44 protein-coding genes and 2 pseudogenes (2 of these 46 cut by a window edge) are annotated in these 57,671 nt (G+C 64.0%); 34 read left to right on the top strand and 12 right to left on the bottom strand.

Translation table 11 applies throughout. The features are described from left to right. Nucleotides 1-738, top strand: partial view of a GGDEF domain-containing protein gene (locus AB4Y40_RS08805; protein WP_368687352.1) — the 3' portion only. The gene continues 672 nt to the left of window position 1, outside the view; only the last 738 of its 1,410 coding nucleotides appear in the window; the start codon falls outside the window, past its left edge; its stop codon occupies nt 736-738. 305 nt (nt 739-1,043) lie between these two features. Further along, nucleotides 1,044-2,369, top strand: coding sequence for an MFS transporter (locus tag AB4Y40_RS08800; protein WP_368687482.1), 1,326 nt, complete (start codon nt 1,044-1,046; stop codon nt 2,367-2,369). A gap of 12 nt (nt 2,370-2,381) precedes the next feature. Here AB4Y40_RS08800 and AB4Y40_RS08795 read toward each other — a convergent pair whose 3' ends face one another. From AB4Y40_RS08795 to AB4Y40_RS08770, 6 genes are all read right to left on the bottom strand, one after another. Further along, nucleotides 2,382-3,179, bottom strand: coding sequence for a sulfite exporter TauE/SafE family protein (locus AB4Y40_RS08795; protein ID WP_368687351.1), 798 nt, complete (start codon nt 3,177-3,179; stop codon nt 2,382-2,384). A 132-nt stretch (nt 3,180-3,311) separates the two neighbouring features. Next, a complete protein-coding gene (locus AB4Y40_RS08790) occupies nt 3,312-3,824 on the bottom strand; it encodes an H-NS histone family protein (protein WP_368687350.1) in 513 nt (170 codons plus the stop codon). A 233-nt stretch (nt 3,825-4,057) separates the two neighbouring features. Continuing rightward, nucleotides 4,058-7,528, bottom strand: coding sequence for an AAA family ATPase (locus AB4Y40_RS08785; protein WP_368687349.1), 3,471 nt, complete (start codon nt 7,526-7,528; stop codon nt 4,058-4,060). 3 nt (nt 7,529-7,531) lie between these two features. After that, complete coding sequence (locus tag AB4Y40_RS08780; protein ID WP_368687348.1) at nt 7,532-8,782, bottom strand: exonuclease SbcCD subunit D; 1,251 nt, start codon at nt 8,780-8,782, stop codon at nt 7,532-7,534. Between the two features lie 2,890 nt (nt 8,783-11,672). Further along, nucleotides 11,673-12,668, bottom strand: a complete 996-nt coding sequence (locus AB4Y40_RS08775; RefSeq protein ID WP_368687347.1) for a ParB/RepB/Spo0J family partition protein — start codon at nt 12,666-12,668, stop codon at nt 11,673-11,675. Beyond that, nucleotides 12,665-13,873: an AAA family ATPase gene (locus AB4Y40_RS08770; RefSeq protein ID WP_028208684.1), complete on the bottom strand. Its 1,209-nt coding sequence runs from the start codon at nt 13,871-13,873 to the stop codon at nt 12,665-12,667. Before AB4Y40_RS08770 ends, AB4Y40_RS08775 begins: the two co-directional genes overlap by 4 nt. Nucleotides 13,874-15,230: 1,357 nt before the next feature. On the opposite strand from AB4Y40_RS08770, the gene AB4Y40_RS08765 reads away from it, so the two are divergent. The 3 genes from AB4Y40_RS08765 (at nt 15,231) to AB4Y40_RS08755 (ending at nt 22,166) form a co-directional block, all read left to right on the top strand. Further along, complete coding sequence (locus tag AB4Y40_RS08765) at nt 15,231-16,610, top strand: replication initiation protein (protein ID WP_368687346.1); 1,380 nt, start codon at nt 15,231-15,233, stop codon at nt 16,608-16,610. Nucleotides 16,611-17,056: 446 nt separating this feature from the next. Continuing rightward, entirely contained in the window at nt 17,057-20,737 is a 3,681-nt protein-coding gene (locus AB4Y40_RS08760) for a type VI secretion system Vgr family protein (protein WP_368687345.1), read from the top strand. Between the two features lie 79 nt (nt 20,738-20,816). Next, nucleotides 20,817-22,166, top strand: a complete 1,350-nt coding sequence (locus tag AB4Y40_RS08755; protein WP_368687344.1) for a hypothetical protein — start codon at nt 20,817-20,819, stop codon at nt 22,164-22,166. Between the two features lie 234 nt (nt 22,167-22,400). Here AB4Y40_RS08755 and argG read toward each other — a convergent pair whose 3' ends face one another. Together argG and AB4Y40_RS08745 are read right to left on the bottom strand one after the other, a co-directional pair. Then, a complete protein-coding gene (gene argG, locus AB4Y40_RS08750) occupies nt 22,401-23,735 on the bottom strand; it encodes an argininosuccinate synthase (protein WP_368687343.1) in 1,335 nt (444 codons plus the stop codon). Nucleotides 23,736-23,896: 161 nt separating this feature from the next. Beyond that, a complete protein-coding gene (locus AB4Y40_RS08745; RefSeq protein ID WP_368687342.1) occupies nt 23,897-24,580 on the bottom strand; it encodes a GntR family transcriptional regulator in 684 nt (227 codons plus the stop codon). Nucleotides 24,581-24,794: 214 nt separating this feature from the next. Between AB4Y40_RS08745 and AB4Y40_RS08740 the strand changes: the two genes are divergently transcribed. The 5 genes from AB4Y40_RS08740 (at nt 24,795) to AB4Y40_RS08720 (ending at nt 28,672) form a co-directional block, all read left to right on the top strand. Then, entirely contained in the window at nt 24,795-26,207 is a 1,413-nt protein-coding gene (locus AB4Y40_RS08740) for an MFS transporter (RefSeq protein ID WP_368687341.1), read from the top strand. Next, entirely contained in the window at nt 26,204-27,562 is a 1,359-nt protein-coding gene (locus AB4Y40_RS08735; RefSeq protein ID WP_368687340.1) for an MmgE/PrpD family protein, read from the top strand. The genes AB4Y40_RS08740 and AB4Y40_RS08735 overlap by 4 nt, the downstream gene beginning before the upstream one ends. Then, nucleotides 27,555-28,238 carry an MmgE/PrpD family protein gene (locus AB4Y40_RS08730; protein ID WP_368687339.1) on the top strand — a complete coding sequence of 228 codons (684 nt, stop codon included), beginning with the start codon at nt 27,555-27,557 and terminating at the stop codon, nt 28,236-28,238. The genes AB4Y40_RS08735 and AB4Y40_RS08730 overlap by 8 nt, the downstream gene beginning before the upstream one ends. 106 nt (nt 28,239-28,344) lie before the next feature. Beyond that, on the top strand, nt 28,345-28,530 hold the full coding sequence (locus AB4Y40_RS08725; protein ID WP_368687338.1) for a hypothetical protein: 186 nt from the start codon (nt 28,345-28,347) through the stop codon (nt 28,528-28,530). Continuing rightward, the gene (locus tag AB4Y40_RS08720) at nt 28,517-28,672 is read left to right on the top strand and encodes a hypothetical protein (protein WP_368687337.1); all 156 of its coding nucleotides are present in this window, start codon (nt 28,517-28,519) and stop codon (nt 28,670-28,672) included. Before AB4Y40_RS08725 ends, AB4Y40_RS08720 begins: the two co-directional genes overlap by 14 nt. 8 nt (nt 28,673-28,680) lie before the next feature. Here AB4Y40_RS08720 and AB4Y40_RS08715 read toward each other — a convergent pair whose 3' ends face one another. Beyond that, complete coding sequence (locus AB4Y40_RS08715; protein ID WP_368687336.1) at nt 28,681-29,691, bottom strand: glycosyltransferase family 2 protein; 1,011 nt, start codon at nt 29,689-29,691, stop codon at nt 28,681-28,683. Nucleotides 29,692-30,016: 325 nt separating this feature from the next. Between AB4Y40_RS08715 and AB4Y40_RS08710 the strand changes: the two genes are divergently transcribed. The 10 genes from AB4Y40_RS08710 (at nt 30,017) to AB4Y40_RS08665 (ending at nt 39,708) form a co-directional block, all read left to right on the top strand. Next, on the top strand, nt 30,017-31,102 hold the full coding sequence (locus AB4Y40_RS08710; RefSeq protein ID WP_368687335.1) for an FUSC family protein: 1,086 nt from the start codon (nt 30,017-30,019) through the stop codon (nt 31,100-31,102). 404 nt (nt 31,103-31,506) lie between these two features. After that, on the top strand, nt 31,507-32,790 hold the full coding sequence (locus tag AB4Y40_RS08705) for an MFS transporter (RefSeq protein WP_368687334.1): 1,284 nt from the start codon (nt 31,507-31,509) through the stop codon (nt 32,788-32,790). Nucleotides 32,791-32,907: 117 nt separating this feature from the next. Further along, nucleotides 32,908-33,837: a LysR substrate-binding domain-containing protein gene (locus AB4Y40_RS08700; protein WP_368687333.1), complete on the top strand. Its 930-nt coding sequence runs from the start codon at nt 32,908-32,910 to the stop codon at nt 33,835-33,837. Between the two features lie 130 nt (nt 33,838-33,967). Then, the gene (locus AB4Y40_RS08695; protein WP_368687332.1) at nt 33,968-34,462 is read left to right on the top strand and encodes a hydroxyquinol 1,2-dioxygenase; all 495 of its coding nucleotides are present in this window, start codon (nt 33,968-33,970) and stop codon (nt 34,460-34,462) included. Between the two features lie 41 nt (nt 34,463-34,503). Beyond that, nucleotides 34,504-35,523, top strand: a complete 1,020-nt coding sequence (locus AB4Y40_RS08690) for a hydroxyquinol 1,2-dioxygenase (RefSeq protein ID WP_368687331.1) — start codon at nt 34,504-34,506, stop codon at nt 35,521-35,523. Nucleotides 35,524-35,576: 53 nt separating this feature from the next. Then, nucleotides 35,577-37,043: an aldehyde dehydrogenase family protein gene (locus AB4Y40_RS08685; RefSeq protein ID WP_368687330.1), complete on the top strand. Its 1,467-nt coding sequence runs from the start codon at nt 35,577-35,579 to the stop codon at nt 37,041-37,043. Nucleotides 37,044-37,050: 7 nt separating this feature from the next. Then, nucleotides 37,051-38,118 carry a maleylacetate reductase gene (locus AB4Y40_RS08680; RefSeq protein ID WP_368687329.1) on the top strand — a complete coding sequence of 356 codons (1,068 nt, stop codon included), beginning with the start codon at nt 37,051-37,053 and terminating at the stop codon, nt 38,116-38,118. Between the two features lie 55 nt (nt 38,119-38,173). Next, nucleotides 38,174-39,046 carry an intradiol ring-cleavage dioxygenase gene (locus tag AB4Y40_RS08675; protein ID WP_368687328.1) on the top strand — a complete coding sequence of 291 codons (873 nt, stop codon included), beginning with the start codon at nt 38,174-38,176 and terminating at the stop codon, nt 39,044-39,046. Further along, nucleotides 39,043-39,363: a YciI family protein gene (locus AB4Y40_RS08670; protein ID WP_368687327.1), complete on the top strand. Its 321-nt coding sequence runs from the start codon at nt 39,043-39,045 to the stop codon at nt 39,361-39,363. The genes AB4Y40_RS08675 and AB4Y40_RS08670 overlap by 4 nt, the downstream gene beginning before the upstream one ends. 3 nt (nt 39,364-39,366) lie before the next feature. Continuing rightward, the gene (locus AB4Y40_RS08665) at nt 39,367-39,708 is read left to right on the top strand and encodes a Rieske 2Fe-2S domain-containing protein (protein WP_321921483.1); all 342 of its coding nucleotides are present in this window, start codon (nt 39,367-39,369) and stop codon (nt 39,706-39,708) included. A gap of 192 nt (nt 39,709-39,900) precedes the next feature. Here AB4Y40_RS08665 and AB4Y40_RS08660 read toward each other — a convergent pair whose 3' ends face one another. Then, on the bottom strand, nt 39,901-40,350 hold the full coding sequence (locus AB4Y40_RS08660; RefSeq protein WP_368687326.1) for an ester cyclase: 450 nt from the start codon (nt 40,348-40,350) through the stop codon (nt 39,901-39,903). 243 nt (nt 40,351-40,593) lie between these two features. On the opposite strand from AB4Y40_RS08660, the gene AB4Y40_RS08655 reads away from it, so the two are divergent. The 14 genes and pseudogenes from AB4Y40_RS08655 to AB4Y40_RS08590 all read left to right on the top strand — a co-directional run bounded on the left by AB4Y40_RS08655 (nt 40,594) and on the right by AB4Y40_RS08590 (nt 53,186). Continuing rightward, nucleotides 40,594-41,319 (top strand): 2OG-Fe(II) oxygenase, encoded by a 726-nt coding sequence (locus AB4Y40_RS08655; RefSeq protein WP_368687325.1) that lies wholly within the window; start codon nt 40,594-40,596, stop codon nt 41,317-41,319. Nucleotides 41,320-41,346: 27 nt separating this feature from the next. Continuing rightward, entirely contained in the window at nt 41,347-41,898 is a 552-nt protein-coding gene (locus AB4Y40_RS08650; RefSeq protein ID WP_368687324.1) for a methylated-DNA--[protein]-cysteine S-methyltransferase, read from the top strand. A gap of 19 nt (nt 41,899-41,917) precedes the next feature. Further along, nucleotides 41,918-42,664 (top strand): 2OG-Fe(II) oxygenase, encoded by a 747-nt coding sequence (locus AB4Y40_RS08645; RefSeq protein ID WP_368687323.1) that lies wholly within the window; start codon nt 41,918-41,920, stop codon nt 42,662-42,664. 272 nt (nt 42,665-42,936) lie between these two features. Beyond that, nucleotides 42,937-43,008 (top strand): annotated as a pseudogene (locus AB4Y40_RS08640) (DUF969 domain-containing protein); the annotation flags it as partial. Nucleotides 43,009-43,022: 14 nt separating this feature from the next. Then, nucleotides 43,023-43,935 (top strand): annotated as a pseudogene (locus tag AB4Y40_RS08635) (DUF979 domain-containing protein). Nucleotides 43,936-43,945: 10 nt separating this feature from the next. Continuing rightward, nucleotides 43,946-44,968: a DUF2891 domain-containing protein gene (locus tag AB4Y40_RS08630; RefSeq protein WP_368687322.1), complete on the top strand. Its 1,023-nt coding sequence runs from the start codon at nt 43,946-43,948 to the stop codon at nt 44,966-44,968. Nucleotides 44,969-45,137: 169 nt separating this feature from the next. Continuing rightward, nucleotides 45,138-45,578: a CBS domain-containing protein gene (locus AB4Y40_RS08625; RefSeq protein WP_368687321.1), complete on the top strand. Its 441-nt coding sequence runs from the start codon at nt 45,138-45,140 to the stop codon at nt 45,576-45,578. Between the two features lie 239 nt (nt 45,579-45,817). After that, entirely contained in the window at nt 45,818-47,383 is a 1,566-nt protein-coding gene (locus AB4Y40_RS08620; protein WP_368687320.1) for a methyl-accepting chemotaxis protein, read from the top strand. 67 nt (nt 47,384-47,450) lie between these two features. Beyond that, the gene (locus AB4Y40_RS08615; protein WP_368687319.1) at nt 47,451-47,849 is read left to right on the top strand and encodes a VOC family protein; all 399 of its coding nucleotides are present in this window, start codon (nt 47,451-47,453) and stop codon (nt 47,847-47,849) included. A 35-nt stretch (nt 47,850-47,884) separates the two neighbouring features. Then, nucleotides 47,885-48,139: a hypothetical protein gene (locus AB4Y40_RS08610; protein ID WP_368687318.1), complete on the top strand. Its 255-nt coding sequence runs from the start codon at nt 47,885-47,887 to the stop codon at nt 48,137-48,139. 347 nt (nt 48,140-48,486) lie between these two features. Then, entirely contained in the window at nt 48,487-49,752 is a 1,266-nt protein-coding gene (locus tag AB4Y40_RS08605) for an ABC transporter substrate-binding protein (RefSeq protein ID WP_368687481.1), read from the top strand. Nucleotides 49,753-49,843: 91 nt separating this feature from the next. Next, a complete protein-coding gene (locus AB4Y40_RS08600) occupies nt 49,844-50,719 on the top strand; it encodes a branched-chain amino acid ABC transporter permease (protein ID WP_368687317.1) in 876 nt (291 codons plus the stop codon). A 23-nt stretch (nt 50,720-50,742) separates the two neighbouring features. Then, nucleotides 50,743-51,669, top strand: a complete 927-nt coding sequence (locus AB4Y40_RS08595; protein WP_368687316.1) for a branched-chain amino acid ABC transporter permease — start codon at nt 50,743-50,745, stop codon at nt 51,667-51,669. Further along, nucleotides 51,666-53,186, top strand: a complete 1,521-nt coding sequence (locus tag AB4Y40_RS08590) for an ATP-binding cassette domain-containing protein (protein ID WP_368687315.1) — start codon at nt 51,666-51,668, stop codon at nt 53,184-53,186. Before AB4Y40_RS08595 ends, AB4Y40_RS08590 begins: the two co-directional genes overlap by 4 nt. 31 nt (nt 53,187-53,217) lie before the next feature. Here AB4Y40_RS08590 and AB4Y40_RS08585 read toward each other — a convergent pair whose 3' ends face one another. Together AB4Y40_RS08585 and AB4Y40_RS08580 are read right to left on the bottom strand one after the other, a co-directional pair. Next, a complete protein-coding gene (locus tag AB4Y40_RS08585; protein ID WP_368687314.1) occupies nt 53,218-54,960 on the bottom strand; it encodes a Na/Pi cotransporter family protein in 1,743 nt (580 codons plus the stop codon). Between the two features lie 39 nt (nt 54,961-54,999). After that, nucleotides 55,000-57,671 carry the 3' portion of an HAD-IC family P-type ATPase gene (locus tag AB4Y40_RS08580; protein WP_368687313.1) on the bottom strand. It continues 103 nt past the right edge of the window, so only the last 2,672 of its 2,775 coding nucleotides appear in the window; the start codon falls outside the window, past its right edge; its stop codon occupies nt 55,000-55,002.

Here is a 57,671-nt window from a genome sequence, read left to right as displayed (position 1 = left end):
CGCCTCGTGCTCGATTTGTGGATCGTGGTGGCGCTGCTCGCCTCGCTCGTCGACGCCGCGCTCAATACGCTGAGCATCGAGCGCTTCACGGTGGGCTGGTATGTCGCGCGCGTGTTCAGCATGTTCGCGCCAGGCGTGCTCGTGTGCGTGCTGGTGTGGGAAGTGACGGCGCTCTATCGCCAGCTCGCTGAAGAACACGCGACGCTGATCCGCGCCTCCGCGCGCGATGCGCTCACGCGTGTCTACAACCGCAGCTATTTCGACGAGCAGTTCCGCGAGGCCTTCGAGCGCGCCGCGCACAGCGGCCAGCCGCTCTCGCTCGTGATGCTCGATGTCGATCACTTCAAGCACTACAACGACGCCTTCGGCCATCTGCACGGCGACGCCTGCCTCGGCGCCGTCGCGGGCGCGCTCGCCGCCACGCTGGCGAGCACGCTGCACGCGCCCGGCGGTTTCGTCGCGCGCTATGGCGGCGAAGAATTCGCGCTCGTCCTGCCCGGTACCGGCGCGGATGAAGCCGCGGCGCTCGCCGAACGCGCACGCGCCGCCGTCGAGCAGCTCGGCATTCCCTCTCCCGCCGCAGGCGGCCTCGTCACGGTGAGCGCGGGCTGCGCCACCCGTGACGCGATCGTTGCGTCGTCCCCCAATGCGCTGATCGAAGCCGCCGATGCCGCGTTGTATGCGGCCAAACACGCCGGCCGCAACCGCGTGAGCCACACAGGCGCGAGCATCGCGTAAAGCGTGCCGATTCGTTGCCGCTTGCGTTGGCATGAGCGGCATTGCGAAGCGCGGCATTGCCATAAGCGCAACGCATTTGGGTTTCAACCAGGTGCTTCGATGTCCCGGCATCAATAAAGTGCGTGCTATGGCCTGTTTCAGTATTTGCATACGTCGCGCGCTACCCATGCAAATACATCGATGCAGGCACATTTTGTTCCCCACACGCTTTCAAAATGTAATGAGGAATCGGGATGTCCATTGAAAAATCGGCGGAAATTGCCGCCCGTTTCGACCGGCTGCCGCCGTCGCGCACAGTCTGGTCGATGGTGATTCTGCTGTCCCTCGGCGGCGTATTCGAGTTTTACGACCTCTTCTTCACGGGCTATGTCGCGCCCGGCATGGTGCATTCGGGTCTCTTCACACCGGAATCGCTCGGCTTCTTTTCCGCACTCGGGCCGCTCAAGGTGGCCGGCTTCGGCACCTTCGTATTCTCGACCTTCGCCGGGCTGTGGGTCGGCGCGCTCGCGTTCGGCCAGGTCGCCGACCGGTTCGGGCGGCGCATGATCTTCACGTGGTCTCTGATCTGGTACATCGTCTGCACGGCGATCATGGCGTTTCAGACGAGTGGCCAGGCGCTCAATATCTGGCGCTTCATTGCGGGCATCGGCATTGGCATCGAGCTCGTGACCATCGACACGTATATTTCCGAGCTGATCCCGAGCGGCGAGCGCGGCCGCGCCTACGCAGTCAACCAGTTCATCACGTTCAGCGTGGTGCCCGTGGTCGCGTTTCTCGCCTATATCCTCAAGGACTCGCATCCCATCGGCCTCGACTACTGGCGCGTGGTGATCCTGATCGGCTCGATTGGCGCGGTGGTGGTATGGTTCCTGCGCCGGAGCATTCCCGAAAGCCCGCGCTGGCTCGCGCGCAATGGCCGTGAGGACGAAGCGGAACGCATCGTTGCAGACATCGAGCGGCGCGTCAGCGCCGAAACGGGCACGGCTCTGCCGCCGCTCGGGGCGATCTCGCTTGAAAAGGCCGGGCGCGGCTCGCTTGGCGAAGTGTTGCGTGCACCGTATTTGCGGCGCACGGTGATTCTGTCGATTTTCAACATGGCGCAGGTGATCGGCTTTTACGGCTTCGCCGCGTGGGTGCCGACGCTGCTGATCGCGCGCGGCGTCCACATCACGCAGAGTCTTGCGTACGCCTTCGTGATTGCCATCGCCAATCCGTTCGGGCCGCTGATTGGCGTGTGGTTCGCCGACAAGCTGGAGCGCAAGACGCAGATCGTCGGCGGCCTCCTGATGATGGCCGTGGTGATTACGCTATTCGCGCAAGCCACGCAGCCGTGGGTCCTGATCGTGCTGGGCGTGCTGTTCACGCTCGCTTCGAACGTGATGTCCTATGCCTATCACGGTTACCAGGCCGAGCTTTACCCGACGCGTATCCGCGCGCGCGCCGTCGGCTTCGTGTACTCGTGGAGCCGCATTGCTGCCGCGTTCGCGGGGTTGGCCATCGGCATCCTGCTCCATCATTACGGTGTGCCTGGCGTCGCGGTGTTCATCGGCGCTTCGATGCTCGTGGGCATCGTGATGATTCTGCTAGGGCCGGTGACGCGCGGGCTCTCGCTCGAATCGATCAGCCATTGAGTCAAGCGATCGTCAAAACAGCACGTGCGATTTGACGATCATCTGCACGGCCGCGGCGAGCACGCACACGAGCACGACCACGCGAAACGCGAGCGGATGCAAGCGGTCGCGCAACGGTCGAATGAGCAGCATGCCCGCGATGGCGGGCACGCTGGCCGCCGCCGAAATCGCGAGATCGACGAGATTGGCGTGCGCGCCGTGGCTGAACGTCGTGATGAGCGTGATGACCGAAACGACGAGAATGATCGCGATCTGTTTCGTGAAGGCGCGGCCCGTGGCGCCCGACGCGATCAGATACATGGCGAGCAAGGGCCCCGGCACGGCGGCAATGCTCTCCATGAGCGCCGCCCCGAAACCGAGCGCGAAACCCACTGGCCGCGCGAGCGCAGGCGCGAGCTTGAATCGCGGCGAGACGAGCAACAGCAACGCCGCCACGATCAACGCCACGCCCGAGGCCGCCTGAGCGTGATGCGGCTCCAGCGCGATCAGCACGGAAACCCCGATCACATTGCCGATCACGGTGCCAATTAACGGCGCCGCGATATTGCGCACGGTAGGCAGCATTTCGCCCCCCTCCAGCGCCTGCGGAATATTGCCGAGAATGATCGGCATGGACAGAAGCAGCACCGCTTCCTTGACCGGCAAAAATTGCGTGACGATGGGCATGGCCACGAGCGGCACGCCAATGCCCGTCACGCCCTTCACCATACCGCCCAACACGAGCGCAACCGCAATGCCGAGCAATTGAAGGACGTCGAGCGACTGCAGATGGGGCGCGAGAAGGCCCGAGGAAAAAGAAAGGCCGGACATCGGTGACGATCAGGGCAATAGGCGCGCGTCGTTACGCGCCGCTCATGTGAAAGTGGCCGCGGGCGTCGAAACGCCGGCGCGGCCACCGGTTCGAAAGCGAATTTCGCTTGTGCGCTTTTTTCAGCGACTTAATTAAGCAGCCGCTGCGGCTTGTGCCGGCTTTGCGGCGGCTCGACGGCCTGCCGTTTTACGCGCCGCCCGTTTTGCGGGGGCGGCTTTCCTTGCGAGTGCGGCCTTGGTGCGCTTCGCCGCGGTGTTTTTCACTGCCGCGGCGTTGGCGCGCGGTTTGCGTGAGACCTTGGTCGCGGCCTTCGCCGCGCTGCCGTCGATCAGGAATTTCGAACGGTCTTTCACGTCGCGGATCCATGCCGGCGCACGGCCGCGGCCCGTCCACGTGGCGCCCGTTTTCGGATCGGCATATTTGGCCGCAACGGTGCGCTTCGGACCTGCGGCTTTGACGCCTTTACCAGGTTTGCGGCCACGCTTCTTGCCGACGAAGCGTTCGATGTCGGCCACGCTAAGGCCATGTTTGGCCATCAGATCGCGAATTTTCGTGAGACCGACCGACGTTTGTTTTTCCACGATCGATTCGGCCTGCTTTTGCAGCTTTGCGATCTTCGATTGAATTGCATCCAGGGTGACCATTCACACCTCCTTATTCACGGTTTTTACGGACACCCTTCAACCATCACTGGCCGATCGAATTGCGATCTTGTCGGCCGGGGCGTCGCGAAAGACAAGGTGATTATGAAGTCAAATCCCGCAAGCTGGCAAATTTAAACGAATGTTTTGTAGTGAAAAACATGTTTCCTGATCAGATTATTGATCGTTCCGCAAACAAAGTTCCCATGAATTCTCATTGAGAAACATTCGCACCGCTACGCAACGAGAGGCGTGCGCTGCAATTCGACGACATTGACCTGCGTGCCGAATATCTCGCGAATCATGGGCAAAAGGTGATCGTGGTGCGTGAGAAACAACACCTGGGTTTTCGCGGAGAGATTCCGTAATGCCGCGAAACCGGCCTTTGCGCGCTCGTCGTCGAAATTGATGAAGAGATCGTCGGCAACGAAGGGCAGCGCCGCCTTGCTCACCAGCTGCAATTCGAGGGCCGCGATGCGCAGCGCGAGAAAAAGCTGGTCGCGCGTGCCTTCACTCATTCCACTCACTTCCACGGTTTTGCCGGTGCTGCGGCGCGCATGCAATGCCGGCGGATTGCGTTCGTTATCGACCACGAGCCGCGCGAAATCACCGAGCGTGAGTCCCCTGAATATTTCCCCCGCGCGACGCAGCATCGGCCCCTGCTTCTGATCGCGATAACGATCCGTTGCCCATTTGAGCAGGCGGCTCGCGGTCGCGGCTTCGAGATATTGCTCCGCGGCGTCGCCCATGGCGCTCAAGGCTTCCTGGCGCTTCGCTTCGGCGAGCGCGGCCTTGGCCTGGCCGTTGATCGCGTCGAACGCTTGCCTCGCGCTCACCTGTTGCTGCAGGCACTCGCTCAACGCGCGGTCGCCCGCTTCGCGTTGCTGGTTCACGGTTGCGAGCAGCGCGGGTACCTCGGTGATGGGCTGCTCCGCAATCTCTGCCGCGATGGCATCCTGTGCAAGTCCGTCGCCTTCGCGCACGAGCGTGTCCCGCGCCGCCGAGATCGCTTTCGACAGCGCGCGACGCGCGTCGGAACGCTCGGCGAGCGGCAATGCCGCGTCGATTTCGTTCACGCCCGCGAGTTTCAGAATGGGCTCGATGCGCGCCTGTGCGCCCGCTACCGCCGCGGCGGCATCGGCTACGCGCGTGCGGGCGGCCTGCACGTCGGCATCGGCCTGGGCGAGAGATTTCGCCGTTTCGCGCGCGGTTGCGAGCCGCGCCGCGAGCTGACGCGCCACGTCGATGCCGTCGCTCGACGCGGGCCATTCGGGCGCGAGCGTCTCGGCGAGGCGTCGCGCGTCGGCTTCCAGCATCGCTAATTGCATGCGAATCGCGCGAATGCGGTTGCGGGGTGCTTCGGCATCCGAAAAAGCGGCCGCAATGGCATTGGCGAGTTCGACGGCGCCTTCCGCCTCCGCGAGCGTCGCCGCGCGTGCGCCGAGATTCGCTTGCGCAAGCGCCTCGCGCCATTGCGTCTGCCACTTTGCGTAGGCGTCCTGTTCAATCGTCAAACGGGATTGTGCAGCTTCGCTCGCACGCTCGGCGTCGCGAATCTGCGTTTCCAGACCTTCGCGCTGCACGGCGCTCTTGTGAGCCGATTGCACGACGGTTTCCGCCATGCCGATCAGCGTCGTCAGCGCATCGTCTTCGTTTGCCTGTGCGACTGGGCGCAAGGTTTCGAGCAGCGCCGCATGCGCGGCGATGCGCGCCGCTCGACGCGCTTCGAGCTCGCTCGCGCGGCGATCGCTTTCGCTCTGTGCGTTGAGGGCCGCTTCACGATTCGCGAGCCACGCGCCCATGTCCGCAAGCGTCATGCCAGCCAGTTGCGCGTCAATGGCAATTTGCGTCCAGGAATTGCGAAAGGCTTCAAGTTCGCGCTCGCGTTCGCTCAGCGCCGCAAGCTTGCGCTGCGCATTCGCGCGCGCCGTCTCGACTTGCTGACGCAAGTTCTGCAATGTAGCCGCCGCCTGCGAGGTACCGAGTTGCGCGTCGACGAGTTCGTCGGCGAGGCGCATCGCGTCGTCCACGGCGGGTGCGCCATCCGCGAGACTGACGCGCGCCTGCCTGACTTCGTCCCACGCGCTGTCGCGGCGCGTGCGCGCCGCCTGCACTTCGGCGGTCGTGACAACCTTGTTGCCCTGCGTGAAATGCGTCTCCTGCAATTCGAATCGCTCGATCTCTTCTTGCGCGGCCGCAGCCGCTTCTCGCGCTGCGGCCACCGCGCTAATGCGCTCGCTTTCTTCCTTTTGCAGTGCGGCCAGACGCGTGACCGATGGCAGGTCGAGCGCGCGCAACGCCGGCACCGGCTTGCTCCACTGGCCCAGCAGTTGGCGTTTCTCTTCGACCGTGCGCTGCGCGTCCGCCAGTTCGCGTTCGAGCGCGCTTTCCTTCGTCACACTGTTGCGGAATTCGCGCGCATCGTCGAGCGCCGCGTGCAACGCATGCGGCACGTCGATACCGGGCAGGCGCACAAGCTGCTCCTGCAATTGAGCGAGCTTGCGCGTCTGTTCGTCATATGCCTCGCGTGCCGTAGTGAGCGCCTGCTCGCGAAGACCGTGATCGCGCAGCAGGTTCGTCACCGTCTTCAGCGCGAGCGCGCCGGGCAATGCCGCGCGCAATGCGGCTTCGTCACCCGGCCAGCCTAGCTGGGCCGCAGCGGCGAATGCGGCGTCGAGATAGTTACGGACCTCGGTCTCACGCACCAGCAATTCGCGCAGATGATTGACGCATTCGCCGCGCAGCGTGTCGAGCGCGTCGATTTCGGCGGCGAGTGCAAGTGCCGCACGATCGGGCTCGATCGCATCGCGTGACGCTTCTTTGCCCGCAAGATCGGCCTGGCGCGCTTGCTGCACTTTGCGCTCGGCGGCGATGTCGGCTTGCGCCTTCAACAGATCGGCATGCGCGGTGGGCGGTAAATCGACGACCTCGCCCAATGCGGCCAACTCGTGCTGCTTGAGCGAAAGCTCTTCTATATAGGGAGCGAGGCGGCGCACGCGTTCGAGCTTCGAGCGCTGCGATTCGAGACTGCGCTGCTCGGCGCGCAACCGCTCGATAGCTTGTTCGACCGCTTCGAGCGCGTCTTTCTTCTCGACCCAATCGCGCGTGCGCACCTGCGCGGCCTTCAGTTCGCTCGTTGCCTCGGCGAACGATGTTTCCGCCTGTGCATACGCACTGCCACTGCGTCGCGGAGCCCAAAGTTCGGCCGCGCGATTCTCGAGTTCCTCGCGCACGGGCCCGAGGCTACCCACACCCGCCGCCGATTCGAACAACACCTGGCCGAGTTTGTCCGATGCGTCGAGAATGCTGCGGCCGCCTTCAACGAGCCGCGCATGATCGAGGCCGAACATCTGCTCGAAGAACTCCTTGCTCGTGCCGTCGAGAAATGCGGCGAGAAAGTCGTCGGGCAGTTTGTCGTCCTGCGGAGTACGCAGCGAGTTGCGGCCGCGCGCGCGATGAAATCGTTGCTCGGCCGCGCCGTTTTCCAGCACGCCGCCAATGCGCAATTCCGGCGTGTTATGGAGAAAGTCGAGCGGCGTTTGCAGGCGCATGCCGAACAACAACTCCGACACGGCGGTCCGCACCGTGGACTTGCCCGCTTCGTTCGGCCCCACGATGACGTGGAAATCGTGCGCCGCATGGGGAAACGGCAGAGTCGTATCGGTGAACTTGCCGTATTTGATCAAATCGAGTTGCTTGAGACGCACTGGTCATTCTCCCGTGGAAAGGCGCGCAAGCAGCGCGGGGCCGACCTGCTCCACCAGCGCCGCGAGTTTGCCCTCGCGGGCGAGTTCGAGCAGTGGCGCGTCTTCTTTCACTTCGCTGCGCACCTTGCCGACGAAGGCACGCAAATCGCGTTCGAGCAGTGCGAGAAATTCGGCGTCTTGCGTGGCGGCTTCGAGTAGCAGTTTGAGATCGGCAATCGCTTCGATCTGCTCGTTCTGTGCAGCAGCCGTATCGGCGGCGCTCGTTTCGAGCTTGACCTTTTCGAGCCACAGCTTGTCATTGCCGATAATGCCGATCTGATTGAGCACCTCGGCGCGCAATTGCGTGGCGCGCCCGAAAAAGAGTCCATGGGCCGGCGACTTGCCCGTCACCGTCACGCGCACCGCGCGCGGCACGTGCGCGTCGACGGCCAACAGCGCTTCGAGCGCAGCGCCGATCTTGCGCGACAGATCCGCGACGCTTTCGCAGTCGCTCGCGTCGACACGCACCGACTCCCAGCGCAGCACGTCGAGGTAGAGACGCTCGACCTCCGTGCGGCCGCCCTCGATGCTCACGAGCACGGCGCCGCGGCGCCCCGTTTCGCGGATGTGCCGGCCCTGCAGATTGCCGGGGAAGACGATGGTCGACTCTTCCGCCCACTGCTGAAATTCGTGCACGTGGCCGAGTGCCCAGTAGTCGTAGCCCTTCGCGTGCAATTCGGCACGCGTGCATGGCGCGTAAGTCGCGTGCGCGGCATAGCCCTCGAGCGCGGTGTGGAGCACACCAATGTTGTAGTAACCGGAAACCGGCGACGGGTAGCCCGCGGCGAGGTTCTCGACCACGGCCTTGTCCTTGAAGCTCTGCCCATGCAGCGCCACCTTGATGTCGTGCAGCGCGTGGGTTTCAGGCTTGCGATGACTGAACACCACCACGTTGTCCGGCAATGTGAGTTTCCTGGTCATTTCGCTTTCCGCGTCGTGGTTGCCCCACAACGCGAAGACGCGAATGCCCGCATTGCGCAGACGTCCCATCTGCTGGCCGAAGAAGATGCCGGTGTTGTGGTCCTTCCAGTCGCCGTCGTAGAGATCGCCGGCGATGACGACGAACGCGACCTCTTCTTCGATGGCGCGATCGACGAGCAGGCGCAACGCCTCGCGCGTGGCGTTGCGCAATTGGGCGACCGGCGCATCGGGATAGGCGCTCAGGCCATGGAGCGGGCTGTCGAGGTGTAGGTCTGCCGCGTGGATGAACTTCACGACGTGTCCTCTATGGTGTTTGCGGGCGCTGAATGGAGAAAGGGCGATTGCTGCTGGATCGCGCGAGCGGCAAGTGATGCGCGCCGGCGATGTGAGCACGACTATGGGCCCGGATCGAAGCCCTGGAATGTGGCTCGGCAATGGGGCCCAATTTTAATCGACGCGGATGGGGCGGCTTCAGGTAACGTCGCGGGGTAAAGCGCTGCTTCGCACATGACTTCAGCCCGAAGTTCGAGAACTACAAAATACGTATTGAAATATACGATCGGCACCGACGAGGTGAGTTTTAGTGCGTTGACCACCATCCTGACTGTGTTTCGGGGTCGGAGAGCCGGTATGCCCGTGAAACAAGTACTAGAATTTGGATTGTTTCAGGCATCAAACGCCCGTGGGATAACAGTTTCACCGATTTCTCGGTTTTGAGTGAAATGTTTCACGGTGGATTGCTGGCTTTCTGAGGGTGGATCGGCGCGTCGCACCGCGTGGCTTTTCGCGATGTGGCTGCTGTTCGCCTCGTCTAGGCCACTGTGCGGCTCGCTCGCTTACCGATGGTGCTCCACTTCTCTGCTGTATTTTCTCGGTGTTGGAGCGTTGGTCGCTACGTGGCTTTCTCGTTTTAGGTGGCCGGTGCACTGGGCGCACGCGTCCGCCATCGCTCGCTTCATCTTCGGCGGTACTGACTGACGTAGACAGTTAGTTGCATTAGTAGCGCTTAGTTGTTGCACGAATGTAGGCGATCTATTCAGTCACGAGAAGTCACGCTCTACCGTCTACCGTCGCTCGCCGGATGAGCAACGAATAACCGAGCAAGCTCAGCGCGGGAACGCGGAGACCAAGCGCCGTGGCACGTTACCGTGACGAGCGGTCCTACCCCACTCCCACACCGCGCACGGCGGGCTCGCCTCTGACCCGCAGGCTATCCGTTCTGTCGCTCGCTGGGCTTGCCGGTCCTCTCAAAAACAGGCGTCACGTGAGCATTACTGGGCGGTGCTGCGTCGGCTGTGCCGGAGGCAATCGGGTTGGAATCTCAAGGCAAAGCGCAAGCGGCGGACGCGAGTACATGGCGCCGCCCGCCACCGCCAAAACGTCGGCTCAACGGGCTGACAGCGCTCGTACACTGATTGAGCATGAGCACAATGCGTGAGTTTTGTTGTGACGCATGGATGGAGGGCGTTCATCGCCGAAAAGGCGTCGGGGGGAAATCGAGGTCGGCGATGTTGGTAAGCCATGGCTCCACGCCGTGTGGAGGACTGACTGTGCGGGCGCTTTGGCGGTCAACCCAGGAGTTGGTGCAACGTCGCAGTTGGTGCATACGGCAACCGGCAACTGCAAGTCATAGGAGCGGCCGGAGGATCGTGCGATGCAGCCCATCGGACCATGCAAGTGCCCCGCCGATTGCCGGCAGCACTCGTTCTCCAGGAGACGATGCGGAACATGGCGCTTCTCCAGTTCTTTAAAGCAGCTTGATCTCAGTCGGAGTGGCGGAGGCGGCTTCGTCTTCCACTGGCGAGCGGGTACCCCCCATTAGGAGCCGCAAAGGTTGGGAAATGCCGGCGGTGTGTCGAGTCGACACACGCGCACGCACGATACGACACACGTGCTGGCAACGCCGATTGCACCCGCGGCGGCCAGGCGCGCGGGACATCTGCGCGATGTGGATCGCCTTTTCACACCTAGGGGCCACCAAGCGCTTTGGACGTATTCGCTTCCTCACGAACCGCGCGCGCCACCGATGTGGCATGTCCCAGATCACGGTCACCAGAGACCGCGCCCGCGGGGTGGCAACGACCGTGTGTCGACTCGACACATCGCCTCGGCCAACAAATCAGCAACCGAGCGATGGACCATGGCACACCGCACGACGAGTGCAGCCGAGGAGATGACCTCATCCTTCGTTCCCGCCCCAACGATGAGGTTTGTCCTGGATCGCAATCTCCTCACGCGGCGACCGCGATGAAGCCGCGACAGTGTGTCGACTCGACACACTGCTCCGGGTGGCAAGTCAGCATGCGAGCGAACAAGCGATGAATCGTCCTCGCACACACAGCACGATGAAGGCGCTGGGGAGATGACGTCATCCCCATGCTCGTTGTAGTGCGCCTCATGACTCTCGCGGTTTGCAGCCACGGTCCGCGTGTGTCGACTCGACACAGCGCCTAACCCCAAGCAAATGAATTCGAGGACCGCCGATCGTGGCTCTAGAGCGCGCCTCACACCGCCGGCAACCCGTGAGCGTCGCCGACGGAGTACTCGAGGCGGCTACATGTTTCGTCTTTCGACGAGCATGATCATCGGTCGTGTGTCGAGTCGACACATAACCGATCGCCGGACGAACGCAGGCATTATCGATAACCACTCAACTCGACACGACGCAAGCCAAACACCTTTTCACCGCTGTGTGTCGACTCGACACACGAGGCAGATTGACGGTCCTACGTCTGGATGCGCCGCCCCCAACGACAGACCCTCGACGCGCTGACTGCCACCGGAATCCACGCGCCGTGCGCAGCATTGTCATAGCCCGCACCTCCCCGCCACGATTTACCTTGCCCGTGGTCGACTCGACACACGCCTCACGCGCTCGTCCAACGAGCTCCTGTGTGTCAACTCGACACACGAGGCCGATCGACGGTCCCAACGTCTGGGTGCGCCGCCCCCACCGACCAACCCTCGACACGCTGACTGCAACCGGAATCCACGCATCGTGCGCAGCGTTGTCATAGCCCGCGCCGCCCAGTTCGATTTACCTTGCCGGTGTGTCGACTCGACACACGCCCCTCGCTCTCGTCCAACGAGCCCCTGTGTGTCAACTCGACACACAATCTAACGCGCAAAAAGAAAAAGCCCGCCAAAGCGGGCTCCCATCCACACCAACAACCTCGAGGCTCAATCAGCCGGGTTTCACATTGAACAGCTGACTAATCAGCTCCCGAATTTGCGTTTCCTGGGCATCCGACAACACGCCCGTCTTGAGCTTCACCGTAAAGCTGTTGGTGTCCTTGGTGATGCTGCCGGCGTGGCTCTTGCCCGAAAAGATCTTCTCGATGCTGCGCTCGGATACGCTTTCCGTCGATTCACCCCGACTGGCCTGCGCTCCGATCGCCGCGGCCAGCTTGCCTTGATCCAGCGTCCGGCCGACCACTGCCGGCCACAACTCGCGCGCTGCCGAAAGACCCGCAGAACCGAACTTCTTGATTGCCGAGACGACCTCGTCAGCGGCCGACCCGCCGAGCAGTCGCGGATTCAAATCAAGATCGCGTCGAATGAAATCGGGCAGATTCTCAAAGGCCAAAAAGCGGTACAGGCCTTTGCGCGACATTCCCAACGCCTCGGCCATGCGCTTGCGGGTCGGAAACTCCCGTTCGGCGCGCCGTAGCGATTGCCCGATCTCGTAATCGGTGAGGTCTTCGCGGCCGACGTTTTCCACCAGTGCGAGCACTGCCATGTCCTGATCGGAGCACTCGATCACGGAGGCACGAATGTCCTGCGCCTGAATCAGGGCGTGCGCACGAAGACGTCGCTCGCCGGCGATCAGCTGATAGCCGTTCTCCGCGCGGCGAACAACGACCGGCTCGACAAGCCCGACTTCGCGGATCGATTCAGCCAGCGAGGCAAGGCCTTCGTCGCTGAAAATCTTGCGCGGCTGCCACGGGTTCGGCTGAATCGCGTTCACGGGAAGCATGAGCTTGTCGCTTGTGTTCTCCAGTTCCTGGATGCGCTGCTGCGCCACCGCCAACGCGCCGAGCATGCCAGGCCCGGTCTTGAATGCGCTGCTGCGGCGCGGCTCGGCCGGAGCAACGGCTGCCGGCCGTTCGGCGGCTGGCCGCTCCGAAGACGAACCGAGTTCACGGGTCTTCGCCGCCATTTTGTCGCGGAATGAACTCACTTGCCGGCCCTCCATTGTTCTACGTAAAGATCGTCGATCCACTGTACGTAATCAGTCAGCGGCTGACGCACGCGCGCCACCGTCTTGTCAGCGAGGTCTCCCTTGCTGATGTCGAACACGGTCGCCATGGCGAGTGCGCCGTTACTCATCGCGGAGCTGGCCGGCACCTCGAGTGCGTTCACCCAGTCCTTGTAAGTCCGCTGCACCCATGAGCGCACCACCGGTGCCGACGACGTCTTGCCGTAGTCGACCTTCGAAAGCAGGACGGAAACGAAGTCGTATGTCTTCTCGTCGCCGCGTTCCATGATCGTGTGCGCGAGGTCCGAAAACAGGCTCCAGAACGACACCGAGCTGATGAAGTCCAGGCTCTCGGGCACCAGCGGCATGACCATCGCATCGGCGGCCATGAGCGCATTGATCGTGAGGTAGGACAGCGACGGCGCCGTATCCAGAATGATGTAGTCGTATTGCTTGCGCAGCACCTCAACGCCCTGGCGCAGCAGATCCCAGAACTTGAACCCCGGGTTCTTGATCACGGTACCGGGAATATGGAACTCCGCGGAAAACAGCGTGGGGTGCGCGGGAATGACGTCGAGCCCGTCCCAGTAGGTTTCCTGCACGAAATTGAGCAAGCCGCCTTCCATGTGCGGGTCGTAGATGAACGGCAGGACCGTGCTATCCTCAGTCACTTCCTTCTCAGCATACAGACCGCAGAGTTCCGTCAGCGACGCTTGCGGATCGAGGTCGATCAGCAGAACCTTGCGACCACGCAAGGTCAGGCCTTGGGCGAGACACATGGTCGTAGTCGTCTTCGTCGAGCCGCCCTTGAAGTTGGCAACGAGGATCACCTTGCCGTCGGCATCGCGCACGCCGGTATGGAGCGGTGTCTGATAAATATCGGAAACCTGCTGGACCCAGGTTCTCGCTTCGGGCAGGGTGAAGACCCGGCTGCGCCCGGACCCTTGCGCCACGCCTTGCGGGAGTCCCTCGCGGGTGGCGAGCAGGTTGTTCAGTTTGATGCGATCAATGCCGCACATCTCTGCGACCTGAGCGGACGTAAATGTGGGCGCCATCTTTCGCGGCCGCGGCGCCAGCATCATCTCCCGAAGCTCTTCAGATAGACGACCGGCCTCTTCGGCAAATTCAGTGATCGCGGAAAGATCCACACGTCGATCGATCGACGGCAATTCGATAGTTTTCGCCATTAATACGCTTTTTATCAGAATTTGGATAAAGCGTAGAATACAGCAAAAGCGTATGAAAACACACTAATTGAGGGTGATATGAAAAAAAATGACCCGTCAAAACGGTCTATATTGCCCTCGCGCAACATTCCTAAGGGCAAAGTACCAGCGCAACCGGCAACGCCACCAAGGCCGCTGTAGGCCCTTTCCCTCCGGTATGCCTATTTTTTGTGCAAATCGCCAGGGCCAGAGCACTTCGCTGCGACATCATCGGTCGAGGTTTTTGTGCAAATCCAGCTGCGGATCTTTCCGTGCAAGCTTTATCGCTCACATCCGCCTCGCGTAGTCACGGTTTTTGTGCAGTTCCACCGCCTGAACTCCCAGCACAGTCAGATCTGGCGGCCGGGTAACGATTTTTGTGCTTCCAGATTTCTGCTACCCAGTCTGGCCGACCACAATTGCACAAAAAGCGTTACCGTACGCACTGAGAAAGCCTTGTCGCGCGCGCTTGGCAACCGCATTGCACAAAAACCGTTACCCGATTCGCGCTCCAAGTGAGGTACGGCCGCCGTTTCCCTATCTCCAGGCGGTCCAATTCCCACCAGGACGAGTCTCCCACGTCAAAGCTGCACAAATTTCGTTACCTCACGCAGACGGCGAACGACCGAACCACCGCACCGCCACCGCACAATAACCGTTACCTTCAGCCCCATCCTCCAGGATGTGCACAAAAAACGTTGCTATCACGGAGTCGCGCGCCCGTGCACAAAATCCGTTGCCTTCCATTCCTCGCGTCGGAAAGTCACTCCTGAGTCGCGTCCCACCGACCTCCGTCAGCGCATTCAATCCGATCCTGGATCGTCAATAGACCTTCTGCACATAAACCACTTCCATAGACCACCGCAACTGCACAGAAATCGTTACCCTCCCACGGGTTTCGGCTGGCGAAAGGCAGATCGAGTCCAGGTGTTGCAACACTGGGAGCCTTTACGCGCGGGGCTTTGAAGCTATTCCGCCTTGAATTCCCTGATTGCATCGCGAGACACAACACGTCGAATTTTGCGTTGAGCATCTTTTTTGCGAGCGGTTTGTTTGTTTACTTAAAGATAAAAACCTACCAACCAACTAACGTACGCACGCGTTTTCTTTCATTTCAAACACTTGCCGTGCAAAAGCACCGTTCTATGTGCTCGCTGCACCGTTTTATGTGCGGCCAGGTGCCGTTTTATGTGCGGTCGCTGTAGAGATATTTGTGCGATCAGGTACGTTTTTTGTGCGCGAGCCGAATCGGGTGCCTGTTTGAGGTAACGTTTATTGTGTTGACTTGTGTTTGCGTAGTGATAGAGTGCCCGCCAATGTCGACGGGGAGAGCGTGCGTATGTCGGAGGAGAGCGGGCGGAGGACTACAACACTGCAGATGTCGCTGGGTCTCTTTGAGGAGATGTCCGGCCAGCCGATCAATGAGAGCACGCGCGAGATCGGTTTTCAGCGCAACAACGTGTTCGTCGCCATCAATGGGCTTGGGCTGTCTTCGCGCCGTTTCATCGATGCCGCCTATTTCATTGCCGCCCAGGAACCCGCGCCGCGCGATATCTACGACGTCGACCTGAACTACTTCAAGTGGCTCATGCGCTATGAGAGCCGCAACGTGCGCCATTTGCAGAGCGTCATCAAGGAAGCGCAGCGCGTGCTGATCGAGGTGACCGACACGCCGCCCGACCGCGCGCCCAGCGAAGACGACCAGTGGATTTCCGAGCAGCTGATGGGCAGCGTCAAGATCGGCAAGGGGCGCATCCAGTTCCGCATTCCGCCGCTCATGCTGCGCCACATCACCGGGCCCGACAAGCATCACTGGCTGAACCTGTGCATCACGGCGTCGTTCTCGCAGACCTACGCGCGCGCGATCTACGACTACGTGCTGCCCTTCGTGGCGGCCGGGTTGACCGACTGGATCGAGCTCGACGTCATGCGGCGCTGGCCCGGCAAACTCGGTACGAGCGCGTCGGAGTTCAAGCATTTCCGGCCGAAGTACCTCGATCCGGCGGTGCGCCAGATCAATGAGCTATCGGACATCGACCTCAGCTACGAAACTCGGGCCGACTCGGAAACCTCGCGCAAAATCAACAAGATCCGCTTCCGGATGAAGCGCAAGGACACGGTCGCCGCGCTGCTCTCCCGGCAGCCCGACGCGCACGACCTGCTGCTCACGCTCAAGGAGGAGTTCGGCCTCTCCAACAAGCAGTTCGACGTGATCGCGGAGCATCGCATGAGCTGGACCGACGAGCGCATCCAGCAGGCCATCGAATACACGCGTTTCCGGCTCAACCAGGGCAAGGTGACCAAGAGCCCTGCGGGCTATCTGATGAAGGCGCTGAGCCACAACTGGCAGGTCTCGGAGGCCGAGCGCAAGATGGTGGCGATCCAGAGCGAGCTGGCCGTGGCCGCGACCGCTCAGGAGACCGCGAAGACGGTGGCGACCACGGCGGTGAAGCAGAGCATCGCGGCGCGCGACGAAGAGGCGCGCTCGCAGCGCAACGAGGAGGTCAAGCAAGGCCGCGAGCACTTCGAATCGGCCGACGAGAAGACCCGCAAGGAGCTGGTGCGGCTCTACATCGCCTCGCAGGCCGGCAAGCTCATGCTGCGGCGCCTGAAGCTCGAGGCGGGGGCGCTCTCCGACGTGAATATCCTCAACCACTCCGATCTCTCGTGGTATTTCGGGCAATTCGTCTACGGGAAGATGAAGCAGCTTGCCGCGTAGTGAGTGTCTTCAATACGCTCGACGGCTGATATGCCGGTGGGCGTATTGCGGCCTCGCCCCCGCAGCCCGTCACTGCCTCCCACGCTCACGCAACAGAAAACTTCCAGTCGATCAACGGCTTAAGGCACTCGTCCCGGGTGTTCTCCACAAGCTTGTCAACGCAATCTGTGGGTAACTCTCGCCCGCAATGCACGAGGTCTTCGCTATACCGATCATGGCTCGTTGATTGAGCCAGAGCGCTTCGGCGATCGGGCCCGAGGGCACCGACGCATCACATCAGTCATCCCCTGTGATTTTTTCAGACGCGTCCGAGTGCCGGCTTCGCCTGTCTGCGTGAAACTTAGCTCGCGACTCGCATTGGCCACCGCGGCTCATGCGCGATGATGCTCCGGCGGTGTGTGCCGATGGTGCGCCATCTGGTCAGGACTACAGAACAGGGAATCCCCATGGCGGAATCGGACAAACCGGTGAGACTGGTCACGGGACGCCAGTCTGCGCATCTGGACATCATCCTCAAGGCTCGCAGGTACGAGCGCGATGAGCGCAACGAGCGGCGCGCGCCCGGGTTGTCGGTGGTCGAGTGGGACGTTCGCGAGGAGAGCTGCCAGCCGTACCGGATCAGGGCGCTGGTCTCGACTGCCGGGCCGGTGGCGTGCCGGGATATCCTGGGCCAGCTGGCCAGGTTCAGGTTCCAGGTTGACGAGGGGGCGGTGGTCCGGAAGTTCGCGGGATTCGTCTCGCGTTTCGAGTCGGTGTCGAACTCGCGTGATGGCTGCACGTATCGTGTCGAAATCCTCCAGCATCTTGCGGTGCTGGACGGCCCGAGCAACTGCGCGACATACCAGGGCAAGACGTCCGCCGACATTATCCAGGAAGTCATCGAGCGCAATGCCGTGCGCCCCTGGATTCGCGTGGTGCAGCGTCTGCGCCGGCAGCATCCGCAACACCCGTTCCGCTTCCAGTACAACATGGGCGACTGGGCGTATTGCCGGCTGGAGATGGAGCAGGCCGGGCTGTTCACGTTTACCGAGGAGGACCGGCACGGCGAGGTGGTGGTCATTGCCGACGACATCGACGGTTACACGCGTCCGGCCCTCTCGCTGAAGGACCGCCCTCCATCGGGGCTGCATACGTTCGAGGAGTCGATCTATTCGCTGAAGGTGCGTACACGCACCATTCCTGCGTCGTTCATCGTCGCGGACTATGACGCCGACAACCACGCGATGATCTTCCGCGAGGAGGGGCATGCGCGCGACGAGTTCGGCACGGAACAGCATGACGACACGACCATGGGCACGCCCCTGGTGTGGGGCACGCATCACGGCGACGAGGCAGGGGCGAAGCGCGAGGCGACGCTGCGGCACGAGGCGGCGCGTGCGCAGCAGGTCACCTGCAGGGGGAAGTCCACGATGCCCTCGATCCGGCCGGGCTGCATCGTGCAGCCCGATACGCTGGCCGGTGCCGCGGACGGCACGCTTGACGCGAAGGAGGGCCTGTTCGTCTCGAAGGTCGTGCATCGAGGGGCGCGCAACGAGAATTACCGCAATACCTTCCAGGCGATTCCTGCCAGCCGGCCCTACCGGCTGCCGATAGACGAATCGAAGTGGCCGCGCGTGCATACGCTGGGGTTCACGGTGACGTCACCGAATCACTACAGGTACCCCTACCTGGACGCGGAAGGACGCATTGTCGTGCGTTTTCACTGTGACTTCGGCAACTGGCCGAAGGGCGGCGAAAGTATCCCGCTGCGCATGGCCAGGCCCTTCGCGAGCCGCGACCACTCGGGCATGAACCTGCCGCCGGTGGATGGCGACTTCGGTATCGCGGGATTTCTTGAAGGCAATCCCAACAAGCCGGTCGCCGTGGCCTTCATTCCGAATGCCCATAACCCGGACCTCATCAACAGCTCACGCCGACGCATGTCGCGCAGCGAGATACGCACGCGTTCGGGCAACAAGCTTTGGCTTGACGACTGGGAGCAGCAGCAGGGCATCGAGTTGAGTACGGAGCATTCGGGCCGCTCGCAGCTCAACCTGGGCTTCATTCCCGACCGCGACCTGAACGAGCGGGGCACCGGGGCGGAGCTTCGCACGGGCGCGCATCTGGTCAATCGTGGTGGCGCTGGCGTGATGGTGACGGCGTACAACCAGCCAGGCGGTGGCGGCAAGGTGCTCGCCATGGATGAGACCAACGCGCTGTTCAAGGACCACCAGGCATTCGCCGGCACGCTCGCGCAGTCCGCTGAAGCGTCGAAGGCCACGCCCGCTGACCTCGACGCACAGAAGGGCATCAACGCAGGTCTGCATGAACTGAAGAAACCCGGTGTGCTGATGACAGGGCCTGGTCCGGTCGCCGTGGCGTCGGGCGATGGCGTGCAGTTCGCCGCCGATGGCTCGATCATCGGCACGGCGAAGAAGGGGATTCACTTCAGCACGCTCAGGCGGTTCACGGTGGCGGCAGGTGACTTGCTGTCGTTGTTCACGCAGAAGGGCCTGAGCCTCATCACGGCGACGGGTGACTTGGTGGCGCAGGCCCAGCGTGGCAGGATGCAGCTCGCCTCGCAGGAAGGCATGACGATCGAGTCAGTCAACGGCGCGGTTCACATGAAGGCGGCGAAGGAGATCATCCTGAACGTGAACGGCACCTACGTGAAGCTGACCGGCGAAGGTGTCGAGATCGGCTCGCGCGGCGGGGTGCTGTTCCGGACAACCAGCATGAAGGGCACCGGTCCCGCGCAGATGGACCTGGGCGGCGCGGCGTTCGCGCCGAAGTTCGTGCCGTACACGACCGACTGCGAGGTGTGGCGGACCCATCCGAAGTTCGTGGTGCCACCGCCGGCACCTGCGCCACTCCCGGCGCAGTGGGAGGCGCTGGCGAATACGGGAGCGGTGGCGCCTGCGCCGTCGCTTGATATCACGTCTTTGGCCTCGGCGGGTGGCGGAGGGCTGCAGGGCGCGCAGCCGCTGCCACAGACGCAGCAGCTACCGAACTCGACGGGTTCCGCAGGTGGTCCGGCAGGGAACGGCGGATTGGTTATCAACGACCCCGACAACACCAACCAGTATTGTGTCGCTCCCGATCCGATCCAGTTGCAGAGTCCAGCGCCATGCGACTGGAGGCTGCCGGATTTCACGGAGTTCGCCCGCATGGAACGGGAGACGCCGGCCTACCAGAAATATGGTTGGACTAGAACCGAGCGTATTAAGGACGGCGATGATCCAGTAATGTGCTCTGGGACGGATACCACGACGTGTCAGTTCAGTTACGACTCCAGCAGTAAGACGTTGATCGCAAAAGTCGTTACGGTATTGGCGCCAAAGTTGCTGGTCAGAATGAATCCTTCAACCGGGGAACCGCTGCGTGATGAGAAGAACAACTACGCGGTCGTGCAGTATGAGACCTTTAAAAACGGAGCGAACTCCCGCAAGACTTTTGCTGCGCAGGGACTAATGCTGGTGGAGCGTGATCCGGCAGAAGTCGATGCTTCGACGTACAAAAACATGATCGAGAAAACGCTGAATCAGGGGAACTACAAGCTGATTCTCGATGGATGCCAGAAGGGTGGCGCGTGTGGTTGCCGGATTGCGGTGAAGTTCTGTGCGGATATCCATGTGGTTAGGGAGGCTGACGCAGCAGCGCTTAATCCGAATATCGTTATTAATCTCTTTCCTACGACCGCACGAGCGGACGCAAGAAATTGGCCGGAAACAGAATACGAGAAAGATCCAGGAACGGGGCGATATACCGAAAAAATTACACAAACGAAAGCGCATGAAACAGGGCATCTGTTCAATTTCCCTGACGAGTATTGGATGCAAGGTGGGTTCGTACATTCCATGTATATCAAGGATGGCATGGATATAGACTTTTCCCTGGCAGACGCCAACAAGACGACGAACAAGGTTTGGGTGATTGAAACTGAAAATAATCTCATGGGAAACGGCTGCAGTAAGCCTATCGCGACTACTTCACCTTATTACCTTGAATATATACGCCGATGGTTCTCGGCGCACACCAGCAAACTGTGGCGGGTGGGCTACAACGCTCCCGCTGCAGCAGGCAAGAAATCTGAAATCGGCACTGGAAACCCTGCGGCAAAGACGCGGGCGACCGATGCCAAAAAATAACGGTGATCCGAAATTTCGAAAGATATGGTGGACGGCTTTTTTGTCCCTGATAGTGCTATGGCCAGGAGGCAGGTGCGCGATGGCGAATGATTCGAATAACGACGTCGTACGGCCCGGCGCGTTTTCTCTTTCATGGTCGGGTGGTCTGGAGTATGGGTCGAGGCAAATGACTTTCGACGGCGAAAGCAAGTTTTATTTTGCGAAGGGAGACACGATTAACGAGGAATCCCAGACGGGTATCGGAGTGTTTGTTCTCACCGTACAAAACACGGATTTGCAGGAGCTGACAACTGCTGCCAAGACCCTGTGTGAAACAGATATTCAGGGGGGCGGCCCTGAAACTTACGACCCACCAGCCACGTACCGGGTTGCCTGTCTCGAAGATGGGAAGGTAGTGAATCGGCGCGGATCGATACGAAAGATTCCTGAGAAATTCAACAGAGAAATTTTCGATGCGCCGTTCAGGCTGTCAGAGGAAGCGTGGAAGCATGGCGCGAAACTTATCAAGTTAGACTTCACAACGGAGAGCGTCGAGCATAAAAACGGAAGTTATATTATTTCTGTTCGGTTCATTAATTCCGGAAATCGCTGGATAAGGTTTAAGACACCGGATCATTGGCCCGGTGACAATCGGAATGGCGGACTTGCTGTTGCTCCGTTTAGCGAGCTTGGGAAAATGCAAGCTCGTGATGATTGGGGATTTAATCTGGCGAGTAGAAAAATACTCAACAAAAATGAATTTCCAGATGGAGAGATATTGCTCAATCCAGGTGACAGTAGAACTTTGAAAATTGAGTCCATTCCGGACAATAAAATCCAGAAGGGTGAGTACGATCTTTCGGGTGTGGCTTATTTGAATATTCAATATGAGGGCTATGGTTGGGGGCTGTCAACACACGTCGATTTCTGTCCCATTAAAACCCGCATCAGCATCGACCGCGACTACCCCTCAACACCCCAGGAGCACGAGCAGTGGGAAGCGCAGCACCGCCAGGACATGTCGTGGCAACCGGTCAAGCCCGGCGAAACCTTTGCCGAGGACGGCCTGTACCGCGCCGTGCAAAAGAGCGGTGGCATGCCAATTCACAGCCTTCAGCTCAGGCCGTTCAAGGCCGGGGACGTAGCCCCCACGGACAGCGTGAAGATGTTCACGGAGTCCGCCTCCGGCGCGGAGCTGAGCAAGCCGGTGCAGTGGCTATGGGCGGGCAGCGCGCCGACACCCGTCAAGCCATGGTCGCCCGACCTCATCGAAGGCACCGAGCACACGTGTGACCCTGGCGCTGTCTGCCCACGCAGCGGCCGATGGCTTGCGCGTACGGCGACGCGGGACTGGCAGTACAGCTACGACCTCGCGCGCATCGTGACCCGCAGCCGGGGAGAGCGCATGCCGGGTGACGACGGAACAACATGGGAATGGCTGGGGCTCTGACAGTCGCGTGTCCCGCGTGACGTGCCCGCAGCATCCACAACGAAACGATTGAGCCTTTCCCCCGCGCGTCGCCCGAAAACCCTTATGCGACAGGGGGTTGGTGCGGTTGGGCGCGAGTTGTCCCCAGCCTTGCCAACAAAATCTGTGGGTAACTCGAACGCCAGACGCAAACCCGCACAGACATAAAAAAAGGAAGGCGCAGTGCCTTCCCTTTCTTCACAAAGCGACGACGCCTTACTTCTTCTCGTCGTTCAGCTGCGGCAGCGTATAAGCTGCACCCGGCGCGAGCAGACCCACCTTCGAGTACACGCGCAGCTTCTCGCGCGTGTCGGTGATGTCGAGGTTGCGCATCGTCAGCTGGCCGATACGGTCGCGTGGCGAGAACGCCGAGGCGACCTTCTCCATCGACAGACGCTCCGGCTGATACGTGAGGTTGTCCGACTTCGTGCTGAGGATCGAGTAGTCGTTGCCGCGGCGCAGTTCGATCTTCACTTCGCCGGTGATGGCGCGCGCCACCCAGTGCTGGGCCGTTTCACGCAGCATGATGGCCTGCGGGTCGAACCAGCGGCCCTGGTACAGCAGGCGGCCCAGACGGCGGCCGTTCTCGCGGTACTGCTCGATGGTGTCTTCGTTGTGGATGCCCGTCACGAGGCGCTCATAGGCGATGTAGAGCAGCGCCAGACCCGGGGCTTCGTAGATGCCGCGGCTCTTCGCCTCGATGATGCGGTTTTCGATCTGGTCGCTCATGCCCAGACCGTGACGGCCGCCGATGCGGTTCGCTTCGAGCAGCAGTTCCACGGCGTTCGGGAACGTCTGGCCGTTCAGCGCGACCGGCTGGCCTTCCTCGAAGCGGATCGTCACTTCTTCGCGGTCGATCTTGACGTCGTCGCGCCAGAACGCCACGCCCATGATCGGGTTCACGATCTTGATGCCGCTTTCCAGGCTTTCGAGATCCTTCGCTTCGTGCGTTGCGCCGAGCAGATTCGAGTCGGTCGAATAGGCCTTCTCGGCCGACATCTTGTATTCGAAGCCCGACTGGCGCATGAACTCCGACATTTCCGAGCGGCCGCCCAGTTCGTCGATGAACTGCTGGTCGAGCCACGGCTTGTAGATCTTCAGGTCCGGATTGACGAGCAGGCCATAGCGGTAGAAGCGCTCGATGTCGTTGCCCTTGTAGGTCGAACCGTCGCCCCAGATGTTGACGCCGTCTTCCTTCATCGCGGCCACGAGCATCGTGCCCGTCACGGCGCGGCCAATCGGGGTCGTATTGAAGTACGTCACGCCGGCCGTCGAGATGTGGAACGCGCCACATTGCAGGGCGGCGATGCCTTCCGCCACGAGCTGCGCACGGCAGTCGATCAGGCGTGCACCGGCGGCGCCGTACTCGGTCGCGCGGCGCGGGATCGAATCGTAGTCGTCTTCGTCGGGCTGGCCCAGGTTCGCCGTGTAGGCGTAAGGCACGGCGCCCTTGAGCTTCATCCAGTGCAGCGCGGCGCTGGTGTCGAGGCCGCCGGAGAAGGCGATACCGACCTTTTGGCCGGTCGGAAGGCTTTCAAGAATTGTGCTCATGATGAGAAAGAACCCGGTAGAACGAGAATGCGGAAGGAATTCGGTCGAATCGTCAAGTATGTTGTATCCCCGGCCTTTCGGCAAGCCTGGCGGGGAGGGCCACAGGCCCCGTTCGACGCGGCATCCGCGTTAATAAAAAGGGGCGCAGCAAGGGCCCATGCTCAGCGCAGGGTGTCCCAGGCCGCTTCGATCGCACGCAGGGCGCCCATCACGATCGACCGGTTCAGCGCCGCGGCCAGCACGCCGTCGCGCTCGGCATACGCCTCGCACAGCCGCTGGTGGTCGGTGCAGGAGCGCTGCAGGCGGCCCGGCAGCGAGGTGCTCAGGTGGCGCAGGCGGTTCGTGCGCATGCGCATGGAGTCCAGCACCTCCTTGAAGATGCCGTTGCGGCTCACACGCAGTTCCTCGTCGCGAAACGCGACGTTGGCCCAGAAGTAGCCGTCCACGTCACCCTTTGCCGCGACTTCGGCGAGCTTGCCATGCGCGCGCCACAGCGCGGCGATGTCCTCGTCCGTCGCGTGCTCGACGATCGCGAGCGACACCTGGCCGTAAAGCAGGGCGCGCAGCGCGTAGATCTCGCGCACTTCCTTCAACTGCATGGCGGCCACGCGCGGGCGGCGGCGCGGCGACCAGTCGACGAGTCCTTCACGCGTGAGCGCGAATAGCGCCTCGCGCACGGGCGTGCGGCTCACGCCGAAGCGTTTGGCGAGATCGACCGAATTCAGGTCGTCGCCGGGACGCAACCGGCCTTCGATGATGCCGCGCGCCACCCAGTCGACGATCTCGGCCACGCTCGACTGCTCGCCCGTTTCCGGGGCGGCCATTACGCCGACATCTTCATCCATGCGCTTTCCCCCGTGGCGCCGCGAGCGGGCGCAGCGCCGCCGATTGTAACAAATCCGCTGCCTGCTTCGCCTTCGAAGTCGCAGGTCGGTTACTTAAGTGTATACACTTAGGCGAGAACGTCTCTGCGAAAAGCGGAAATTCGCCATATACTGAATATAACTGTCGACACTAAAGCGCAATCCAATTCGACTACCCGTCAGGCAAGGAGACGCCATGTACATGGGAACCGAGATTGCCGGCTCAACGCACGTCGAGGCGAGTGTCTCGGCGCGGCTCGACCGGCTGCCGCCCACGCGGTACTTCCGCGGGCTGGTCGCGCGCATCGCGGTGGGCGGATGGTTCGAGTTCTATGAAATGTTCATGGCGGCCTATATCTCGCTGGGCCTCATCCACAGCGGCCTGTATCGCGCCACCACGGCCGGGCTCTTCGATGTGAACGGCTTCGCCAGCTTTCTGGGCTCGTTCTTCGCGGGCATGTTCGTCGGCACGGTGGCGCTGGGCGGCGTCACCGACCGCTTCGGGCGGCGCATCGTGTTCACCTTCGCCATGCTGACGTACTCCGTGGCGAGCTTCATCGCGGCCTTCCAGCATTCGCCGCTCGGCATGGACGCCTGGCGCTTCGTGGCGGGCGTGGGCATCGGCATGCAGCTCATCACTGTCGACACTTATATCTCCGAGCTCACGCCGCGCGATGCACGCGGGCGCTACACGGCGTTCAGCATTCTCGTCATTCTGACTTCGGTGCCCGTGGTCGCGGTCATCTCCTACGCGCTCGTGCCGCGCACGTTCCTCGGCATGGAAGGCTGGCGCTGGGTGATGATCATCGGCGCGGCCGGCGCGGTGTTCATCTGGTTCATTCGCCACGGCTTGCCGGAATCGCCGCGCTGGCTCGAGAGCAAGGGGCGGGTGAGCGAGGCGCGCCAGATCGTCGACGAGATCGAGCGCAGGGTGGTCGCCGAAACCGGCAAGCCGCTCGCCGAGCCGCCCGAAGGCCCGAATGCGAGCCAGCTGGAGGCGCGCGGCGCGTGGATCGAGATGTGGCAGGGCCGCTACTTCAAGCGCACGGTGATGCTGTCGCTGTTCAACTTCTGCCAGACCTTCGGCGTGTATGGCTTTGGCGCGTGGGTGCCGGTGCTGCTGTACTCGAAGGGCATCACGATCACGCATTCGCTGCTCTACACCATGGTGATCGCCATCACGACCCCGCTCGGCGCCATCGGCGCCATGGCCTGCGCGGAGCGCTACCAGCGCAAGTGGCAACTGGTGGGCTGTGCCATCGTCGTGGCCGTGGCGGGCGTGATGTTCGGCCAGGTGCGCGACCTCGTGCCGATCCTCCTGTTCGGCAGCGCGGTGACGATCGCGAACAACTGGCTCATCGGCATCTTCCACACCTATCAGGCCGAGCTGTATCCCACGCGCATTCGCGCGCGCGCCGTGGGCTTCGTCTTCAGCTGGAGCCGGGTGAGTTCGATCTTCGTCGGCTTTTGGGTCGCGGCGCTGCTCAAGCACTACGGCGTGCCGGCCGTGTTCCTGCTGATCTCGTCGGCCATGGTCGTGATCGTCGTGGCGGTCGGCGCGTGGGGTCCGAAAACCAACGGTGTACGTCTCGAGGAGTTGTCCCAATGAGTGGTTCCATCGCCGCCGCGTTCGCGCAGGGCCTGCATGCACTGGCCCAGCGCCCCTTGCCCGCCGACGTCCTGCAGGAAGCGAAGCGCTCGTTCATCAACGTTGCGGGCACAACGATCGGCGCCTGCACGCATCCGGGCGTGGAAGCGATACTCGCGACTGCGCGCGATCTCGGCGCCGCCCATGAGGCGGGCGTGCCCGGTCGTACGGAGCGCATCGACGTGCATTTCGCCGCGCTGGCGAACGGCTTCGCGGGTCACCTCGACGATTTCGACGATACGCATCTCGTCACCGTGATCCATCCCGCGGCGGCCACGCTCGCCGTACTCGCCGCGCTCGCGCCGCAAACGCGGCCCACGGGCGCGCAGGCGCTCACGGCGTTCGCGCTGGGCTGCGAGGCGCAATTGCGCGTGGGCGTGGCGATCTCGCCTGAGCACTACGACCGGGGCTGGCATATCACGGGCACGTGCGGCGTGATTGGTTGTGCGGTCACGGCGGCGCTGCTGCTCGGTCTCGACGAAGTCCAGCTCAAGGAGGCCGTATCGATTGCCGCCTCGATGTTCGTCGGGCAACGCGAGGCCTTCGGCACCATGACCAAGCCGTTTCATCCCGGCAAGGCGGCTGCCAACGGCATCGACGCGGCACGGCTCGCCCAGCACGGGCAGCGCGCCGCCGAGGACATCTTCGAAGCGCCGGGCGGCTACTCGCGATCGCTCTCGACGAAGGTGGACTTCGAGCGCATGAACGGCGATTTCGGCGAGCGCTGGGAGTTGCTGTTCAACACCTACAAGCCGTATCCGTGCGGGATCGTCGCGCATCCGGCCATCGATGCCGGCCTCGCAATCGCGGAGCGCATTGCGGACGCCGGTTCGATCGACGCGATCGTAGTGCGCTGTCATCCGCTCGTGCCGGAGTTGATGGGCAACCCGCAGCCTCGTGACGGCCTGCAGGCGCGCTTCAGCGCGATCCATGGTGTGGCCGCCGCGCTGTGCGACGGCCAGGTGGGCCTCGCGCAATACGACGACAGCCGCGTGACGCGCGACGACGTGAAGGCGCTGCGCGCGAAGACGACGCTCGCGCCCGACCCCGCCTTGAACCGCGACGAGGTCTACATCGAGGCGCGGCTGCACGACGGCAGCGTGGTCGCGCATCACGTCGACCATGCGCGCGGCAGTCTCGCGCGGCCCCTGACCGACGACGAACTGCTCGACAAGGTGCGTCTGCTGATCGACCCGCGGCTCGGCGCGGGCGCGGCGGATCGCATTGCCGCCGCCGTCGCGAACGTGGAGCGCGCCGCGAGTCTCGATGCGTTCTTCGCCCTTTGCACGCCGAACGAGGATCTGGTTCATGCATAACCCCGCCGCCCATTCCGCCGTTGCCGATGCATTTGTGGCGCTTGCCGCCGCGAAGCCTGGCGAGCGCGAACTCGAAGCCGCGCGCAGCGCCGTGGCGAACGCGCGCCGCTGCGCCGCGCAGCCCCACGACGCCAGCCCGCTGAGCGCCATGCTCGCGCAGGCCACCGATGCGCGCTCGCGCGCATGGCAGCTCGGCGCCGCACTCGCCACGCTGGATGCGGGCTCGACCGCCACGCCCGCCGTGGCAGCAGCGCTTACGCTCGGCGAGTCTCTCGGGGCCGACGAAGACGACATTGCCGCTGCCGTCGCGGTCGGCACGCGCGCTTCGGCGCGGCTCGGCGCCGCCGTGGACGACGAAGCGTTCCGTGCGCGCTGGAACGTCGCCGCGTCGCTCGGGATCGTGGGGGCGACGCTCGCGGCAGCGCGCCTGCTCGCGCTCGACGCGCTGCACACGCGCCACGCGCTTGGCATCGCCGCGACGCAGGCCGCCGGGCTCGCGCGCAACGTGGGCGAAGCCATGGGCTCGCTGGAAACCGGCAAGGCCGCTGCCGATGCCATCGAAGCGGCCTTGCTCGCGAAACACGGCTTCACGAGCGCGGCGGCGTCGATAGACGGACGGCGCGGCCTGGCCGCGCTGATGGCCTACCGTTTCGACGCCGGCGCGATTACCGCATGAGCTGCACCGGGCAGCGCGATTCAATACGGATTCCGAACGGATAACGATGCCAATAACGCCTTCGCCTTCGCGCCGCCGCATGCTTCAGTGCGTCGCGGCGTGCAGCATGCTGCCCGTCGTCGGCGCAATGCGTGCGTTTGCCGCCGACGCCTCACCCTCGTCATCGTCATCGCCGGACGACACCGGCATCACCGCGCAGCTTGCGCGCTATCTCGTCGCTGCGCGCGACCAGCCGTTGCCCGACGCCGTAGTGCGGCGGGCACCGTGGAGCAGCCGGGGTGCGCCTTCGTGACGTCGCCAAGGTGAACGACAAGGCGCGCGATCTCATGGAGCCCGTGCTCGGCCAGCAAAAGACCGCGCAACTGATCGAGCGGATCAACGCGCTGGAGCACGTCGCGAACGTGGCCGATCTGCGGCCGCTGTTCACGGCGTGATGCGTTCGCTACGGCATGCGCGTTCGGGACGTATCCACGACCTGCTCGTCCTTCATGCCCAACAGGCCGACGGACTCCGTGCCGGGCCGCCGCGTGGCTTTCCAGATCATCAGCAGGTGGTAGTAGAGTCGCGGGCTGAAGCCGAACTGGTACGCGTAGAGATTGCCGAGCGCGAGCTGGAGCCCGGCGCGCGCCTCGCGATTGCGCGCGAGCAGCGAGACCACGATCGGCACGAGCCGGCGCATGGCGAGCTTGCGCGCCGGTTCGAGTTCGGGCGGCAGCGCGAGGCTCTTGAGAAAGCGCCACGCCGAGATCGACGAGGCATTGATGCTCGTGCGCGTTGCCTGGGATACCGAAACGTCGGTAATGCGATAGCACGAGACGTATTCGTTCACATAGCACACGCGCTTTGCCGCGAGGCACAAGCGCGTGCCGAACACGTAATCGCAGCAGGTGCCGTAGTGGTCGTCGTAGCCGATGCGCTTGACGAGCGCCGCATCGGCGAGCCAGCCGTTATTGGGGAACATCTGCACGATGCCCACGCGGCCCGGCGGGTATTGCAGCCCAGCGGCGCTGGCCGTCCGGTGATACGCGATGTTCATGCGTTCGCTGGCCGCCTGCATGATGCGCCCGTCGTGATCGGTTTCGTATTGATCGCCGAACGCGACTTCCAGATCCGGATAACGCTGCCACTGCGCGAGCAGCTTCTCGATACAGTGCACGAGCAGATAGTCGTCGTCGTGGATCAGGAGGATCTTGTCTCCGCTCGCGCGCTCGAAGAGGCTGGCCACGTTGGGCGCCTGGCCGAGCGCGGGCACGTTGCGCCGGTAGGCGATGCGCGGGTCGTCGCCGTAACGCGAGGCGATCAGTTGCTGCGTGCGATCGTCGCTCGAGTCGTCGCCGATCACGATCTCGATGTTCGCATGCGTTTGCATGAGACACGATTCGATGCAGCGAACCAGCAGTTCAGGCCGGTTGTACGTCGGCAGGCAAATGGAGACCTTCGTTGTTGTCGTCATGGGCAGACCCCAGTGCTTGAGGGATGCGGAGACGTTCGCAAAGACGGGTTCGGAATGCGAACTTCATCCGGTGGACATGACGGTAAAGGAACAAAACGCGAAAGAAATTGAAAATAATTCGCAAGGAATGCGCCTTGCGCACGGCGGCCCGCAAAGCCCCGACCGGCGGGCATCCGCACAAGGTGCCGAGGATTGGTCTTACGAATCGGAAAGAAAATCCGGGCCGCGAAATAATCGGGAAGTCGTCGAGGAGGGTCTGAGTGCCGGAACAGTTGTGGCATTCGCGTTAACATTGGCGCTCCGCCTGAAACGACCGACGGCATCCATGGCCACCATCTCCTACGCCCACAAACCGCTCACGCCGATTCGCCGTGCGCTCGCACGCTTTTCCCTCTCCGAACTCGCGAAATACACGAAGCTCACGCTCGGCATGTGGATAGGCTTCGGCGTTCCGTACGCGTGCGGGTATCCCGAGGCGGCGGTCGCGCTCTCGGGCTCGGCCATGCTCACGCTCGCGCTCGGCAGTTCCATCTCGGCGGCGCGCGGGTACTTCCACAAGCGCGTGATGTCGAACCTCGTGGCGATGCCGATCGGCACGCTCCTGATCTGGCTGACCGCGCCGCATTTGTGGCTGGGCGTGATCCTGCTGCCGCTCGTGATCTTCACGATCGTGCGCATTCGGCCTTCGGTGTTCCAGATGACGAGCATCACCGTGCCGATGACGCTCGTGCTCTTCACGGGCGTGCACATACCGCTGCTCGAGCAACGGCTGATCGGCGTGGTGCTCGGCATGCTGCTCGGTTTCATCATTCAGCAGGTCGCGTTTCCGCCCGACCACGGATTCTGGGCAAATACGCTCGTGAACGACGGCAACGCACAGGCCGAAGCCTTGCTCAACGAAGTCGCGACGAACACGCTGGACCGCGCGAAGCTGAAATCGGCGACGGCCGCGCTGCGGGTGTCGAGCAGCAATCTGAAGCAGGCGCACGATCTCCTCAAGTCGGACCTGGAGCAGTCGTGGGTGTCGGCGCATCTGAAGCGCAATCGCGATCGCCTGCCGCTGTTCGCGTGCTACCACGAGCTATTCGATTCGATCGTCGGCTTCCTCGAAACGCTCGACACGTTCAACGCGCAATACGAGGCGCTCGACGCACAATGGAAAGAGGCCTACCGGCGCGGCCTCGCGCGCCTCGTGGACGTACACCGGCAACTGGCTTCCCAGGCCGACCTGCGGGTGGAACGCCCAGCTCTGCTCGTGGCGCCGCTGACTCGCGAGGAACTGCATGCGCTCGTCGAAGCGCTGCCCGCCACGGGCGTGTTCACGAGCGTCTATCTCGGGCATTTGACCGGTTACGGCATCCTGCTGAGCCGTTTGAGCGACATGCATACCGAGCACTTGCGCAAAGCGTGAGCGCCGCGCTCATTCCTCGCGGATCTTCCCGGCGATCCGCGCGGCGGCGGCCTGCAGATCGCCCGGGCTCGTGCAACTCATGCGTTGAATGTCTACCGCCCGCCGCGCCAGCGAGCGTCTACCCGTAATTGTCCTGGGGTGGGCGCGCCGCGTCGCATCGCGTGGCGCGCCCCGCTCGCAGCGTCCCGACTGCCGTGCCCGCCGGCCTTGCGCGCCCGATTATTCGCGATCCGCGAATGACGTATTCGGGCGTTATCCGGTACTGATTACACCGCGCTTGCGACTATCTTTGCCTCGTCGATGTCGACGGCGTCCTGCGAGCGTGCAGCGGTGCACGTCGCGTCGCACACCGTTTTCGACCATGAGCGTGTGGCGCGGCATGCGGCCGGCCCAAGGAGACAGAGATGAAACCGAACACATGGGACACGGCCTACGAATGGAAGGCCGTGACGCTGCTGGCGCTGGGCTTCGGCCTCGTGGGCCTCGACCGCTGGCTGATCGCGCCGCTGTTCCCGTCCATCATGAAAGACCTCAACCTCAATGCGCAGGATGTCGGCAATTGCATCGGCATCCTCGGCCTTTCGTGGGGCGTGTTCGCGGCGGTCATGGGCGGCCTGTCCGACAAGGTGGGGCGGCGCAAGGTGCTGATTCCGGCGATCATCGCGTTCTCGCTGCTCTCGGGCTTTTCGGGCCTCGCAGGCGGCTTCGCGAGCCTGCTGGCCGTGCGCGCGCTGATGGGCGTGGCCGAAGGTTCGTTCTGCCCGACCAGCTTCGCCGCTACAGCCGATGCCTCGCACCCGAAGCGCCGCGGCTTCAATCTCGGGCTTCAGCAAAGCGGCTTCGCGCTGTTCGGGCTCGCGCTTGCGCCGATCATCGCCACGCAGTTGCTGGGCGTGATGACGTGGCGCTGGGTGTTCGCGCTCGTCTCGGTGCCGGGGCTGATTCTCGGCTTGCTGATGTACCGCGTGATCCGGGAGCCGCAAGGCGCGCCTGCGCGTAATGCCGGTGCGTCTGCCTCGAAGGCCGAACGCGGCCACTGGCGCGACGTGATCCGCAGCCGCAACATTCCCGTGGCGATGGTCGCGCTGTTCTGCGCCATGACGGGCGTGTTCGTGCTCGGCGCCATGCTGCCGCTCTATCTCACGCAGTACCTGTCGCTCGATACGCAGCGCATGGGCGTCGTGGCCTCGGCGATCGGCTTTGGCGGTTTCGTCGGACAGTTCGGTTTGCCGGGGCTTTCGGATCTGCTGGGCCGGCGCCTCGCGAGCGTCATCGGCTTCGTGGGCACCGCTGTCATGCTGATCGTGTTTCGCGGTCTCGGCGCGCAGCCGTTCGCGCTCTTCGCGGTGCTGTTCGCGGCGTCGTTCTTCACGCTCGGCCTCGTTTCGCTGCTCTCGGGACCGGTTGCCACCGAAGCCGCGCCGGCCGGCATGGTCTCGACTTCGATCGGCCTCGTGGTGGGCGCCGGTGAAATCTTCGGCGGCGGCGTGGCGCCCGCGCTCGCCGGATTTGTTGCAGCGCATTTCGGTATCCAGAACATTTTGTGGCTGCCGATCGGCGCGGTCTTCCTCGGCGTGCTGGTGAGCCTATTCCTCAAGGAAACCGCGCCCGCGAAGCTGCGGCGTAACGAGGCCGCCGCCCCCATTGCGCCCGCCGCGCCCTTGCCTGCAGCGGGGCAGGCCGAGTAGCGTGCGCGCGCTGTCCGTGTCGTCCTCGGCGGCTGCGCCGCCCGTGCAGGAGCGGCGCGAGCGACCGGAGGCGGGCCCTATACTTGAAGGGCCCGAACCCGAGAAGAAGAGAGGAGCATGGACCGATTCCTGAGCATCGAAGCCTTCGTGCGCGTGGCGGAAACGAGCAGTTTCGCGGAAGCGGCCCGGCAACTCGGCGTGACCAGTTCGGTCGTGACGAACCGGATCCAGCAACTGGAGAAGTTCGTCAACGCCCCGCTCTTTCATCGCAGCACGCGGCACGTGCGCCTCTCCGAAGTCGGGGAGGCGTTTTATCGTGAATGCGCGGAGGTGGTGGGGCGCGTGAACGAACTGACGGACCAGATGCGCGAACTGCGCGCCACGCCCACGGGCAGGCTGCGCATCCAGATCTTGCCGGGCTTCGCGCTGGGCCATTTCGGCGGGCCGCTCGCCGAGTTCAACCGCCGCTATCCCGGCATCCAGCTCGACGTGATCGTCAACGACCGCGTGGTCGATCCGATCGAAGAAGGTTTCGACGTCGCGTTCCAGATCTTCCCGCCGATCTCCGATTCGCTGATCGAGCGGCGGCTCTTTTCGGTGCGCCGGCTCTTTTGCGCCACCCCCGCGTATGTGCAAGAGCATGGCGCGCCGCAGCATCCGCGTGAATTGCTGCAGCACACCACGGCGCTCTATTCGGGCTATCCCTCGCGCAACCGCTGGACGATGACCCGCGGCGACGAAGTCGTGGAGATGGAGTTGCCCGGCATGATCCGCTCGAACTCGGTGCATTTGCTGCGCGATTACGCGCTCACGGGCGGCGGCGTGGTGTGCCTGCCTACGCTCGTGGCGAGCGAGGCGCTCCTCAACGGCTCGCTCGTGCCGATCCTCACCGACTACCACCTCTCTGCGTTGAGCTTTGCCGCCGTGTATCCCTCCACGCAGCGCCAGGCCCTGAAAGTGAAGGCGCTAGTGGAGTTTCTGGCCGAGTATCTGGGCCCCGAGCCCGCGTGGGACGTGCCGCTGATCGAGCGCGGCTGGGTGCGCTAGCGCCTGCGACGATTGCCTGCCGCGATTATTTGCGAAACGCGAATGCCATAGTCGCCTGGCCGCCGGTTGTTACCGCCGCGCAGCGCTCCTAAAGTTGATTCCAACGAACCTTCCAAAACAGGAGACAGCCATGACCGATTCGTCATTCCACACCGCCTTTGGCTCGCTCGAGCAGTATCGCAAGGGCGAGATCGAAATCACGAGCGGCGACGCCCGCCACTATGTTTTCTCGAACGTCTTCGAAGTCGCCGCAAGCTCGGCGCCCTACGAGAAGGTCGTGGTCGGCAAGAACCTCGAATACGTGATCGAGGTGCTGCGCACGGAAGGGCAGTCGCGCTGGTTCGCCTGCGCACACGATGAGTTCGTGATCCTGATGGATGCCGAAGTGCGCATCGACTTCATCAAGCTCGATACGCCGCTCAAGGGCGGTACGGGTACGGTCGACGCGGGCGAGCAGCCTGCGGGCCGCAAGATGGGCCATGTGGTGCTGCGCCGCGGCCATCAAGCGCTGCTGCCGGCTGGCTGCGCGTATCGCTTCAGCGCGCAGAAGGCTGGCGTCGCGCTCGTGCAGACCATGGCCGGTGAGCTGTCCGTGCAGAAGTGGGCAGAGATCTGCCTGCACTGACAACACGCGCAAACCGAACACTCGACTACTGGAGACACGACATGGCCACCCTCGAAACCCTCGACCACTCCGCAGGCTTCGCCGCCGACACCGTGCGCGCGAGCGAGCCCGACGCCGTGACCGGCTATCGCCGCTACACGCTCGGCGCCTTCGAATTCACGCGCGACGAATACTTCGTGAAAGTGCTGTGGCCCGCGAAGGGACAGACGCGCACGCACGCCATCCCCGCCGACGCCTTCCTGCGCGCCATGATGCGCGACGTGGCCTGGGGCTTTTTCTACGGCTGGGTGAATTTCGACCACGTGTTCGGCACGCGCAATCACTACGGCAAGGTGGACGTGTACGCGGGCTCGTTCAACGGCATCATGAAGGACGCCGGCGTGGACTATATCGAGACCTTCGAAACGCCCACCATCATGGCGACCTTCAAGGCGATCCTGCACGACTGGACCAACGAAGGCTTCGACCCGTTCGCCGCGCCCGAGGAAACCGGCACCGCATTCGGCCGCAAGCATGGCGAGAACGACGCCGCGATCGAGCGCACGCGCATCGCCACGCGCCGCATGCCGGGCCTCGAAGGCGACTCGCCGCTGCGCGACGACCTGCCGGTGAACCGCGCCTTCGCCGACGTGGCTCAGGACAACCCCGAAGTGCACGCCGAGCCCGGTTTCGAAGGCGAGCTGCATGCGTTCAACCTCTTCAAGTACCTCTCGCGCTCGGACGTGACGTGGAATCCCTCGGTCACTTCGGTGTGCGGCCAGAGCCTGTTCTGCCCGACCACCGAGGAGTACATCCTGCCGGTTTTCCACGGCAACGACCGCGTGGAGTGGTTCCTGCAGCTCTCCGACGAGATCGTCTGGGACATCGGCGACAAAAACACCGGTGCGCCGCGCGCACGCATCACCATGCGCGCGGGCGACATTTGCGCCATGCCCGCCGATATCCGCCATCAGGGCTATTCGACCAAGCGTTCGATGCTGCTCGTGTGGGAGAACGCGACCGCCGGCTTGCCCAAGCGCTACGAGAGCGGCGAACTCAAGCCGTATCCGGTCGAGTTCTGAGCGAGTTCCCAGCAGCTACCCAGCATGCCTAAGCATCAACCGAGGATTTACTCATGCAAACGCAATTGTTCATCGACGGCCGCTTCGTTGACGCCGTCGAGGGCGGCACCATCGACGTGCTCAATCCGCACGACGGCTCGCTGATCACGAAGATCGCCGCCGCCACCGCGGCCGACATCGATCTGGCCGTGGCCGCCGCCACGCGCGCCTTCCCGCAGTGGTCGGCGATGCCGGCCGCCGAACGTGGCCGCCTGCTGCTGCGTCTGGCCGACGCCATCGAAGCGAACGGCGAAGAACTCGCGCAACTGGAATCGCTCGACACCGGGCACCCGATCCGCGATTCACGCGCACTGGACGTGCCGCGCACGGCGGCGTGCTTCCGCTACTTCGGCGGCATGGCCGACAAGCTGCAAGGCTCGGTCATTCCGGTCGAAACGGGTTTTCTCAACTACGTGCAGCGCGCGCCCATAGGCGTGGTGGGCCAGATCGTGCCGTGGAATTTCCCGCTCATGTTCACGAGCTGGAAGATGGGCCCGGCGCTCGCGGCCGGCAACACGGTAGTGCTGAAGCCCTCGGAAATCACGCCGCTTTCCACGCTGCGTATCGTCGAGCTGATGGCGGAAGTGGGCTTTCCCGCGGGTGTCGTCAATATCGTGCCGGGCTATGGGCATACGGCCGGGCAGCGGCTCGCGGAGCACGAGGGCGTGGGCAAGATCGCCTTCACCGGCTCGACGGCAACGGGGCGGCGCATCGTGGAGGCCTCGCAGGGCAACCTGAAGCGCGTGCAGCTCGAACTGGGCGGCAAGGGCGCCAATATCGTGTTCGACGACGCCAATCTCGACGCCGCCATCAACGGCGCGGCCTGGGCGATCTTCCACAACCAGGGGCAGGCGTGCATTGCGGGTTCGCGTCTGGTGCTGCATGAGCGCATCGCCGACGAATTTCTCGAACGCTTCGTGGCGCTCGCCGCCTCGATTCGTGTCGGCAATCCTTTGGACCCCGAAACAGAAATGGGGCCGCTCACTTCGCTGCAGCATCTGGAGCGCGTGAAGGCCTTCGTGGACGTGGCGCGCGAGCAGGGCGGGCGCGTCCTCACGGGCGGCAGCGCGCCGCAGGACCCTGCGCTCGCCAACGGCTATTACGTGCGCCCGACGGTGATCGAGGCGAAGACCCAGGACGATCGTATCGCGCAGGAAGAGGTGTTCGGCCCGTTCGTGACCGTGCTGCGCTTCAAGTCCGACGAAGAGGCGCTCGCCATCGCCAACGGCACCGACTACGGTCTCGGCAGCGGCCTGTGGACGCGCGACCTCGCGCGCGCGCACAGCATCGCGGGCAAGATTCACGCGGGCATGTGCTGGGTGAACTGCTACAAGCGCGTGAATCCGGGCAGCCCGTTCGGCGGCGTCGGTCAATCGGGCTACGGTCGCGAAATGGGCTTCGAGGCGATGCACGACTACACGGAGGCCCGCTCGGTGTGGGTCAACGTGGACGCCCAGGTGCCGCCCCACTTCAAGCGTTGAGGCACGTATGGATCGCTTCGTTTATCAGGGCTTGCCGTCGCGCGTGGTGTTCGGCTGGGGCAACCTCGCGCGGTTGCCCGAAGAGGTGGACCGGCTGGGCGCACGCCGCGCGTTGATCCTCTCGACGCCCGAGCAGCGGCCGCTCGCTGAAGAAGTCGCGCGCCTGCTCGGCGAGCGCGCCGCGGGTATCCATGCCGAAGCGGTCATGCACGTGCCCGTGGAGGTCGCGCGGGCAGCGCGCGAGAAAGCGGCGGCACTGGATGCGCAGTGCTGCGTGGCCGTGGGCGGCGGCTCGACCATCGGCCTTGGCAAGGCCATCGCGCTCGAATCGGCGCTGCCGATCGTCGCCGTGCCCACGACCTACGCGGGCTCGGAGATGACGCCCATCTACGGTCTCACCGAAGGGCGCCTGAAAAAGACCGGGCGCGACTTGCGCGTGCTGCCGCGCACTGTGATCTACGACCCGTCGCTCACGGTCTCGCTGCCCGCCGGCATTTCGGCGGCCTCGGGCGTGAACGCCATCGCGCACGCGGTGGAGGCGCTCTATGCCGAGGACGCGAACCCGGTGATCAGCCTGATGGCCGAAGAATCGATTCGCGCGCTGGGCGAAGCGTTGCCGGGCGTCGTGCGTCGCCCGGACGACGCGGCGATGCGCAGTCGCGCGCTCTATGGCGCGTGGCTCGCGGGCACTTCCTTGGGCGCCGTGAGCATGGCGCTGCATCACAAGCTCTGCCACACGCTCGGCGGCACCTTCAACCTGCCGCACGCGCAAACGCATGCGGTCATGCTGCCGCATACGGCGCATTACAACCACGCGGCCGCGCCACACGCGCTCGAGCGCGTGGCGCGTGCGCTCGGCGGCGCGCATGCGGATGAGGCCGGGCCGCGGCTCTATGCGTTGAACGAGTCGCTTGGCATTCCCATGTCGCTCAAGGAAATCGGTATGCCCAAAGCGGGCCTCGACGAAGCGGCCGATCTCGCGTGCACGAATGCCTACCCCAATCCGCGGCCGCTGGAGCGCGCGGCGATCCGCGCACTGCTGCAACGCGCGTGGGAAGGCCTGGCGCCGCGCTAGCCGGGTTGCGCCACGCCACGTGCGTGGCGCACAAAACAACGGAAAGGAGACAACCATGTCGATGCATGGCACCGAGGCCGAACGCGCCTTGACGGAACAGGTCGTGGGCCGCTTCGCGAACACACCCGACGCGCGTCTGCGCACGCTGATGCAAAGCCTCGTGCGCCATCTGCACGCCTACGTGCGCGAAGTCGAGCCGACGGAGGCGGAGTGGTTCGCTGCGATCCGCTTCCTGACCGAGACGGGCCAGATGTGCGACGACGTCGTGCGCCAGGAATTCATCCTGCTGTCCGACACGCTGGGCGTGTCGATGCTCGTCGATGCGATCAATCACCGCTATGCTTCCGGCGCGACCGATACGACCGTGTTCGGCCCGTTCTACATCGAAGGCATGCCCGAACGCGCCTATGGCGAGAACATGGCGTTCACGCCGGGTACGCCGGCCCTCGTGCATGGCCGCGTGCTGACGACCGACGGCGAGCCCGTGGCGAACGCGCTGCTCGACGTGTGGCAGACGGCCGACAACGGCATGTACTCGGGGCAGGACACCGAACAGCCGCACGGCAACCTGCGCGGCCGCTATCGCACCGACGCCGAAGGCCGCTACGCGCTCCGCACCATCGTGCCCGTGTGCTATCCCATTCCGACCGACGGCCCGGTGGGCCGCATGCTCAACGCCACGGGGCGGCATCCGTGGCGGCCCGCCCATCTGCACTTCATGATCACGGCGCCGGGCCACAGCGCGCTCGTCACGCACCTGTTCAACCAGAACGACCCGTATCTGGATTCGGACGCGGTGTTCGGCGTGAAGCCCTCGCTGCTCGTCGACTATCGCGAGCACGCGGCGGGTGGGGCGGCCGCGCAGCAGTTCGGCTTCGAGGGCGGCTTTCGCGAGGCGTGCTACGACTTCGTGCTGGAGCGCGCATGAGACCGCACACACGCTACTACGCCGTATTCGCCACCGACAAGCCCGGCATGCGCGAAGTCCGCGAGCGCGAACGCGCGGTGCATCGCACCTATCTGCGCTCGGCCGCGCAACGCGGGGTGTTCGTGCGGCTGGGCGGCTCGACGCTCGCGCCGCATTGCGACGCGCTCAACGGCACGCTGCTCGTGATAGAGGCGGAAGGCTACGACGACGTGATGCGCTTCGTGCGCGACGATCCCTATACGCTGGCGGGCTTGTTCGAGCACGTCGAGATCCGTCCGTGGGACTGGAATCTTGGCAATCCTGAGCAAAGAGTGTGAACCATGCAGACCGTGTGCCTGTGTTGCCTTGACGACGTGCCCGACGGCGGCGCGCGCGTGATCGACGCCGCGCTGGCCGGGCGGCCGGTCGTCGTCGTGCGGCGGGCCGGCGAAGTATGGGCGTACGCGAACCGTTGCCCGCACTTCTCGGTGCCGCTCGACTACGAGCCCGGCCATGTGCCGACGTATCGCGCACAGGTGATCATGTGCGCGCATCACAGTGCGTTATTTCGCTTCGAAGACGGGCAGTGCATCGAAGGCCCGTGCGCCGGCGCCAAGCTCGATGCGATTCCCGTGTGGCTCGACGCGCAGTCCAACGTCGTGGCGCATTGCGGCGGCGCCTGACCGTTTTCCACGCACGGGCCATCGATGCTCGCGCTGAGTCCGGCGTCGGATTGCGCATGACGCAGGAACAGCGCGAGCAGTTCAGGCCGTAGCCCGTCGCCGCGTTGAGCGGCGAGCGCGTGAAGGGCGAGGAGCGGAGCAAGCGGTGACATGATTCGACTCCCTATGTGAGACGTTCCGTTCGTGGCGCAGTCAGACCCGCCTGATGAGCCCGAGCTGCGTGAGCGCCGTTACGCCGTCGTCGAGCCCGATCTCCTCGACGATCTTGCCGTCTTTCAGGCGCAATACCGTCGTGCCGGTGAAGTGCATCTTGCGGCCGCTCGCCGCCGGCAACGATCCCGCGAGAAAGTCACCGAACGCCGGGCCCGAATGGGTGCCGCCGCCTTCCCACTGACCCACCACGTATTCGCCTTCAGCGATGAGATCGGCGGCGCCCCAGAAGTTCAGATCGGGGAACGCCGCGCGAAAGCCGGTCATGAACGCCTTGATGTCCTCGCGGCCGCGGCGCGGCTCGTGCAGCGAATACTTGAGCAGCATGTCCGGCGCGGCTAGCTCGTCGACGACGCTGAGGTCGCAGGTTTCGCCCCAGAAACGCGTGAACCAGCGGCCAACGAACGCCTTGTTGTCCTCTTCCATCGACATGTTCGACTCCTTGCTGATCTCGATTCACGGCGAAGCAGGATTGCTCCGCCTGAAATGAACGATATCGACCGGCAAACCACGCAGATACCCGTTTCTTGCCGTGACATTCGCGTGGCATTCACGCCGTGGCACGCGCCGAATTAGAGCGCAACATTCGGATCGGAACGCACGGTGCGCCGGCGTATCGTTGGTCTGTGGGCGAGATCGGCGAGAATGCCGCTTGCGAGAGGAGGAACACACGCGATGAAAACCGGGGCCATGCGGGCTGAGAAGCCGGAATCCGCAACGTACGACTGGGTCGAGATCGAGCGATCGCTCGACGCGCGCGGCTACGCCGTGCTGCCCCGCGTGCTCAGGCCCGAGCAATGCGCGCAACTCGCTGCCCTGTACGCGAGGGACGATGGCTTTCGCTCGCGCATCGTCATGGCGCGTCACAATTTCGGGCGCGGGGAATACAAGTACTTCGCGTATCCGCTGCCGTCGCTGCTTCAGCGCTTGCGGCATGCGCTCTATCCGTACCTCGCGCCGATCGCCAACCGCTGGAACGGGCAACTGGGGATCGACACGCAATACCCGGCCGACCTCGACGCCTTTCTCGATCAATGCCACCGCGCAGGGCAAACACGTCCGACACCGCTCATCCTCGAATACGGCCCGGGCGACTATAACTGCCTGCACCAGGACCTCTACGGCGAGCATGTGTTTCCGCTGCAGGTGGCGATGCTGCTGTCACGGCCAGGCGTCGATTTCGAGGGCGGCGAGTTCGTGATGACGCAGAGCGCGTCGAACGGTCAATGCGCCGAAGTGATTCCGCTGGAGCAGGGCGACGCGGTGCTGTTCACCGTCAACCAGCGCCCGGCTGCGAACCGGCGCGGCGGCACGCGCCGGGTCGCCATGCGCCACGGCGTGAGCGTGGTGCGCAGCGGCAAGCGTCATACCGTCGGCCTGATTTTCCACGATTCACGTTAGTGCGCGTACGACGCGAAGGAACGCATCATGCACCTGTTTCTCAGCCATATCGAGTCGCCGCTCGGCGACCTCATGCTGGTGAGCGATGCGCAGCAGCGGCTGCACGCGCTCGAATTCGCCGATCACCGCTCGCGCCTGCATCGTGGCTTGCGCGAACGCCACAACAGTGCCGAATGGATCGACGCCGCCGCGCCGGCTTCGATCGCCGACGCCATGACGCGTTATTTCTCGGGCGAATTGACCGCGCTCGATTCTCTGCCGGTCGTCATGACAGGCTCGGACCTGGAGGAAAAGGTCTGGGCCGCGTTGCGCCAGATTCCGGCCGGCACCACCACCAGCTACGGCAAGCTCGCGAAAGCGTTGGGATTCGAAGACCCGCGCGCGGCGATCGACATCGGCGCGGCGAACGGCGCGAATCCCATCGCGATCGTCGTGCCGTGCCATCGCGTGATCGCCAGCAACGGCGAGTTGAAGGGCTACGCGTGGGGCCTGCATCGCAAGCGCTGGCTGCTCGAACACGAGAAGGCGATACCCGCCACGCGCGACGTTCCGCAAACGGCAACGCTCCCAGGCTTTTGAAATGAATATGTCCTTGCCTATGACTTCATCTGCCGACCCATTCGACAAGCTCGATTGGAGCGCAATCGCCGCGCGACTGGACAGCGAAGGCTATGCGGTACTGCCTCGGCTAGCCGGCGCGGACGAAGCCCGCAGGCTCGCGCGCGAAGCCGGCACATCGACCGCATTGCGCCGCGTTGCGCTCGACTCGCTCGATCTCGGCCGTGGCGATCTGCTGTATTTCGGCACGCCTCTCCCGCAGCCGTGGGCGCAATGGCGTGTGGACCTCTATCGTCAGTTGGCGCCCATTGCCAATCGATGGAACGAGATGCTTGGCATGCCTTATCGATTCCCCGCGACGCTGGATGAGTTTCTGGAGCGCAACCGGCGAGCGGGGCAAAAGCAGGCGCAGTCGCATTTGAACCGGCTAGGCACCGACGACTATCTGGCGCTGCATCAACGCAGTGACGGCGAGCATGTATTTCCGCTGCAAGTGGTCGCCTTGCTCTCGGCGCCGGGGAAAGACTTCACGGGCGGCGAACTGGTGCTGACCGAGCAGCGTCCGCGCATGCAGTCGCGCCCGACGGTCGTCCCGCTCGGGTTGGGCGACGCGGCGATCATCGCCACGGCCCAGCGGCCATTCAAGGGCAGCAGCGCTTACTACCGCGTGAACCTCCGGCATGCCATCAGCCGCGTGCGCAGCGGCAAGCGCATTGGCGCCGAGTTGTCGTTCCACGACGCACCGCAAGCGGCAAACGATCAACACGCTTTCGATCTCGACATCTGAATCCTGCCGCGCAGGCATTCCAGTCCGGCGCGGCAGATGCAACTAACTGTCCGGCCCACCCACCCCCGGCCCACTCCGCGCCACAGCGCGGCGGTACCAATTCGTCTTCACGCGACGCGCATCGCCCAGGGACTTCCCTTACAAAGACTTCATCGACTATTTATCGATAAATTGTCGTGATAGATTTCCGGGCTGAATTGGGCGCAACGGGGAAGCGCGCCAGCGCGCGCCGGGTCCACGAGACCGGCGGAAATCGATAAGGCGGAGGAGAGATGCTGGTTTTGATAGGGGTGCCGATCGTCGTGTTCGGTTTCGCATTGCGCCTGAACGCGCTGCTCGTCGTGTCGTCGCGGGCCTGATGTTCGCGTCGTTCGCCCTCTTCAACCTGCTCGACCGCGCGAACCCGCGCCGCGTCGTCAACTTCGTGTTCTGGGGCGTCTATGCGCTGACGTTCCTGTTCGGCGGCGTTGCTGCCGCATTTCGTGATGGGGTGTCTCGCCATCGCGCTCGCGTTGCTCGCGGGCTCGGGCAAGCTGGGCCGCAGCCCCGCGGCCAACGACGATGCCAAAGCCGAGGCGCGCCGCGAGCAAGGGGCGCGGCGCTTCGGCAGCCGGCTCTTCATTCCGGCGCTGCTCATCCCGGTGGTGACGCTCGTCGGCACGCTCACACTCAAGTACGCGCCCTTCGTCGAAGCGAAGAACGTCACGCTCATTTCGCTCGTGATCGCCACGCTCGTTGCGTTCGGCGCGGCGCTCGTCATGTTGCGCGATTCGCCCGTGCAGGCGCTCAAGGGCGCACGGCACACCATGGACGCCGTGGGCTGGGCCGCCATCCTGCCGCAGATGCTCGCGGCGCTCGGCGCGCTGTTCGCCGCGGCGGGCGTCGGCCACGTGGTGTCCGAACTCGTCACGAACTGGATTCCCCAGAATTCGGCGTTCGCGGTCGTGGCCGCCTACACTTTCGGCATGGCCCTCTTCACGATGATCATGGGCAACGCGTTCGCTGCCTTCCCGGTGATGACCGCCGGCATCGGCCTGCCGCTGATCGTGCATCAGTTCCACGGTACACCGGCGCTTCTTGGCGCCATCGGCATGCTCTCCGGCTTCTGCGGCACGCTCATGACGCCGATGGCCGCGAACTTCAACATCGTCCCCGCGGCGCTGCTCGAATTGAGCGACAAGAACGGCGTGATCAAGGCGCAATGGCCGACCGCCGTGCTGCTGCTCGTCGTCAACACGCTGCTGATGTACGCCTTCGTTTTCCGGTTCTGATGAGATCACGATGACCACACACCTCACCGCCGCCCATGCCTCGAAGTTCGCCTCGCTCGCGCTTGCCCACCTCACGCGCGAGTACCCGAACAAGCTGACTCACTCGCTCGAAGGCCCGCAGGACGTGCTGGGCCCGCGCGCGCTCCACCCGGTGTTTTACGGCAGCTACGACTGGCATTCGTGCGTGCACGGCTACTGGCTCGTGCTGCATCTGCTGGAGCGCTTTCCCGACCTGCCCGAGGGGCCGCAGATCGTCGCCGTGGTCGACGAGCACTTCACGCCGGAGAAAATGGCCGGTGAGATGGCCTACCTCACGCTCGCGCACAACCGCGGTTTCGAGCGCCCTTATGGCTGGGCATGGCTGCTCGCGCTCGCGGCACAGGTCGACGCGCTGGTCGAGTCGATGAAGCTGCCGCAGGCCGCGCGCTGGCAGGCGGCGCTGGCGCCGCTCACCGACTGGTTCGTCGAGCGTTTCGAGGAATTCCTGCCGAAGGCGACCTATCCGTTGCGAGTGGGCACTCACTTCAATACGGCGTTCGCGCTCACGCTCGCGTACGACTTCGCGAAAGCCACGTCGCGTCCGGCGCTGGCGACGCTGATCGAAGACACCGCCACGCGCTGGCATACGAACGACGCGGGCTGCCAGGCGTGGGAGCCGGGCGGCGACGAGTTCCTCTCGCCCGCGCTGAGCGTGGCCCTGCTGATGAGCCGCGTACTGAGCGCGCAGGATTTCGAGCCGTGGTTCACGCGCTTCTTGCCCAACCTCGCGGTGCAAGAACCGGTCACGCTTTTCACGCCGGCCACCGTGACCGACCGCAGCGACGGCAAGATCGCCCACCTCGACGGGCTGAACCTGAGCCGCGCGTGGTGTCAGCGCTCACTTGCACGCGCGCTGCCCGCGGGTGACGCCCGCGTGGCCGTCCTCAACGATGCCGCGCAATTGCATCTGGCCAGCGCGCTCGACCATGTGGCCGGGGACTATATGGGCGAGCACTGGCTCGCCACCTTCGCGACGCTCGCGCTCGAAGCATGACAAACGCATGAAACAGGTGGGGCGCGCCGTGTGCGGGCCCCACGCCGTTTTCCAGACTGAAGATTTACGCGCCTGCGGTCGATATCACGGGCTGAAGCCCCGAGCCGCCGCCGGAATCCGCTGCGCACAGGCCGGCTCGGGACGTCGAACCCATTCAGGTCTGGAAGGTATGCAAGTAGAGAAATTCATGACGAGCCGTGTCGTTACCGTCGGTTTCGACGACACGCTCGCGACGGTGCGCGAGATCTTCGCGGAAGCGAGCTTTCACCATCTGCTCGTGGTCGAAGACGGCAAGCTGCAAGGCGTCGTTTCCGATCGCGACCTGCTGCGCGCGATCAGCCCGTTCATCGACAGCGTGGTCGAATCCGCGCGCGACCTCGGCACGCTCAACAAGCGCGTGCACCAGATCATGAGCCGCAAGCCGCTCACGCTGCGACCCGAGTCGAGCCTCTCCGACGCCGTGGCCCTCTTTCTCTCCAACAAGATTTCGTGCATCCCCATCGTGGATGCCGAATTTCGCCCCGTGGGCATCGTGAGTTGGCGCGACGTGCTGCGCTATCTCGTGCCGGTGGACGAGGGCGAAGCGGGCGCACACGAAGCCAGCGCGTGATGCGGATTGACTCGCATGCATCCCACATATGGGTCTGTATTACGAAGCGTTGCTAACGGTCGTGCTTCTTTGCTGTAAACCATAAAGTTCGCACGCTCTCCTGCCGTTGTTATGTACTGGGCGCTTAATCAGCCTGAACGCAAGGGCTGCACTGGGTAGGCGCACCGGAACATTCGATGAAAAACGACTGGGACACGCGCGGCCTCCAGAGCCGCGCGCCCCACGGAGAGAGACCAGGAATGCTTCACAAGCTGTCGATACGCGCGAGCCTGACCCTGATGATCGCCTTCTTTGGCGTCGTCCTGATCGTCGGCGCCGCCACAGGACTCCTGTCGATGCGAGCGGGCAACGAGTCGCTGCGCACCATGTACACCGTCAATACGCCGGCCGTCGCCGACCTCGAAGGCAGCGCCGGCCAGTTGCTGCGTCTGCGCCTTGCGCTCGCCACCAACGCATCGCTGTCCGATCTCGGCGACCACGATGCCGCGGACGCGGTGCTCAAGCGCTTCGATCAATACCTGAAGAACTCGAACGAGCGTCTGGACCACTATCTGTCGATTGCGAGCGGAGAAGGCGAGGCGCAGGATCTGATCGCCGACATGCAGGCCAAGCGCAACAGCTTCCTGCACGATGGCGTCGAGCCGGCGCTGGCGGCGCTCAAGGCCGGTGACAAGACCGCGTTCCAGGAATTGCAGGGCCACAAGCTGCCGTCGCTCTACAGCAACTACGAAAAGGCGATGCTCGTGCTCGAGAAGCGCCAGATCGACCTCGGCGCGCAGCGCTACCAGGAAGCGCAGGACCGCTTCAATGCGGTGAGCGTCGCCGTGGGCGTGGGCATGGTGCTCTCGTTGCTGTTCGCGTGGATCGGCCGCGCGGCGCTCATGCGCGCGATCGTGCATCCCGTGGACGCGGCCATCGCGCAGTTCCAGCGCATCGCCGCCGGCGACCTGAGCGGCACGGTGCAGACGACGAGCAACAACGAAATGGGCCGCCTGCAGGCCGCGCTGCGGCAGATGCAGGATGCACTCATCAAGACGGTCAGCAGCGTGCGTGAAGGCGCGCTGTCGATCGACAAGGGCGTGAGCGAGATCGCCGCGGGCAATACGGATCTTTCGCAGCGCACCGAAGAGCAGGCCGCCTCGCTCGAGGAAACGGCGGCGAGCATCGAAGAGCTGACCTCCACCGTCAAGCAGACCGCAGAAAACGCACGCCAGGCCAGCACGCTCGCCGAGGGCGCTTCCGGCCTCGCCGCGCAGGGCGGCGCGCTCTCGCGCGAAGTGGTCGGCACGATGCAGGACATCGTGGGCGACTCGCGGCGCGTGGGCGAGATCGTCGGTGTGATCGAGGCGATTGCGTTCCAGACCAACATTCTCGCGCTCAACGCGGCTGTGGAAGCGGCGCGTGCGGGCGAGGAAGGGCGCGGCTTCGCGGTGGTGGCGAGCGAAGTGCGCTCGCTGGCGCAGCGCAGCGCCGCGGCGGCCAAGGAGATCAAGGAACTGATCGAGTCGTCGACCTCGCGCGTGGAAACGGGCGCGGGCCTCGTCGAGCGCTCGGGCTCGACGATGAGCGAAATCGTCGAAGCGATCGCGCGTGTCAGCGCGATCATGAACGAGATCGCATCGGCGGCGGCGGAGCAGAGCACGGGCATCGATCAGGTCAACATCGCCGTGGGACAGATGGACCTCGTGACCCAGCAGAACGCGGCACTCGTCGAGCAGGCAACGGCCGCGGCATCGTCGCTCGAAAACGAAGCGCACCGGCTCAATGCAGCGGTTTCGGTGTTCCGCACCGGTCACGCGGGGTAAGGCAAACGCTGCATGGTGTGATGCGCCGGTTATAGTCGTGCCTTCACGACTGCGGACTTCCAGCACCATGCAGCTTCTCGATCACGTTTCGATCGGCGTGCCCGATCTCGACGCAGCGCGTCCCTTCTACGATGCGATCATGAATGCGTTGGGTGCGCTGAAGGTCTACGACCGCCCCAACGCGCTCGGCTACGGTGAGCGTTGCGACGCGGCCGAAACGCAGTCTTCGTATCTTTCCATCTATCTGGATGCCGGCGCCATCGAGCCGAACAAGCGGCACTGGTGCTTCAAGGCCGCGACGCGCTCGCAGGTCGATGCGTTCCATGCCGCCGGTCTCGCGGCGGGCGGACGGTCGGATGGCGACCCGGGCTTGCGGCCGCACTATCACGCCGACTATTACGCCGCCTTTCTCATCGATCCGGCCGGCAACCGGGTCGAGGCCGTGTGCCATACTGCATCGGCCTGACGCTGCGCATCAGGTCAGGCGTGGGAGAGGGGGAAATGACAGGCACTGGCAAATACTGGTTTCGAGCCAAACGCTATGGCTGGGGCTGGGGACTTCCGCTCACCTGGCAGGGGTGGGTGGTACTCGTGGTGTATGTCGTCTCGATCTGTTTGATCGCCGTTTTCTTTGAACCGCACGGGCATCCGTATGCGTTTGCGGGCCTCGCGATACTCGCCACTGTCGCACTCTCGGTGATCTGCTGGCTCAAGGGCGAGCCGCCACGCTGGCGCTGGGGCAAGCACCGCGAGTGAGCCGTTTCAGAATCGACGGCAAATATCTGCATATCACGACACTGCCTGCTCGCGGCCCGGTAAAGAATGCATTTCCGAACGGGTGTGGGTGAAGGTCGAATAGACGGTATCGCACGGCAATCCCGAACGCGTCCGAAGTGCTGCGCCTCGCGTGCGCAGCCGCACGGGGAAACGCGTTTTCTTGCCGCTTTGCACCATAAAATCAGCACCTTATCCGTATGTTACCTGTCATCGTTTTTCCCGATTGAGCGCGTAAAGGCTGGTGATACTGTTGTGGGCACATTCTTCAAAGCAGCAATGTGGCGGGCAGATGTTCCTCAACGATGCTGGCGAATCGGAGATGCATGATGTCCAGTAACGGCGTGTGGCGAAACCTTCATCGCGTAGCGGCGACGGGTATGGTGGCGGCAGGGCTGGGCCTCGCGGCCGGTGCGCATGCCGCGGGTGAGCCGATCAAGATCGGCGTGATCAGCGAGGAGTCCGCGGTGGCGGGCGCTTCGATCAGCAAGGCGGCGCAGCTCGCCGCGGCCGAGATCAACGCGAGCGGCGGCGTGGATGGCCGGCCCATCCAGATCATCGCGTACGACGACCACTCGTCGGCCTCGGACGGCGTGCGCGCGTTCCAGCGCGCCGCGACCCAGGACAAGGTGGTTGCCGTGATCGGCAGCTATATCAGCGAAGTGGCGCTCGCCATGGAACCCTGGTCGGCGCGCCTGAAAATGCCCTTTATCACGCCGGGCGCCGCGAGCAACGATATTTCGAAGCACGTCCACGACGACTACGACCACTACAAGTACACGTTCCACGGCTGGATGACTTCGGCGTTCATCGCGCAGTCGATCTGCGATTTCTCGCACGATATTCTCGTCGGCCAGTTCAAGATGAAGTCGACGGTCGTGATGAGCGAGGACGCCGCATGGACCAAGCCGCTCGACGAGCGCTTCATGGAATGCCTGCCCAAGGCCGGGCTCAAGGTGGTCGATCATATCCGCTTCAATCCGGATACTTCGGACTTCACACCAATTTTCAACCAGATCGAGGCCAGGCACCCCGATACGATCACCACGGGCATCAGCCACGTGGGCGTACAGCCGACGGTGCAATGGCACGATCAGCAGGTGCCGATCCCGATGTCGGGCCAAAGCTCGCAGGCCACGACCACGAGCTTCTGGAAAGACACGAACGGCGCGACGGAGGGCGTGATCACGGCTTCCGCTGCGGCGCCGGGCGTGGCGATCACGCCGAAGACGGTGCCCTTCGCGGATGCCTACCAGAAGAAGTTCGGCGTATCGCCCGCGTATTGCGGCTTCTCGACCTATGACCTCGTGTACATCCTCGCGGATGCGATCAAGCGCAACAAGGGCTCGACCGATCCGGACCAGATGGTCGCCGCGCTCGAGAAGACGGATTACGTAGGCACGATCGGGCGCTGGCAGTTCTACGGCAAGGACGACCAGTTCACGCACGCGCTCAAATACGGCCCGGGCTATATCACCGGCATCAACCTGCAGTGGCAGGACGGCAAGCAGATCGCGATCTGGCCCAAGTCCGTTGCGAACGGCAAGGTCAAGTTCCCGACCTTCATCAAGCTCCAGCAAGCTAGCGCGAACTAGCGTCGTAGTGCGTCGCGCCGTGCGGCCCTTCGTCTGACGATGGGCCGCACGGCGCTTGTTGCGACACACCAACCCACCTGAAAGGCCGGACATGCTGCTCTTGCAGATCCTCATCGACGGCTTTGCCATCAGTTCGCTCTACGCGCTCGGCGCCATCGGCTTCACGCTGATTTTCGGCGTCTCCGGCATCTTGAATCTCGCACATGGCGGCGTGATGCTCGTCGCGGCGCTGATGGGCTGGATGCTCGCGGGCGAGGCGGGCCTCGGCACCTATCTCGGCACGCTGCTTGGCGTGGTCGCCGGTCTCATCGCGGCCTATGTCACCTACCTGATGGTGGTGCGGCCGATCCAGCGTTCGGCGGCGATTCCGGGCGAAGAGAAGGAAATTTTCGTGCTCACCGGCACCTTGCTGTGGGGCATCATGATCCAGCAGGGCATGGCCTGGCTCTTCACCGACAACCCGGTGACGATGCGCCCGCTCATCAGCGGCGTGGCGATGATCGGCAGCGTGCGCGTGCCGTTCAACGAGATCATGATCGCCGTGGTCTGCTGGGCCGTGATCGGTCTCCTCTGGCTGTTCGTGAATCGCACGCGCGCGGGCAAGGCGCTGCTCGCCGCCTCGATGAATCCGCGCGGCCTCACGCTGCTCGGCTTCGAACTCTCGCGCATCTATCTGCTCGCATGGACCATCTACGGCGTGCTGGCGGGCATTGCGGGCGTGCTGCTGGCGTCGTTCCTCGGCGTGAGCACGAACAACGCCGGGCAGCTCACGGCGAGCGCGTTCTCCATCGTCGTGCTGGGCGGGCTCGGCAGCGTTTCCGGGTCGTTGATGGCCGCGTATGTGGTCGGCTATCTGGAGACCGTGACCGCGTATCTCGTCGCGCCGACGCTGCGGCCGCTTCCGGCGCTGCTGCTGCTGGTGCTCGTCGTGTACGTGCGGCCCCAGGGCTTCCTGGGACGTCGCTAACCGAGCGAAGGGAGCACATCGACATGTCCGGTCTTCTTCGTTCGCGTGGGGTATGGGTGGCCGTGTTGCTCGCCGTCGCGGCGGCCACGCTGCCCTGGTGGATGTCGGGGTATATCCTCGGCGTGCTCACGGTCGCGTACTACTTCGGCGTATTCGCGATGTCGTGGGATCTGCTGTTCGGCTTTGCCGGCGAGGTCAATTTCGGCCCGACGTTCCTGATCGGCCTCGGCGCCTATTCGGCGGCCATCATCGATGCCCACTGGGGGCTGCCGATTCCTGTCTGCGTAATCGCGGGCGGCCTCTTCGCGCTGCTGGGCGGCCTGCTGCTCGCGGTCCCCGCGCTGCGGCTGCGCGGTCCGTACTTCGGCCTCGTCACGCTCGTGGCGGTGCTGCTGCTGCAGAACGCGATCGTGATTTTCGCGGGCGTGACGGGCGGCGAGATCGGCATGATGGTGCCGGACGTGATGTCCGTCGACGCCAACCACAACTACTGGATCGCGCTCGCGTTTCTGGTGGTTTGCGCGATCCTGCTGTTCGGCCTCTCCCGCTCGGCCATCGGCCTCATCCTGCAGGCCAGCGGCCAGGACGCCACCGGCGCGCAGGCGCTGGGCTTCAACGTCACGCGGCACAAGCTCGTGGCCTTTTGCATCAGCGCCGTGTTTTCGGGCGTGGCGGGCGCGATGCTGGTGTTCTATCAAGGCACGGCTTCGGTGAGCACGGTGGTGGACTTGAGCGTCGGCGTGCAGATCATCATCGCGGCCGTGCTCGGCGGGCGCCGCACGATACTCGGCGCCGTGCTCGGATCGATCTTCCTGATCGTGGCCGGCGAGTTCCTGCGTCCGCTCGGCCAGCTCAACACGTTCGTTGTCGCGGCGGTGGCGCTCGCGGCGCTGCTGTTCTTTCCGGACGGTTTGCTCGGCAACCTGCTGCGGACGAGGGAACGCCAATGAACGACACGCCGCTGCTCTCCGTTCGCGGGCTGACCAAGCGCTTTGGCGGTCTGGTCGCGGTGAAGGACATTGGCTTCGACATCCGGCCCGGTGAGATCCTGGGCCTGATCGGACCCAACGGGTCCGGCAAGTCGACCGTGATGAAGCTGATCATGGGCATCGAGCGGCCCAACGCGGGCTCGGTCAAGGTGAACGGCGTGGAGATGGCCGGCTGGGCGCCGCACCGCATCGCGCGCGCCGGCGTGGGCATCGTGTTCCAGCACTCGCGCCCCCTGCATCGGCAAACGGTGCTGGAGCACATCAAGCTCGCGCTGCTGCCAGACTCGCTCGTCAAGCTCGCGGCCGAGCCGCATGTGCATCAGCGCGCGCAGGAAATTGCCGCGCGCGTGGGTCTGGCCGCCGTCATGCACCGGCATCCCGCCACGCTGCCGTTCGCGGACCTGCGCCGTATGGAAATGGCGAAAGCGATTGCGCGCGACCCGCAGGTCGTGCTCGTCGATGAGCCCTTCGCAGGACTCACGGTTGCGGAATCGGAGGCATTCTCCGAGCTGATCCGCGGTTTTCGCGCGGAGGGCCACGCGGTGCTGCTGGTCGATCACAACGTCAAGAGCCTTTCAGCGCTCGCCGACCGCGTGCTCGCCATGTACCTCGGCGAGCACGTTGCCGAAGGCACCGCGGAAGAAGTGATGCAAAACGAAACCGTGCGCCGCGTGTATCTGGGCAGCAAGCTGGAACTGCGTCAGCGCGCGAGCTTTGCGGGCGAAGAGAAGCGCGCCATCCTCGAGGTCTCCGACGTACGCGTGCTGTACGGCAAGGCATGCGCGCTCGACGGCGTGAGCCTCCATGTTCGCGAGGGCGAGTTCGTATCGGTGGTGGGCCTGAACGGCGCGGGCAAGACCACGCTCTTCAACGCGCTCTCGGGTTTGCTGCCGTACAAAGGGACGATCCGCTTCGACGGCCGCGACCTGAAGGGCATGAGCGGCGCGGCCGTGTCGCGCGCGGGCCTCGTGCAATGCCCGGAAACGCGCGAGTTGTTCGGCGACATGACGGTGCGCGAGAATCTCGAACTCGGCGGCTATCATCTATCGGACGACGTGCGCAAGAAGCAGCTCACGTGGCTCTACGACCTCTTTCCGATCCTCAAGTCGCGCCAGGGCCAAACCGCGCGCACGCTCTCGGGCGGCGAGCAGCAAATGCTGGCCATTGCGCGTGCGCTCATGCCCCAGCCCAGGCTGCTGATACTCGACGAGCCGACGCTCGGGCTCGCGCCCGTGATCCTCGAACAGCTTTCGAAAGCGCTCGATGCGCTGCAGCAGTCCACGCCCATTACCGTGCTGCTGGGCGAGCAGAACGTTCGCTTCGCCCTGCCGCACGCGGACCGCGTTTATGTGCTGGAGCATGCGCGCATCGTCTGGGAGGGGAGCGCTTCGCGCTTCGAGGCGGAGATGGGGCGCGGCTTTCTCGAAGCGGTGCCCACGAGCAATCCCCATGCGCTGACCTCGGGCGCTGCGCGTTGAAGGCAACGCTCGGCACGCGCGTGCCGCGTCTTCACGCCTGAGCTTCTGCCTCGGGTTCGGCCACGGCCTCTGCGCTTTCAGGTTCCAGCATTTTCACATCGTGCAGCCATCGCGTGGCCTTGGCGATGGCGCGGGAGAGCCGCGCCACCTCGTTCAACTGCTCGATTACGTCGTTGGCGAAGCGGAAAATGAACGCCGCGCCCTCGTTGCGCAGCTGCACCGCGGACATGATGTGCTGCCGCGCCGAGTCGGACTGGCCTTCGATTTCCGGCTTGGCGTTGACGATGCCCGTCACGACGTCGGCCTCCGGGTGCGCGATCATCTGCACGGCAAGCGTGAAACGCTCGATGACGGACCTGGCGAATTGCACCAGCTCGGGGTTGTTCGCCAACACGGTCACGTCCGCGCTTTGCGCGGCGCGTCTCTGGCTCAGCGCGAGCATGCTCGTGGTGGCCACTTCGCGGATGGCGTCGAGGCAGGTCGCAATTCGCGCGAGATCCACCAGTTGCCTGCCTTCGTCGTCGCTTTGCACGGCGTCGGAGAGCTTGCCGATATAGGTGAGAATGGCGGTGCTGAGCGAGTCCGCCGCCTTGTCCTCGTTCGTCACCGTGGAAAGCCCATGCGTGGAGCTTTCGACCAGAAGCGTGGCGCTATGCTCGACGAGAATCTGCACGAGCTTGCCGAGCGAAGCCAGTTCGAGTTGCACGCGGGCAATGGCGAGCGCAGGCATTTCGACCAGCGTTTCATCGAGGTAACGCGGCACGCCGGGATCCTGCCACCCTTCGCGGCGCGCCGGTGCCAGGCGTTCGGCGAGCTTCGCAATGGGCCCGGTGAACCAGATCAGCACGAAGGTACTGAACACGCTGAACACGGTGTGTGCGTTGGCGGCCTGGCGCGGCGTTTCCGCCGCGAGGCGCGCAGCGCCGGTCAGCTCGGGTGCGGAAGGGGAGATCATGCGTACGAAATCGGCGAACTGCGGAATCACGAAGGCGAAGAACAGTACCCCGAGCACGTTGAAGATCAGGTGAACGATACCGACTTGCGCCGCCTCCGCCGATTTGCCGATTGAAGCGAGCAGCGCCGTGCCACAGGTGCCCACATTGGCGCCGAGTATCAGCGCAATGCCCGATTCGAGCGGAATCAACCCCTGGCTGCCGAGCGCGATCACGATCGCGAGCGTGGCCGCCGAACTCTGCACGACGGCCGTGAATACCGCGCCGATCACGATGCCGATGAGCGGATTGCGCATGTTCTGCATCGCGTCGATGAACGGCTGGTAATCGCGCAGGGGCCGGGTCGCGTTGCCCATCATTTCGATGCCGAGAAACAGCAGGCCGAGGCCGAGCAGCGCGCCGCCCAGTTCGCGCAGCGTTTCGCGCTTCGCGAAGCCATAGAGCAGGAAGCCGCCGCCGAGCATGAACGGCGTGAGCGCGGAGATATTGAACGCGATGATCTGCGCAGTGAGCGTCGAGCCGATATTGGCGCCCATGATCATCGGGATGGACTGCATCAGCGTCATGAGCCGCGCGGAAACGAAGCCCACCAGCAGCACCGTGGTGATGGTCGACGAGTTCAGGAGCGCCGTGATGCCGGCGCCCGCGAGCACGCCGCGAAACCGGTTGGCGGTGAGCGAACCCAGCAGCGATTGCAGGCGCGCGCCGGCAATCGTTTTGAGCGCGCCGGTCATCAGATCCAGCCCGAACAGGAACAGGGCAAGCCCGCCCACCAGCAATCCGGTCACCTCGACCAGGTTCAGGTTCGCACCAGGCAGCATGGCATTGGGCCCTCGCTCTCGAGACGGGACGAAACGATTCTACGCGTCATGGTACTGCCTTGTTGGCGCGCCGCGCTGTTGCGGGCTCACGGACTTCTTCAGCGACGGTATCGAACGAATGACGAGCTTCTCCAACTCCACCACGACGAAGAACAGGATCGCGCCCGCCACGAGCCAGAGCCAGGCCGAGAGCGGCAGGGACTCGGTATCGAACACGGCGTGAAAGGGCAGCGTATAGGTGAACAGGATCTGCAGCACGATAACGGCACCAATGCCATACCAGAGATACGGGTTGCCCATGTGCGCGCGTACCGATAGCGCCGAATTGATCAGCGAGCGGCTGTTGAGCAGATAGAATACCTGTCCCAGCGTGATGGCGTTGACGGCGGCCGTGCGCGCCATCGAGTCCGCCGCGCCCTGCGACTTCATCCAGAAGAATGCGGCGAGCGTATAGAGCACGAGCGTGGCGCCGACGAAGAGAATGCGCCACACGCCGAATGGTGTGACGATAGGCCGGTCGATCGAGCGCGGCGGGCGCTGCATCACGTCGTCCTCGTGAGGCTCGAAGGAAATCACGAGGCCAAGGGCGACGGACGTGACCATGTTCACCCACAGCACCTGCGGCGCGGTGATCGGCAGCACGAAGCCGAACAGGATCGCGATGGCAATCACGGCGCCCTGGGCGATATTGGTGGGCAGCATGAAGAGCATGGCCTTTTCGATGTTGTTGTAGACCGTGCGCCCCTCCTTTACTGCGGCCGAGATCGAGGCGAAATTGTCGTCGGCGAGGATCATGCCGGCGGCTTCCTTCGTGACTTCGGTGCCCTTGATGCCCATTGCCACGCCGATATCGGCCTTCTTGAGCGCGGGCGCATCGTTCACGCCGTCGCCCGTCATGGCGACCACCTGCCGGTTGGCCTGGATCGCCTTCACGAGCCGCAGCTTGTGCTCGGGGCTCGCGCGCGCGAATACGTCCACGTCGCGCACGCATTCCTGCAAGGCGGCGTCGTTCATCGCCTCGATCTCGGTGCCGGCCACGGCCGTCTTGCCGTCGCCGATGCCGAGCATGCCCGCGATCGCGGCGGCCGTGACCTTGTGGTCGCCCGTGATCATCGTCACGCGGATACCGCCGCCGTGGCATTCGCGCACCGCGTCGATCGCCTCCTTGCGCGGCGGGTCCATGAGACCCACGAGACCGAGCAGCACGAGCGTCTTCGGCAGGTCCTCGGGGCCGAGGTTGCCCACTTCGAGGCCGGGATCGGGCAGCCACGCGAGCGCCAGCACGCGTTCGCCCTGGGAGGCAAGGCGCTCGCCTTCGCGCGCAAAGCGCTCGCGGTCGAGCGGCGCGGGGCCGTTTGCCGTTTGCTGGCGGTCGCAATTTTCGATGATCACTTCCGGCGCGCCCTTCACGAGCAGCATCTCGCCTTGCGCCGAGCGGTTCAGTGTGGCCATGAACTTGTGCTCGGACTCGAAGGGAATGCCGTCGATGCGCGGCGCGGCGGCGGCTTCGGCAGCGCGGTCCATGCCGAGCTTGCCGGCGAACGGGTAGAGCGCGCCCTCGGTCGGGTCGCCTTCCACTTTCCATTTGCCGTCTTCTTCGAAGAGGCTGGCGTCGTTGCACAGCATGGATACGCGGCCCATGAGCGTGAGCACCTCCGGCCGTTCGGCGCCGAGTGCCTTGCCGCCCGCGCGGACTTCGCCTTCGGGTGCGTAGCCGTCGCCGGTCACTTCATAGGGCGCGTCGGCCGTCACGACCGAGGTCACCATCATTTCCATGAGTGTGAGCGTGCCGGTCTTGTCCGAGCAGATGCGCGAGACGGAACCCAGCGTCTCGACCGCGGGCAGGCGGCGGATGATGGCGTTGCGCTTCGCCATGCGCTGCACGCCGATGGCGAGCGTGATGGTGATGAGCGCCGGCAGCCCTTCCGGGATCACCGAGACCGCGATGCCCACTACGGCCTGGAACAACTGGATGAAGGTCATGTGGCCGAGCCAGTGGCCCCATGCGAACAGCAGCACGCTGATGATGCCGATGGCGATCGTATTGACGTATCCAAACTTCTTGATCTGGCGTAGCAGCGGCGTTTCCAGCGCGCTGACCTCGGCCAGCATCTGGTTGATGCGGCCAAGCTCCGTCTGGCTGCCCGTCGCCACGACGATGCCGGTCGCGCGGCCCGAGAGGACCATCGTCCCGGAAAAGGCCATATTCTCGCGGTCGCCCACGGTGGCATGCGCGGGCACCGCGTCGGTGTTCTTCTCCGCAGGCACGGATTCGCCCGTGAGCGCCGCCTCCTCCGTGCGCAGGTTGCGCGCCTCCACGAGGCGGATGTCCGCGGGGATCTTGTCGCCCGATTCCAGCAGCACGATGTCGCCGGGCACGACCTCGTCGGCGGGAACGAGGCGCACCTCGCCGGCGCGCAGCACGCGCGCTTCCGCGGAGAGCATGTTGCGAATCGAGTCGAGCGCTTTCTCGGCGCGCCCTTCCTGCAGAAAGCCCAGCAGCGAGTTGAGGATGACCACCGCGAAGATGATCGAGGCGTCGAGCCACAGGCTCAGCATCAGCTTGATGAAGCCCGCCGCGAGCAGCACGTAGATGAGCACGTTGTTGAACTGGGCGAGGAACCGCACGAAGGGGCCGCTTTTCTTGCCCTGGGGCAGGACGTTCGGCCCATAGGTGCCGAGGCGCTGTGCGGCGTCCGCCACGTCGAGCC

This window comes from Paraburkholderia sp. EG287B (assembly GCF_040965595.1).
GTDB lineage: Bacteria > Pseudomonadota > Gammaproteobacteria > Burkholderiales > Burkholderiaceae > Paraburkholderia.
Note: the sequence above shows the minus strand (reverse complement) of the source record. Positions and strands in the feature narration are given on the sequence as shown.

Coding starts and splice junctions, on each gene's coding strand:
- AB4Y40_RS08800 (WP_368687482.1), top strand. CDS start 1,044: ATGGTGATTCTGCTGTCCCTCGGCGGCGTATTCGAGTTTTACGACCTC.
- AB4Y40_RS08795 (WP_368687351.1), bottom strand. CDS start 3,179: ATGTCCGGCCTTTCTTTTTCCTCGGGCCTTCTCGCGCCCCATCTGCAG.
- AB4Y40_RS08790 (WP_368687350.1), bottom strand. CDS start 3,824: ATGGTCACCCTGGATGCAATTCAATCGAAGATCGCAAAGCTGCAAAAG.
- AB4Y40_RS08770 (WP_028208684.1), bottom strand. CDS start 13,873: ATGGCGAAAACTATCGAATTGCCGTCGATCGATCGACGTGTGGATCTT.
- AB4Y40_RS08765 (WP_368687346.1), top strand. CDS start 15,231: ATGTCGGAGGAGAGCGGGCGGAGGACTACAACACTGCAGATGTCGCTG.
- AB4Y40_RS08760 (WP_368687345.1), top strand. CDS start 17,057: ATGGCGGAATCGGACAAACCGGTGAGACTGGTCACGGGACGCCAGTCT.
- AB4Y40_RS08755 (WP_368687344.1), top strand. CDS start 20,817: ATGGCGAATGATTCGAATAACGACGTCGTACGGCCCGGCGCGTTTTCT.
- argG (WP_368687343.1), bottom strand. CDS start 23,735: ATGAGCACAATTCTTGAAAGCCTTCCGACCGGCCAAAAGGTCGGTATC.
- AB4Y40_RS08745 (WP_368687342.1), bottom strand. CDS start 24,580: ATGGATGAAGATGTCGGCGTAATGGCCGCCCCGGAAACGGGCGAGCAG.
- AB4Y40_RS08740 (WP_368687341.1), top strand. CDS start 24,795: ATGTACATGGGAACCGAGATTGCCGGCTCAACGCACGTCGAGGCGAGT.
- AB4Y40_RS08735 (WP_368687340.1), top strand. CDS start 26,204: ATGAGTGGTTCCATCGCCGCCGCGTTCGCGCAGGGCCTGCATGCACTG.
- AB4Y40_RS08730 (WP_368687339.1), top strand. CDS start 27,555: ATGCATAACCCCGCCGCCCATTCCGCCGTTGCCGATGCATTTGTGGCG.
- AB4Y40_RS08725 (WP_368687338.1), top strand. CDS start 28,345: ATGCTGCCCGTCGTCGGCGCAATGCGTGCGTTTGCCGCCGACGCCTCA.
- AB4Y40_RS08715 (WP_368687336.1), bottom strand. CDS start 29,691: ATGACGACAACAACGAAGGTCTCCATTTGCCTGCCGACGTACAACCGG.
- AB4Y40_RS08710 (WP_368687335.1), top strand. CDS start 30,017: ATGGCCACCATCTCCTACGCCCACAAACCGCTCACGCCGATTCGCCGT.
- AB4Y40_RS08705 (WP_368687334.1), top strand. CDS start 31,507: ATGAAACCGAACACATGGGACACGGCCTACGAATGGAAGGCCGTGACG.
- AB4Y40_RS08700 (WP_368687333.1), top strand. CDS start 32,908: ATGGACCGATTCCTGAGCATCGAAGCCTTCGTGCGCGTGGCGGAAACG.
- AB4Y40_RS08695 (WP_368687332.1), top strand. CDS start 33,968: ATGACCGATTCGTCATTCCACACCGCCTTTGGCTCGCTCGAGCAGTAT.
- AB4Y40_RS08690 (WP_368687331.1), top strand. CDS start 34,504: ATGGCCACCCTCGAAACCCTCGACCACTCCGCAGGCTTCGCCGCCGAC.
- AB4Y40_RS08685 (WP_368687330.1), top strand. CDS start 35,577: ATGCAAACGCAATTGTTCATCGACGGCCGCTTCGTTGACGCCGTCGAG.
- AB4Y40_RS08680 (WP_368687329.1), top strand. CDS start 37,051: ATGGATCGCTTCGTTTATCAGGGCTTGCCGTCGCGCGTGGTGTTCGGC.
- AB4Y40_RS08675 (WP_368687328.1), top strand. CDS start 38,174: ATGTCGATGCATGGCACCGAGGCCGAACGCGCCTTGACGGAACAGGTC.
- AB4Y40_RS08670 (WP_368687327.1), top strand. CDS start 39,043: ATGAGACCGCACACACGCTACTACGCCGTATTCGCCACCGACAAGCCC.
- AB4Y40_RS08665 (WP_321921483.1), top strand. CDS start 39,367: ATGCAGACCGTGTGCCTGTGTTGCCTTGACGACGTGCCCGACGGCGGC.
- AB4Y40_RS08660 (WP_368687326.1), bottom strand. CDS start 40,350: ATGTCGATGGAAGAGGACAACAAGGCGTTCGTTGGCCGCTGGTTCACG.
- AB4Y40_RS08655 (WP_368687325.1), top strand. CDS start 40,594: ATGAAAACCGGGGCCATGCGGGCTGAGAAGCCGGAATCCGCAACGTAC.
- AB4Y40_RS08650 (WP_368687324.1), top strand. CDS start 41,347: ATGCACCTGTTTCTCAGCCATATCGAGTCGCCGCTCGGCGACCTCATG.
- AB4Y40_RS08645 (WP_368687323.1), top strand. CDS start 41,918: ATGACTTCATCTGCCGACCCATTCGACAAGCTCGATTGGAGCGCAATC.
- AB4Y40_RS08630 (WP_368687322.1), top strand. CDS start 43,946: ATGACCACACACCTCACCGCCGCCCATGCCTCGAAGTTCGCCTCGCTC.
- AB4Y40_RS08625 (WP_368687321.1), top strand. CDS start 45,138: ATGCAAGTAGAGAAATTCATGACGAGCCGTGTCGTTACCGTCGGTTTC.
- AB4Y40_RS08620 (WP_368687320.1), top strand. CDS start 45,818: ATGCTTCACAAGCTGTCGATACGCGCGAGCCTGACCCTGATGATCGCC.
- AB4Y40_RS08615 (WP_368687319.1), top strand. CDS start 47,451: ATGCAGCTTCTCGATCACGTTTCGATCGGCGTGCCCGATCTCGACGCA.
- AB4Y40_RS08610 (WP_368687318.1), top strand. CDS start 47,885: ATGACAGGCACTGGCAAATACTGGTTTCGAGCCAAACGCTATGGCTGG.
- AB4Y40_RS08605 (WP_368687481.1), top strand. CDS start 48,487: ATGTCCAGTAACGGCGTGTGGCGAAACCTTCATCGCGTAGCGGCGACG.
- AB4Y40_RS08600 (WP_368687317.1), top strand. CDS start 49,844: ATGCTGCTCTTGCAGATCCTCATCGACGGCTTTGCCATCAGTTCGCTC.
- AB4Y40_RS08595 (WP_368687316.1), top strand. CDS start 50,743: ATGTCCGGTCTTCTTCGTTCGCGTGGGGTATGGGTGGCCGTGTTGCTC.
- AB4Y40_RS08590 (WP_368687315.1), top strand. CDS start 51,666: ATGAACGACACGCCGCTGCTCTCCGTTCGCGGGCTGACCAAGCGCTTT.
- AB4Y40_RS08585 (WP_368687314.1), bottom strand. CDS start 54,960: ATGCTGCCTGGTGCGAACCTGAACCTGGTCGAGGTGACCGGATTGCTG.